Raw genomic sequence first — 47,221 nt, forward strand, 5'->3', positions numbered from 1 at the left:
CCCATGGCCAACTGCTGGCCAAGCCGACCTGCACCCGCAAGCTGCGTCGCCTGCTGCTGGAGCTGGTGCAGCCGCGCCGCCCGGTGTGCGAACAGCGCAACCACGGTGGCCAGCGCATGCCGAAGATCCTCTGCGTCGACGACAACCCGGCCAACCTGCTGCTGGTACAGACCCTGCTCGAAGGCATGGGCGCCGAGGTGCTGGCAGTGGACAACGGCTACGGCGCGGTACAGGCCGTGCAGGACGAACCGTTCGACCTGGTGCTGATGGATGTACAGATGCCCGGCATGGATGGCCGCGCCTGCACCGAGCAGATCCGTCAGTGGGAAAGCAGCCAAAGCGGCCCGCCCCTGCCGATCGTGGCCCTCACCGCTCACGCCATGGCCAACGAAAAGCGCGCCCTGCTGCACAGCGGCATGGACGACTACCTGACCAAGCCGATCAGCGAGCGCCAGCTGGGCCAGGTGGTGATGAAGTGGACCGGCCTGAGCCTGGGCTCACCACCACCGGAACGCGCCAGCGAACGCCTGGCCGACAGCAGCGAGCTGAAGGTGCTCGACCCGGAGGAAGGCCTGCGCCTGGCGGCCGGCAAGCCGGACCTGGCGGCGGACATGCTGGCCATGCTGCTGGCCTCGCTGGAGTCCGACCGTGAAGCCATCCGCGCCGCGCGCAACGCCGCCGACCGCACGGCGATGATCGAGCGCGTGCACCGGCTCAACGGCGCCTCGCGCTATTGCGGCGTACCGCAGTTACGGGCGGCCTGCCAGCGCAGCGAAACCTTGCTCAAGCAGGACAGCCCCCAGGCGTTGCAGGCGCTGGACGAACTGGACCAGGCCATCAGCCGACTGGCCGAACAGGCGCGCGAGAGCGCGTAGGTAACTGTCCCCTGTGGGAGCGGGTTTACCCGCGAAGAATCCAGCGCGATGGATGGCACCGGCTGCGCCGGTGTTCGCGGGCAAGCCCGCTCCCACAGGGACCGCGCCAGATTCTAAAAATTGAGCAAGACAGTTGCTCCCACAGGGTGCGCGGATCACCTGTGAAGTCAGTTCCCAGCGCGACAGCGCAGCCCAGCAGACTGGGCGATCTCCCACAGGAGACACAGGTCAACGCCCAGACTGACCATTTGGCTAGACTGGTGGCATTTAAGATAGGACTCAGACCATGCGCGCCCTGTTGTTCAGCAGCCAGCACTACGACCAGGAAAGCTTCACCCGCGCCGCCAGTGCGGGCAACGTGGAGCTGCACTACCAGCCCGCCCGCCTGACCCTCGACACCGCGCCGCTGGCCCAGGGCTTCGAGGTGGTCTGCGCCTTCATCAACGACGAGCTCGACGCACCAGTGCTGGAGCGCCTGGCCGCCGGCGGCACGCGCCTGATCGCCCTGCGCTCGGCCGGCTACAACCACGTCGACCTGACCACGACGCAGCGCCTGGGCCTGACCGTGGTCCGCGTCCCGGCCTACTCGCCCCACGCCGTCGCCGAGCACGCCGTGGCCCTGATCCTGGCCCTCAACCGCCGCCTGCACCGGGCCTACAACCGCACCCGCGAAGGCGATTTCACCCTGCACGGGCTGACCGGCTTCGACCTGCACGGCAAGACCGTCGGCGTGGTCGGCACCGGCCAGATCGGCGCCGCCTTCGCCCGCATCATGGCTGGCTTCGGCTGCCAGCTGCTGGCCTACGACCCCTACCCCAACCCCGAAATGGTCGCCCTCGGCGCCCGCTACCTGGAACTGCCCGAGCTGCTGCGCCAGGCGCGCATCATCAGCCTGCACTGCCCGCTGACCGAGCACACCCGCCACCTGATCAACGCCCAGAGCCTGGCCCAGCTGCAGCCCGGCGCCATGCTGATCAACACCGGTCGCGGCGCGCTGGTCGACACCCCAGCGCTGATCGACGCGCTCAAGAGCGGCCAGCTCGGCTACCTGGGGCTGGATGTGTATGAAGAGGAAGCGCAGCTGTTCTTCGAGGACCGCTCCGACCTGCCGTTGCAGGACGACGTGCTGGCACGCCTGCTGACCTTCCCCAACGTGATCGTCACCGCCCACCAGGCCTTCCTCACCCGCGAGGCCCTGGATGCCATCGCCGCGACCACCCTGGACAACATCAACCGCTGGGCGGCAGGCAATCCGCACAATCTTGTAAACGGTTGATGCTAGGATACGCGGCAATTTTGGAGGACCCATGGTCGAACACGATTTCCGCTACACCCTTTTCAACCCGCAACACACCCTGATCGAGTGCCGCGCGCTGGTGCCTGGCCGCTACCAGGTTACCGGCAACGGCGGCTCGATCCAGAAGGGCGACGTCCTGCTGGTCACCCTCAAGGGCAGCAGGGACCTGTCCATGCGCCTGACCGTCGAGACCGTGCGCCACCTGATCAACCCGCACGGCCAGTGGGTCGCCGTGGCCCAGGGCCCGGCGTTCAACGAGCTGGAAATCCTCAACTGGCAGGTCAAATGCGACAGCTGCGACGCGGTGCTGGACTTCGAGTTCGCCAACGACGCCAAGCTGGGCAAGAAGGGCCAGGCCCCGGCCGCCAGCGCGCGTATCCAGGAACTGGGCTGGGCGAGCAAGGGCGACAAGCACCTGTGCCCGCAGTGCCGGGAGCGTGGTTGAGTGAAACAGCTGCTGACCGGCGCGCTGATCGCCTGCGGCCTGCTGGGCTGCGCCGCACAACCCTCGAAGCTGCAGCAGGAGCAGAGCTACGTGCTGGAGTGGATCGGTGAGCGCCCGCTGATCGACTACAGCCACCTGACGCTGACCCTGGCCAGCGATGGTCGCGCCTACGGCAACGGCGGCTGCAACCACTGGTTCGCGCCCTACACGCTGGAGGGCGAGCGCATCAGCTTCGGCAAGGTCGGCAAGACCCGCAAGCTGTGCGCACCGGCGCTGATGGACCAGGAAAAACGCTTCCTGCAGGCGCTGGAAACGGTGCAGCGCTGGGATGTGTCGCCGATCGAGCAGATCCGTTTCTGGCCGGCCGAGGGCAAGCCGCTGCGCTTCTGGCCTGAGGAAGGCTGATCATCGCCGGGGGCTGCTTTGCAGCCCATTCGCGGCACAAGGCCGCTCCTACAGGGGTTCGCATTCCCTTGTAGGAGCGGCCTTGTGCCGCGAAAGGGCCACAAAGCGGCCCCAGGATCGATCAGGCGCCGCCTTTCAAAGCCCTGATCTTCGCCTGCAGCCCTTCAAGCGTCTGCTCGCCCATCAACTGCTCACGCACCTTGCCCTTGTCGTCGATGATGTAGGTCACCGGCAGCGCCTCGCTGCGCGGCAACTCGTAGCGCTCGGCCGGGTCCTGGGCCAGCACGGTAAAACCGATGCCCAGGGTATCGGCGGCGGCTTTCAGGTCCGGCCCCTGCAAGCCGTCGAAGTTCACCCCCACCACCCGGATGCCCTGCGCCTCCCACTGCTTGGCGGCGGCATTGAGCTCAGGGATTTCCGTGCGGCACGGGCCGCACCATTCGGCCCAGTAGTTGAGCACCAGCCAGTGCCCGTCGATCTGTTCGGCCTTCACCGTATTGCCGTGCTGGTCCACGCCGTAGTCCGCACCGCAGCCGCCGAGCAACAGGCTCGCGGTGATGGCCAGTGCAGCTGCCAAACGCCTTGCCATGGGTCAATCCTTCTCGAAGTTTTCAAGCATTGAAGTCGGTCGCTGCGGTTAGAATAGCCGCCACACCCAGCTGGATGCGACCCGTCATGACCGATCTGACCCTCTATCATAACCCGCGCTGCTCGAAATCCCGCGGCGCCCTGGAACTGCTCGAGGCACGCGGCCTGGCGCCGACCATCGTGCGCTACCTCGAGACCCCGCCGGACGCCGCCACCCTCGAACAGCTGCTTGCCAAGCTGGGTATCGGCGCGCGCCAGCTGCTGCGCACCGGCGAAGACGAATACAAGGCCCTGGAGCTGGCCAACCCGGCCCTGAGCGACGCCCAGCTGATCAAGGCCATGGCCGAGCATCCCAAGCTGATCGAGCGCCCGATCCTGGTGGCCGGTGACAAGGCCGTGGTCGGCCGCCCACCAGAGAAGGTCCTGGAGATCCTGCCGTGAGCGAACCCTACATCCTGGTGCTGTATTACAGCCGCCACGGCTCGACCAGCGAGATGGCCCGGCATATCGCCCGCGGCGTCGAGATGGCCGGCCTGGAGGCGCGCCTGCGCACCGTGCCGGCGATCTCCACCGAATGCGAGGCCGTGGCCCCGGACATCCCGGCCAGCGGCGCGCTGTACGCCACCCTCGACGACCTGCGCCACTGCGCGGGCCTGGCCATGGGCAGCCCGACCCGCTTCGGCAACATGGCCGCGCCGCTCAAGTACTTCCTCGACGGCACCAGCAGCCTGTGGCTGGGCGGCGAGTTAGTGGGCAAGCCGGCGGCGGTGTTCACCTCCACCGCCAGCCTGCACGGCGGCCAGGAGACCACCCTGCTGTCGATGCTACTGCCGCTGATGCACCACGGCATGCTGGTCACCGGCCTGCCCTACAGCGAATCGGCGCTGCTCGAGACCCGTGGCGGCGGCACGCCGTACGGCGCCAGCCACCATGCCGGCGCCGACGGCAAGCGTGAGCTGGACCCGCACGAGATCACCCTGTGCCGTGCGCTCGGACAGCGCCTGGCGAAGACGGCCAAGGCCCTGGGTGGCGAACGTGGCTAGAAAGCCGAAGGTATTGCCGCCACTGGACTGGCTGGCCCCCCGGGTGCGCTTTACCCGCGCCCTGAGCCTGGCCTGCTTCTTCGGCCTGATCGCCCTGCTGGTGGTGAACAACCTGTGGTTCGCCGACCTGCACGGGGCGCGGGTCGAGGTGATCATGGCCATCGAGCTGATCCCCCTGCTGCTATTGCTGCCGGGCATGCTGATGGGCAGCGCCCGGGCGCACGCCTGGACCTGCTTCGTGGTGAACATCTATTTCATCAAGGGCGTGCTGGCGGCGTTCGATCCGGCGCGGGCGCTGTTCGGCTGGGTCGAGGTGCTGGTGAGCCTGGGGTTGTTCGTCAGCGGGTTGCTGTTTGTGCGCTGGAAGTTCCAGCAGGAGCGGCGCCTGGCGGGTGAAGGGCGTTAAGTTCCGGGGCTGCTCTGCAGCCCTTTCGCGGCACAAGGCCGCTCCTACAGGGGGACGCGTACTCCTGTAGGAGCGGCCTTGTGCCGCGAAAGGGCCGCACGGCGGCCCCGGCGATCTCAATGATTGACGGTATGCGCCAGCATCACCGACAACTGGCACAGCGGCCGACCACTCTCTGCATGCCACTGGTTGAACGCCTGCTGCACCAGCGCCAGGTCACGCTGGCTGGTCGGCGGCTTGTCGATGATCTTCTGCGCGATCAGCGCCGCCGCCATGTCATCGGTGGGAATGAAGGTATCCTTGCCGACCATCCGCAGGAACCGCGGCGCCGACAACCCGCCCAGCTGGTTGCCATGCTTGGCCAGGTACTTCCACAACCCGACGATATCGGTCTCAGGCCAGTCGGCGATGAACGCGCCGAAACTGCCCTTCTCCTTCGCCACGTCCAGCACCATCTGCGCATTGCGCGGCACGCTCTTGAGCTTGCCCAGGTGGCGGATGATGCGCTCATCCTGCATCAGCCGCTCCAGGTGCTCGGCGCCCATCAGCACCACCTTCTGCGGATCGAAACCGAAGAACACCTGCTCGAACGCCGGCCACTTGGCGTCCACCAGGCTGTGCTTGAGCCCGGCGCGGAACACGCGCAGGGCCAGGGTCGACAGGTAGCGATCGTCAGGGATGTCGCGCAGCTGCGCGGGCGTGCGCGGCTGCGGCAGGAAGGCTTCCAGCGCCTGGGCCGAACCGAAGCGGTTCAGGCAGTACTCATGCAACCACTGATAGTCGCGCATGAGCTCAGATGTTCAGCACGTCGAGGAAACGCGGGGTGGCGCTCTCGTCGATCTTCAGGCTGGTGAAGTCGAACAGGTTGCGGTCGGCCAGCTGCGACGGGGCAACGTTCTGCAGGGCGCGGAAGATGCTCTCGGTACGGCCCGGGTGCTTGCGCTCCCACTCCACCAGCATGTCCTTGACCACCTGGCGCTGCAGGTTCTCCTGCGAGCCGCACAGGTTGCACGGGATGATCGGGAATTCCTTCATGTCCGAATAGGCCTGGATGTCCTTCTCGCTGCAGTAGGCCAGCGGGCGGATCACCACGTTGCGACCGTCGTCGGCGCGCAGCTTCGGCGGCATGCCCTTGAGCGCGCCGTTGAAGAACATGTTGAGAAAGAAGGTCTCGACGATGTCGTCGCGGTGGTGACCCAGGGCCATCTTGGTCGCGCCGATCTCGTCGGCGAAGGTGTACAGGGTGCCGCGACGCAGGCGCGAGCACAGCGAGCAGGTGGTCTTGCCCTCGGGTACCAGCTCCTTGACCACCGAGTAGGTGTCCTTCTCGACGATGTGGTACTCGACGCCCAGCTCCTTGAGGTAGGCCGGCAGCACGTGCTCAGGGAAGCCCGGCTGTTTTTGGTCCATGTTCACCGCGACGATGTCGAACTTGATCGGCGCCACCTTCTGCAGGTGCAACAGAACGTCGAGCATGGTGTAGCTGTCCTTGCCGCCGGACAGGCAGACCATGACCTTGTCGCCATCCTCGATCATGTTGTAGTCGGTGATGGCTTCGCCAGCGAGACGACGCAGGCGTTTTTGCAGTTTGTTCTGGTTGACCGAGAGGGTGCCCATAGCGCTTGGATCCGCGAGGTGTGACAAAAGCCGGCTATTTTACGCACAAACCGCACGGCGCAGTAGGTGAATCCGATAAAGACTTCAAGGGAATCAGCACCGGGCCTGACAGCGCAATTTGCTCTAAAAAGCCGGTTTTGTGCCGGGATCCGCTTCCTATACTGCGACATAAGGCCACATTGGCGCAGCACTTGGTGTCCTGGCCTCGGGCCATAGGCGCTCCATCCGGGGGGCGTTTGGCAACGACGATAGGAGTGACCCGTATGATTCATCACGTTGTTGGGCTGTTCACCCACCCTGACCAGGAGTGGCGGGAGATCCGTGGCGAGGAAGAAAGCATCAGCCACATGTACCTGACGCACACGCTGATCCTGGCGGCGATCCCCGCCGTCTCGGCGTTCATCGGCACCACCCAGGTCGGCTGGGTGATCGGCGAGCGGCCAGCGGTGATGCTGACCATGGAAAGCGCGCTGTGGATGAGCATCATGTCCTACCTGGCGATGCTCGCCGGGGTCGCGGTGATGGGCGCCTTCATCCACTGGATGGCACGCACCTACGACGCCAACCCGAGCATGGCGCAGTGCATCGCCTTCGCCACCTACACCGCCACCCCGCTGTTCATCGGCGGCCTCGCGGCGCTGTACCCGCACCTGTGGCTGGGCATGCTGATCGGCACGGCGGCCATCTGCTACACCGTGTACCTGTTGTATGTCGGCTTGCCGACGTTCATGAACATACCGTCGGATGAAGGCTTCCTGTTCTCCAGCTCCGTGCTGGCGGTGGGCCTGGTGGTACTGGTGGCGATCATGGCCGCGACCGTGATCATCTGGGGACTGGGCGTGGGGCCCGTCTACACCAACTGAACGCATACCTATCAGATCCAACCAACACTGGGGCATCACCCGAGGCCGCCGCAAGGCGGCTTCGTTTCGTGTGCCTGACCGGCGGCTCGGCAGCCGGTCATTGCCTGCGGCATAATGCCCGGTCAGGAGAACTGCCCCGCCATGCCCGAGCTGCTCAGACAACGCGTCGAAACCTGTTACCAGCAAGCCGAAACCTTCTTCAAACGCCCTTTTCCGCGCCCGCAGGTCAGCTTCAAGCTGCGCGGCCAGAAAGCCGGTGTCGCCCACCTGCACGAGAACCTGCTGCGCTTCAACCTGCAGCTGTACCACGAGAACCAGGACGACTTCCTGCGCCAGACCGTGGCCCACGAGGTCGCCCATCTGGTGGCCCACCAGCTGTTCGGCGAGCGTATCCAGGCCCATGGCGAGGAGTGGCAGCTGATCATGCGCGGGGTGTACGAGCTGCCGCCGAACCGTTGCCACAACTATGAAGTGCAGCGGCGGGTGACGACGCGCTACATCTACCGCTGTCCGTGCCCGGAGAGTGATTTCCCGTTCACCGCCCAGCGGCACAAGCTGGTGCGCCAGGGCCGGCGGTACCTGTGCCGGCGGTGTCGGGAGATTCTGGTGTACAGCGGCGAGACCCGCGTCGAGTAGATGCCGGACACCTCCCTGTAGGAGCGGCCTTGTGCCGCGAAAGGGCCGCGCAGCGGCCCCGGCGATCCTTGCATCAACGCTGAAATCCTGGGGCCGCTTTGCGGCCCTTTCGCGGCACAAGGCCGCTCCTACAGGGGGGGTAGGCTTATGCAAGTGGCACAAAAAAGGCGACCCGAGGGTCGCCTTCTTCATTTCACACCGCGATCAACGTGCCGGGCCTTCGGCCACGCCCAGGTCGTCGGTCGGACGGGTGTCGATCAGCGGCGAGCCGCCGGACGCCAGTTCCGCCTGCAGGGTGTCGGTGTCCAGCTCCTTGACCCACTTGGCCACGACCACGGTGGCCACGGCGTTGCCGATCAGGTTGGTCAGCGCGCGGGCTTCGGACATGAAGCGGTCGATACCCAGGATCAGCGCCAGGCCCGCCACCGGCAGGTGGCCGACAGCCGACAGGGTCGCGGCCAGCACGATGAAGCCGGAACCTGTGACGCCCGCAGCACCTTTGGACGCTACCAGCAGCACCAGCAGCAGGGTGATCTGGTGGGTGATGTCCATGGTGGTGTCGGTGGCCTGGGCGATGAACACCGCGGCCATGGTCAGGTAGATCGAGGTACCGTCCAGGTTGAACGAGTAGCCGGTCGGGATCACCAGGCCAACCACGGATTTCTTCGCGCCCAGGCGCTCCATCTTGGCCAGCATGCGCGGCAGGGCCGACTCGGAGGACGAGGTGCCCAGCACGATCAGCAGCTCTTCACGGATGTAGCGGATCAGCTTGATCACGCTGAAGCCGTGGGCGCGGCAGATACCGCCCAGCACTACCAGGATGAACAGCACGCAGGTGATGTAGAAGCAGGCCATCAGGTAGCCCAGTTGCACCAGCGAACCCACGCCGTACTGGCCGATGGTGAAGGCCATGGCACCGAAGGCGCCGATCGGGGCCAGCTTCATGATCATGTTGATGATGTTGAACATGACATGGGCGAAGCGATCGATCAGGTCGAGCACCGGCTTGCCGTAGCTGCCCAGGCGATGCAGGGCGAAGCCGAACAGCACCGAGAACATCAGCACTTGCAGGATATCGCCGTTGGCGAAGGCGCCGACCACGGTGTTGGGGATGACGTTGAGCAGGAAGCCCACGGTGGTCTGCTGCGCGCCGGCGGCGGCGTAGGCGGCCACGCTGCTGGCGTTCAGGGTGCTGACGTCGACGTGCATGCCGGCGCCCGGCTGGACCACGTTGACCACGACCAGGCCGATGATCAGGGCGATGGTGGAGACGATCTCGAAGTACAGCAGCGCGTAACCGCCGGTCTTGCCGACCGATTTCATGCTCTGCATGCCGGCGATGCCGCTGACCACGGTGCAGAAGATGATCGGGGCGATGACCATCTTGATCAGTTTGACGAAGCCGTCACCCAGGGGTTTGAGGGCTACGCCGGTTTCCGGGTAGTAGTGGCCGAGCAGGATACCGATGGTGATGGCGACGATCACCTGGACATACAGCGATTTGTACAGCGGCTGACGAGTCGTCATGGCTAGTTTTTCCTCAAGTGGGCCGGCGCATCCTTCCCAGGATGTCGGGGCACCTGAATCGCGAACCCTCCTGTACCCGGAGGGATTTGTCGTTGTGGGCGAGTGCCTGGGCAGGCCTCTGTCAGCTGAATAGCAAGGGCGATGCCAAAGTGCCCGCTTGAGGTGCACAGCCAATGATTACAGGGTGTGAATGCCCCGGGACGGGGCGTAAAAGCCGGTAGGAAATGGCGGATTTCCGCCCGATGGCGGAAATCGTACAGGGCAGGTTGGCGGGAATCCGCCTCAGAGGTATTCAGTGGGACTTTCCGGTGGGAGCGGGCTTGCCCCGCGATGAGGCCCGGGCCGGATGGCACCGGCTTCGCCGGTATCGCGGGGCAAGCCCGCTCCCACGCACCGCCCCCTGCACTGGAAAGGCAGAATCAATCGAGTCGGAACGCGATACGGAACGCAGCCCCGCCCAACGGCGAATCACCCAGGCTCAGCTCGGCGTCATAGCTGTCGATGATGTCCTTGACCACCGCCAGCCCGATCCCCTGCCCCGGGTGCTGGCGGTCCAGCCGCTCGCCGCGTTCGAGAATCCGCTCGCGTTGATCCGGCGGCACGCCCGGCCCGTCGTCCTCGACGCACAGCTGCAGCAGCCCCGGCGACTGCTGCAGGCTGACCCGCACCTGCCCCAGGCATAACCGGTAGGCGTTTTCCAGCAGGTTGCCCAGCAACTCCAGCAAGGCGCCCTGCTCCATCGGCACCCGTGCCAGGGCCGGAATATCGAGGCTGACCTCGACGCGCTTGTCGCGATAGACCTTGGCCAGGGTGCTGCACAGGCTGTCGAGCAACGGCTTGAGCTCGACCTGGTGCTTCACCAGGCCGCTCTTGCGCAGGCTGGCGCGCTGCAGCTGGTAGTCGATCTGCTGGCTCATGCGCTCGATCTGGCTCTGCAGCACCCGCGCCTGTTCGCGGTCGCCCTGCTCCATGCTCTCGCCAACGCCCTGCAGCACCGCCAGCGGGGTCTTGAGGCTGTGGGCCAGGTCGTCGAGCGAGTCGCGGTAGCGCTGACGCTGCTCGCGCTCGCTGCGCAGCAGGCGGTTGAGCGAGCCGGTCAGGCGCAGCAGCTCGCGTGGATGCTCGCGACTCAGCCCATCTCTGGCTCCGCTCTCCACATCGTCGAGCTCGGAGCTGAGCCGGCGCAATGAACGCAGGCCCCAGGTCAGGCCGGCCCAGAGCAGCACCATCAACGCCAGCAGCGCCGCGCCGAAGCCCAGGTAGAGTTTCTCGCGCAGGCCGTTGAGGGTGTCCTGGTATTCACGCACCGGCTGCAGGGCGACGATGCTGAACGCCGCGCTCTTGCCGCCGAGCAGCTTGACCTCGACGTCGTAGACGAAGAACTCGTCGCCGTCGTCCTGGTGGATGCGGGCGAACTCATTGCCGCGCCCGTCATAGCGGGGGTGGTAGTTGATATTGCGGTTGCGCGTAGCCCGCGACTGCCAGACCAGCGTGCCCTGGCGGTCGAAGATGTAGCCGAGCAGGCCGGTGTAGGGCAGGTTGTAGCGTTCGTCCGGCAGCAGCGCCGGCATCTGCAGCTGGCCGCGCTCGATGCGCGCGGCCGAGATCAGGGTGGTCACGTCCGAGGCCAGGCGCTGCTCGATCGACTCCTGCAACGCCAGGCTGAAGGCCTTCTGCAAGGCCGGCAGCAGCGCCAGCATGAACAGCAGCGCCAGCAACGCCGCCGCCAGCATCAGGCGCACCCGCAGCGAACGGATCATCGGCAGCGCTCGGTGAACAGGTAGCCCAGGCCGCGCACGGTGTCGATCGGCTTGAAGCCGTTGTCGCCCTCGAGCTTGCGGCGCAGGCGGCCGACCAGCACCTCGATGACGTTCGGGTCGCGCTCCTCGTCGTCCGGGTACAGTTGCTCCATCAGGCGGTCCTTGGCCACCACTTGCTGGTGATGACGCATGAGGTACTCGAGGATGCGGTATTCGTAGGCGGTCAGCGCCAGCGGTTGCTCGTCCAGGGTCGCCTGCTTGCGGTTGAGGTCAAGCACCAGGGGCCCGGCAGCGATGGTCGACTGGGTGAAGCCGCTGGAGCGGCGCAGCAAGGCGTTCAGGCGGGCCTCCAGCTCCTCGAACTGGAACGGCTTGACCACGTAGTCGTCGGCGCCGGCAGCCAGGCCCTCGACCTTGTCCTGCCAGTTGCCGCGGGCGGTCAGGATGAGGATCGGGAACGTCTGGCCGAGGCTGCGCAGCTGGCGGATCAGATCCAGCCCGCTCATGCCCGGCAGGCCCAGGTCGATCACCGCCAGGTCGTGGTTGTACTGCTCGGCCTGGTACAAGGCCTCTTCCGCGTTGGCCACCGCCTGCACCACATGGCCGCCCTCGCCGAGGCGGGTGAACAGGTGATGACGCAGCAGCGCCTCGTCCTCGACCACCAGCAATTTCATGTGGATCTCCTTTCAATGGGAATGCCCTGTGCCGGCCTCTTCGCGGGTAAACCCGCTCCCACAGGGTTGTGCACCACCTGTGGGAGCAGGTTTACTCGCGAAGAGGCCGGCACAGGATAACAGCGACCTCAGAACTTGTAGGTAGCCGCCAGGTAGGTCTGCGCGCTGCTGGTCAGGCGCAGGGTACCGTCCTTCGGCCCGCCGTGGGCGCCGATCTCGGTGGCGGCGTTGCTGCGCAGGTAACGGTAGCCCAGCTCCACCGAGGTGTTGTCGGTCACTTCCTGGATCACACCGGCCTGCAGGCCGACGGCGTAACCGTAGTCGGTGTCGCGGCGGGCGCCCGGCGAATCCTGGGTCAGCTTGGTCATGCCCAGGCTGCCGCCGCCGAACAGTTTGGTGGTATCGCCCACCGGCAGGAACAGGTCGTAGCTGCCCAGCAGGTTCTCCTGGCGCAGCTTGACGCCGCTGTGATCGCCCGAGACGTTGTCGTAGGTGATGTAGTAGCGGCCCTGGTCGTTGATCTTGCCCAGGCGCGCGCCCCAGGTGCTGTCCTTGCCGATGATGCCGTCGGCGTTCAGGCCGTCGGTGTTGCGCTGCAGCAGGCCGGACTTGCGGACTTTGTCGCTGGTCTGGCCGTAGGTCAGGCTGGCGAAGTTGTCATCGGCCTGGGCAACGCTGGTGAGGCCGGCGGCGCAAACGGCCATGGCGGCGATCAGGGTATTGAGGGTTTTCATGGTTCAGGTACTCCGGGTTGGATGCGTTGTTGCTGTCTGGGGGCTAGAGTAGGGAGGGCGCCCTGAACCCCTGCTGAACCCGGCCTGAACCTTGGCTGAACGAACCGAAGAAGGAGCTCGACCATGCGTACCCTGCTTGCCCTGGCCTTGTTGTGCAGCGCCAGCCTTGCCCAGGCGGCGGTGCAGACCCGCGAGATTCCCTACCAGGATGCCGACGGCAAGCGCCTGATCGGCTACTACGCCTATGACGACGCTATCGAGGGCAAGCGCCCGGGCGTGGTGGTGGTGCATGAATGGTGGGGGCTGAACGACTACGCCAAGCGCCGCGCCCGCGACCTCGCGGCGCTGGGCTACAACGCCCTGGCCATCGACATGTACGGCGACGGCAAGAACACCGAGCACCCGGCCGACGCCCAGGCGTTCATGGCGGCGGCGATGAAGGACCCGAAAGCCGCTGCCCGGCGCTTCGACGCCGGGCTTGAGCTGTTGAAGATCCAGCCCAACACCAACAAGCACCAATTGGCGGCCATCGGCTACTGCTTTGGCGGCAAGGTGGTGCTGGATGCGGCGCGCCGGGGCGAGAAGCTCGATGGCGTGGTGAGCTTCCATGGTGCGCTGGTGACCCAGACGCCGGCCAAGCCCGGGGTGATCCGGGCGAAGATCCTGGTGGAGCACGGCGAGGCCGACAGCATGGTCACCCCGGAGCAGGTGGCGGCGTTCAAGGCGGAGATGGATGCGGCCAAGGCCGACTACAAGTTTGTCGGGATTCCGGGGGCCAAGCATGGGTTTACCAACCCGGATGCGGATCGGTTGGGGCATGGGGGGCATGGCGGGCCGGATATCGGGTATGACAAGGCGGCTGACGAGAGCTCCTGGAAGGATATGCAGGCGTTCTTGAAAGACGCGTTCGACTGATGATCGCCGGGGCCGCTTTGCGGCCCTTTCGCGGCACAAGGCCGCTCCTACAGGAGACCGCATGCCCTTGTAGGAGCGGCCTTGTGCCGCGAAAGGGCTGCAAAGCAGCCCCAAATATCTGCTCCACCACCAGTCACCAGGCTGGCACAATACCCGCCATGAACAGACTCCCCACCTGCTGCGCCCCGCTCCAGCACCACTGGCCCCTGCCCCGCCCGGTCCCCGGCGCGGTGCTGGTCAGCTGCGCCTTCGACCCGGCCCGCCTGGCCGCCGACGACTTCCAGCGCGCCGGCATCGAGCAGACCGCCAGCCTGCAACGCTCGGTGGCCAAGCGCCAGGCCGAGTACCTGGCCGGTCGGGTCTGCGCCCGCGAGGCACTGCGGATTCTCGATGGTCGAAGCTACGTTCCCGCCCCTCATGAAGACCGCTCGCCAATCTGGCCCGCCGGCATCCACGGCTCGATCACCCACGGCCAAGGCTGGGCCGCCGCGGTTGTCGCAGCCGACGGCCAATGCCGTGGCCTGGGCCTGGACCAGGAAACCCTGCTCAGCGAAGAGCGCGCCGAACGCCTGGCCGGGGAGATCCTAACGCCCGCCGAGCTGGAGCGCCTGGACCACAGCCAGCAGGCCCTGGCCGTGACCTTGACCTTCTCGCTCAAGGAAAGCCTGTTCAAGACCCTCTACCCGCTCACCCGGCAGCGCTTCTATTTCGAGCACGCCGAACTGCTGGCCTGGTCCGACGACGGCCATGCCCGCCTGCGCCTGCTCACCGACCTGTCGGCCGAGTGGCACCACGGCGTCGAACTCGATGGCCAGTTCTGCTTGCAGAACGGCCATCTGCTCAGCTTGATCAGCGTCTAGTCGCGCGGCTGCTCACGCGGCCAGCTCAGGCTGAAACACGCCCCGCCCAGCTGCTCGCTGTGCCCGACCAGGGCGCGGCCGCCGTGCCAGTAGATGATCCGCCGCACGATCGACAGCCCCAGCCCATGCCCGCCCGAGGCCCGGGTGCGGCTGTCGTCGAGACGGGTGAACGGGGTGAAGATGCGGTGCCACACTCCTTCTGGAATTCCGGGGCCGTCATCCTCCACATCGATGCGGCAACGCTGCTGGCCGATCTGGTAGCTCAGCCGCACTTGCGATTCGGCATGGCGCATGGCATTGCGCACCAGGTTCTGCAGGGCCCGGTGCAGGTAGCGCGGCTCGGCCTCGACCCGGGCGTCACCGCCATCGAGCCCGTGGCACACCCCGCGTACCACCCGCACCTCGGCCCGCAGCGGCGCCAGTTCCTCGATCACCCGCGCCAGCAGCTCGTCCAGGTCCACCACCTGGAAATGCAGGGCCGGCGCGCCCTGCTCCAGGCGGGCGTAGGTCAGCATCTCGTCGACCAGCTTGTCCAGGTCCTGGATATCGCCGTCCATGCCGGCCAGGTGCTTGGCCCGGGCCTCGTCAGTGCTGGCGCTCTCGATCATCTCCAGGCCGAAGCGCAGGCGCGCCACCGGCGTGCGCAACTCGTGGGACACCGCCCGCACCAGCTCGCGCTGCATGGTCAATGAGCGCTGCAGGTGCTCGGCCATGCCGTTGAAGGCCTCGGCCAGGCGCCCAACCGAGTCGGCGTCGCCGGCCGGCACGCGGGTGTCGAGGCTGCCCTGGGCGATACGCGTGGCCGCCACCTCCAGGCCCGACACCCGTCTTTCCAACTGGCGCACCAGCAGGTAGACCACCAGCCCGATCAGGCACAGGCCGAGGAAGGCGATCAGGATCAGCAACTGCGGCGGATACGGGTTGAGCTGGTACAGCGGGCCGATCTCCAGCACCCAGGGCGAGCCGGACAGCCCCGAGAACACACGGATCGAATCGCCGTCCCTGCCCAAGGCCATCACCGTGTCGCCTTCCTCTACCCGGCGGCGCTGGTCGTCGTCCAGGGCGGCGCGCTCGATACGCTGCAGGGCGATGTCAAAGCCGAAGCCCTTGCTCTGGCGCAGCTGCGCCAGACGCGCCTGCTGCTCGGTCACCGGATAGCGCACCAGTTCATCGGCCAATAGATAAAGCGTGGCGCGGGCCAGCTGCTCGCTGATCTGCTTGACCTCGGCCACCAGCAGCAGGTCCTCGTGGCCGACCCGGCGCAACACCCGGGCGGCATGCGGTCCGGTCTTCTCCACCACCACCAGGTCGCGGTACAGCCGCGCCCGCTGCCCGCCGTCGAGGGTGAACGCCGACAGCGGCTGCAGGTCCAGCGGCACGCCGAGCAGGCGCTCCCAGATCACCAGCGAACGGGTGCGCTCCACCGCGTTCTGCTGCGCCAGGTTGTCGGCCATCAGGCTGAAGGTGCCCTGGGCCAGGCGCTCGCGGTGCTGGCCGGCGCGGATTTCGTTGAGCAGGTGCAGGCTGAGCACACCGAGCACGGCCACCAGCACCAGCACCGCGAGCATGCCGCCATAGATGCGCAGGAAGATCGAGTTCATGGCGCTTCGCCGACGAACAGGTAGCCCTTGCTGCGCAGGGTCTTGATCAGCCGCGGGGTGATCGGGTCGTCGCCGATCTTGGGGCGGATCTTGGAGATGCGCACATCGATGGAGCGGTCCTGGCCGTCGTAGCCGACACCGCGCAGCGAGGTGAAGATCTCCTCGCGGGACAGCACCCGCCCGGCGTTGCTGGCCAGCAGCCAGAGCAGGTCGAACTCGGCGCCGGTCAGCTCGATCAGCTGGCCGCTCAGGCGCGCCTCGCGCTGACGGCTGTCTATATGCAGTGGGCCGAAGGTCAATTCCTGGCGCCGTTCCGGGGCCTCGCTGCGGCGCAGCAGGGCGTTGATGCGCGCCAGCAGCACGCGCGGGCGCACCGGCTTGCACACATAGTCGTCGGCGCCCAGGTCCAGGCCCTGGATCTGGTCCAGCTCGTCGCTGCGGGCGGTGAGCATGAGGATGGGGCCGGCGTACTGGCCACGCACCCGGCGGCAGATGCTCAGGCCGTCCTCGCCGGGCAGCATCAGGTCGAGGATCACCAGGTCTGGCTGGCTGTCGATGATGCGCCGGGCGGCACGGCCACCATCGCCCTCCACCGCCACCTCGAAGCCGTTGGCCTGGAGGTACTCGGCAGTGAGCTCGGCGAGGCGCTGGTCGTCCTCGACGATGAGGATGCGGTTGATTGGCTGGTCCATGGCCTTACCCTTCTTCTGGTTTTTTTTGGGCCTTGCTGTTGTCTGTACCGGCTTCATCGCGGGGCAAGCCCGCTCCCACGCATGACTCTGTATCCCACGCATGGTTCTGTATTCAACGTGGGAGCGGGCTTGCCCCGCGATGAGGCCAGCACAACCCTTTGATTCCAGCGAAAAACCGCCTTCACCAAAGCGCAACATCAGCCCCGGATACTACGTCCCGCCCCCACCCCTGCCAACCACCCAGAACGCCCCACGACTGAACCGTTTTTTGTGATAGGGTGCGCGCCCGAAAAAAACTGCGCGACGGCGTAGCACAGACAAAAAATAGTGCAAACCTCTTGGGACAAGGGCTACAGCGAATACCCACGGATCACTCACAAAGTACCCACAAGTTATCCACAGGCGCTCACCTTGCAAAGCCCCCGAGACCGCATTATCTTGTATCCCTATCGCAGCGAACCACTAGATGTTGGGTTTCGCGCAAAATCACAAACACAAGTCGCCAGGCAAATTCAAGCGAATTTACCGACTGAACTTAACGTGATTTCAACAGCCAAACCGCTCCTGCGGAGGGCGACCGAGGCAAGCCGCAGACGGCCTTGTTCGGGTATGAGTGTTGCAGGCAATGCCTCCCACTCATCAGCAACAGATTTTGGGTACGCCCAGAACCTTTGACTTCGGCCAGGGAGCGGCAGGTTATTGCCCCTTATTCCTGAGTCTGTCCCGAAGTCGGTAAGCCCGAGCGGGCGTATGCGCGTGCATGACGCCTCCCCGCCCGGGCCATCGAGCAAGCGGACGGAACGGTGGGCGCCCCAACAAGGCGCCTGAACAAACTAGAAACTGTGGAGACACCCACCCATGCAAACCGACACAACTCGCGAGAACCCGCAGGCCAAGGCGCCGCAGGCCGAATCCAACCAGGATCTGGCTGCCACCGCCCCCGGCCAACTGCGCGTGATCAAGCGCAACGGCACTGTCGTCCCCTACACCGACGACAAGATCACCGTTGCCATCACCAAGGCGTTCCTCGCAGTTGAAGGCGGCACCGCCGCCGCCTCGTCGCGCATCCACGACACCGTCGCGCGCCTGACCGAGCAGGTCACCGCCACGTTCAAGCGTCGCATGCCATCGGGTGGCACCATCCACATCGAAGAAATCCAGGACCAGGTCGAACTGGCCCTGATGCGCGCCGGCGAGCAGAAAGTCGCCCGCGACTACGTGATCTACCGCGACCAGCGTGCCAAAGAGCGCGCTACCCGCTCCAACGCCGACAGCGTGGTCGAGCCGCACCCAAGCATCCGCATCACCCTCGCCGACGGCAGCCTCGCGCCTCTGGACATGGCCCGCCTGAACACCATCATCAGCGAAGCCTGCGAAGGCCTGGCCGAAGTCGATGGCGACCTGATCCAGCGCGAAACCCTGAAGAACCTGTACGACGGCGTGGCCCTGAAGGACGTCAACACCGCCCTGGTGATGACCGCCCGTACCCTGGTCGAGCGCGAGCCGAACTACTCGTTCGTCACCGCCCGCCTGCTGATGGACACCCTGCGCGCCGAAGGCCTGGGCTTCCTGAACGTCGCCGACAGCGCCACCCACCACGAGATGGCCGACCTGTACGCCAAGGCCCTGCCGGCCTACGTCGAGAAAGGCGTCGAGTTCGAGCTGCTCGACCCTGCACTGAAAGGCTACGACCTGGAGCGCATGGGCAAGGCGATCAACCACGAGCGTGACCAGCAGTTCACCTACCTGGGCCTGCAGACCCTGTACGACCGCTACTTCATCCACAAGGATGGCGTGCGCTTCGAGCTGCCGCAGGTGTTCTTCATGCGTGTGGCCATGGGCCTGGCGCTGGAAGAGAAAGATAAAGAAGCCCGTGCGATCGAGTTCTACAACCTGTTGTCGTCCTTCGACTACATGGCTTCGACCCCGACCCTGTTCAACGCCGGTACCCTGCGTCCGCAGCTGTCCAGCTGCTACCTGACCACCGTCCCGGACGACCTGTCGGGCATCTACCACGCGATCCACGACAACGCCATGCTGTCGAAATTCGCCGGTGGCCTGGGCAACGACTGGACCCCGGTACGTGCACTGGGCTCGTACATCAAGGGCACCAACGGCAAGTCGCAAGGCGTCGTGCCGTTCCTGAAAGTGGTCAACGACACCGCCGTTGCCGTGAACCAGGGTGGCAAGCGCAAGGGCGCCGTGTGTGCCTACCTGGAAACCTGGCACCTCGACATCGAAGAATTCATCGAGCTGCGCAAGAACACCGGTGATGACCGTCGTCGTACCCACGACATGAACACCGCCAACTGGATCCCTGACCTGTTCATGAAGCGCGTCTTCGATGACGGCAAGTGGACCCTGTTCTCGCCATCGGAAGTGCCTGATCTGCACGACCTGACCGGCAAGGCCTTCGAAGAGCGCTACGAGTACTACGAAGCCCTGACCGAGTACAACAAGATCAAGGTGTTCAAGACCATCCAGGCCAAAGACCTGTGGCGCAAGATGCTGTCGATGCTGTTCGAGACCGGCCACCCATGGCTGACCTTCAAGGACCCGTGCAACCTGCGCAGCCCGCAGCAGCACGTGGGCGTGGTCCACAGCTCGAACCTGTGCACCGAGATCACCCTGAACACCAACAAGGACGAGATCGCGGTCTGCAACCTGGGCTCGATCAACCTGCCGAACCACATCGTCGACGGCAAGCTGGACACCGCCAAGCTGCAACGCACCGTGAACACCGCCGTGCGCATGCTCGACAACGTGATCGACATCAACTACTACTCGGTGCCGCAAGCGCGTAACTCGAACTTCAAGCACCGCCCGGTCGGCCTGGGCATCATGGGCTTCCAGGACGCGCTGTACCTGCAGCACATCCCGTACGGCTCCGATGCTGCCGTCGAGTTCGCCGACAAGTCGATGGAAGCGGTCAGCTACTACGCGATCCAGGCTTCCTGCGACCTGGCCGACGAGCGCGGCGCCTACGAGACCTTCCAGGGTTCGCTGTGGTCCAAGGGCATCCTGCCGCTGGACAGCCAGCAGATCCTGATCGAGGCCCGTGGCCAGAAGTACATCGACGTCGACCTGACCGAGAGCCTGGACTGGGCACCGGTGCGCGAGCGCGTGCAAAAAGGTATTCGTAACTCGAACATCATGGCCATCGCGCCGACCGCGACCATCGCCAACATCACCGGCGTGTCGCAGTCCATCGAGCCGACCTACCAGAACCTGTACGTGAAATCGAACCTGTCGGGCGAATTCACCGTGATCAACCCGTACGTCCCTGGTCCGCGATCTGAAAGCCCGTGGCCTGTGGGACTCGGTGATGATCAACGACCTGAAGTACTACGACGGTTCGGTTCAGCAGATCGAGCGTATCCCGCAAGAGCTGAAGGACCTGTACGCCACCGCGTTCGAAGTCGAGACCAAGTGGATCGTCGATGCCGCCTCGCGTCGCCAGAAGTGGATCGACCAGGCCCAGTCGCTGAACCTGTACATCGCCGGCGCTTCGGGCAAGAAGCTGGACGTGACCTACCGCATGGCCTGGTACCGTGGTCTGAAGACCACCTACTACCTCCGTGCCCTGGCCGCGACCAGCACCGAGAAGTCGACCATCAACACCGGCAAGCTCAACGCCGTGTCGAGCGGCGGCGACAGCGCCCCGGTCCAGGCCGCGGGCCCTGCCCCGGTACCGAAGGCCTGCGCCATCGACGAGCCGGATTGCGAAGCCTGCCAATAAGGCCTTCGCAGCGCTGAGCTGAAGATGCCGCCTCAACCGCCCTCACGGGTGGCTGAGGCGGCATTTTTTTGCGCCCCGACATTCCCTGCGGGAGCGGTGCGTGGGAACGGCACGTGGGAGCGGGCTTGCCCCGCGACAGGGCCCTACAGGCAATACACCCCCTAGGCCCTGACCAAGATCAAAACACCATATGTAGCGCCAAACAAAAAAAATCACACTACATATAGGATCTAATCCCATTTAGGGCTAGACTCTTACCCCGTGACGAACCACCGGTATCCAGTGAACGGAAGCACGTAATGCAGGTCGAAAATTTACCGCCTTGCGCCTCCTGCGCCGCCCCGATCCAAAGTGATTTCCGGTATACTTCGCGGCCCCAAAAAGGGATGAGCCAATGATCGACTGCGTGAAGCAAGCCCCCCCGGGCCACACCGCAGGTTTTATCGTTGCCGTACAGCTTCCAGGTGCCCTGCCCCCTCGCCCGAGTGCAGGCCAGGCGCCGACCCGAACACCTTCAAACGTGACGAGAGCCCGCTCTCACTGCTTGCCGCAGCGCCTGTTGGCGTCGCGCCGTACAGGCATCACTTCAAAATCCAACCGGTTGCCCCGCGCAACCCTCTAGCAGGAGCCAGGACCATGCTGAGCTGGGACGAATTCGACAAAGAAGACGGTGAAGTCGCCGCCAAAGGCAACACCCCCGCGCAGGCCGCAGCCGCCACCACCCTCGACAAGCTCGACAGCGCCGGCGGTGCCGCCGCCCTGGAAGCCCGTGCCGCCACCGCCGCCGACTCCGACGCCGTCAAGCGCGCCAAGGCTGCGCTGGACGCCCTGGATATCGCCGAAGGCCTGGCCGAGCTGGAAGGCTCCTCGGCTCGCGTCGCCGTTGACGAAAAGCGCATGATCAACTGCCGCGCCGACCTCAACCAGCTCGTACCCTTCAAGTACGACTGGGCCTGGCAGAAGTACCTCGACGGCTGCGCCAACCACTGGATGCCGCAAGAGGTCAACATGACCGCCGACATCGCCCTGTGGAAGAGCATGGACGGCCTGACCGAAGACGAGCGCCGCATCGTCATGCGCAACCTCGGCTTCTTCTCCACCGCCGACTCGCTGGTTGCCAACAACCTGGCCCTGGCCGTGTACCGCCTGATCACCAACCCGGAGTGCCGCCAGTACATCCTGCGCCAGGCCTTCGAAGAGGCGATCCACACCCACGCCTACCAGTACTGCATCGAGTCGCTGGGCATGGATGAAGGCGAGATCTTCAACATGTACCACGAGATCCCGTCGGTCGCCAAAAAGGCAGCCTGGGGCCTGAAGTACACCCGCGCCATCTCGGACCCGGAGTTCAACACCGGCACCGTCGAAACCGACAAAGAGCTGCTGCGCAACCTGATCGCCTACTACTGCGTCCTGGAAGGCATCTTCTTCTACTGCGGCTTCACCCAGATCCTGTCGATGGGCCGCCGCAACAAGATGACCGGCGTCGCCGAGCAGTTCCAGTACATCCTGCGCGACGAATCCATGCACCTGAACTTCGGTATCGACGTGATCAACCAGATCAAGATCGAGAACCCGCACCTGTGGGATGCCGCGATGAAGGAAGAGGCTACCCAGATGATTCTGCAGGGTACCCAGCTGGAGATCGAATACGCCCGTGACACCATGCCACGCGGCGTGCTGGGCATGAACGCGGCGATGATGGAGGACTACCTCAAGTTCATTGCCAACCGTCGACTGACCCAGATTGGTCTGAAGGAAGAGTATCCGGGGACTACTAACCCGTTCCCTTGGATGAGCGAGATCATGGACTTGAAGAAGGAGAAGAACTTCTTTGAGACTCGGGTTATCGAGTATCAGACTGGTGGTGCTCTGAGCTGGGATTGATCGCTCTGCTATCAAAAAAGGCTGCCTTCGAGGCAGCCTTTAATTTAAGAATTACATGCTACGCAACCCGCCCCCCTCTGAACCTCGACGGCGCATAATCAGTGCCAAGTACCGCATCAGAGTAACCTGCCAGCCATATTCCCTTTTCCCTCACAGATGGAACTTTACTACGCTCCAGCGAGGACACTACGTTTTTAACAGACCGTGTCAAATGAGCAGGCCGCTTAGATTTAGTTATACCTAAGTAGTCGACAAAATAGAGACCATCATCTTCGCGAACTAGCTCAATAGGCACCTTACCCTCTGGGCAAACCAAATCTATAACATCTGAAGAAACGACCACCCTAGGATATCTAGCAGCAGTGCTTTCAACAGTATAAGCATCAATCAAACCCGCACTAAAAGTAAAACTTCCATTGCTAAAGTGCTGATTGACAGCCACACCTCCTCGACAAAGTAACTCCTCATCAAGCAAGTAGCGCTGATAATCCGCTATCAGGCTCACAAACCCTCTAAAGTCCGCAGCATCGTATGGCTTCGTGATGACAACCGAATCCGAAAACTGGACAATACTCAGCCCAGAGTCACCATTAAATATCTCTGTGCATTTCCTATGACACCGTAACAACTTATCAAGATATAGCCCTGAACCATCTCGCACTTCACGACCAACCAACTCCTTGAAACCCAAAATGTCGAGAAAGGCAACATAGTGAATTTTCATCGACTCAGTCATGGCTTAGAGGCATCGAATTTATTAATCATAACAGACATCTTTTCAAAAAGACCTCTGTAGGTAGTCATGCGTTTCTGAGCCCCAGTCCAGTTATTACCTTTCCAGGACTCACCACTTTTTGTAATCAAAGCAGTATCTGCTTGACTAATATTAAAAACAGCCTTTCCAACCTCTTGCATGAGAGGAGCCAACTGATTGAAGTCTGGAATCTCAACAGAAATTGAATGTTTAGCGGTCTTATACCTTTGAGTAGGAAGGTAAAGAGATTCAGCCCCATCAGCATATATTGGCCTTAGCTTTCCATCAATCTCCAATGGAAGTCGGCGCATCCAAAGCTTAAATCCTGGTTTAGCTTCACCGGCGTATTTTTTAAATGCTTGCACAACAGCCCCCAGAAATGCTGGCTTACCTGGGCGTATCGGCATATCAAGTTCCTCATACTGAGAGATCACTTGATCATGCTCCCGGATCCAACGCTGAAGAATATGCGAAAGAGTACCGATTGCTTGAACATTAAACCGATCAGGTGCAACAGGGATAAAGTAAGCATCACACGCCAAGAAAAACGCTCTCGTCAACGCCCCTGAACTAGGACCAACATCAATGAATATAAAATCAAACTTCTCTTTCTTGGCAAGTCTTACTAAAAAATCCCCGATCGATACATATGTACGCATAAGATTCGTTCGCATGCTCATTCTTTGAACATGCGCTTCAGCCAAATCATCCTCGATAGAGCTAAGGTCAACAGACCCCCTAATCAGATGGAGATTAGAAGATATCTCTACAGTTTTTACCTTTTTAATATCAATGAATGCCGCATCACCCTTAATGCGCTGATTTAAAGCTTCCAAAATGCTTGTGCCAGGAAGTTCCGAAACCTCATCAGCCTCTGATCTTTCAGCTTTAGCATCAAGCTGCTCAATCAAACGAGCCAGTGATATCTCAGTCAAGTTACACTGTGGATCAGCATCCACCATCAGAACTTTTTTTCCAGAGTCAGCTAGAAAAGTTGCCACATTAAAAGTAGTAGTGGTTTTTGAGACACCACCTTTATGGTTATATAGCGTTATTATTTTCATACCGTTCCCTAGCAATTTATACACAGATACGACCAAGAAAGCATTTAGCCATCATAAGACTCTCGAAGCATTCGAACAAGCCTCTGCCACCAGCCAGCCACCAGATCAAAAAATAGGAAAGCTCCCACAACATCCAGAGTTGACCAGTGCCATCGTTCTCACCTAACGTGCCGATGGCGCCTAAGAAACGCCTCACGTAGCGGTCGTTCCGCTCCCGACAGATGCGGTTTTTTTGTGCCTGTGGTCTAATCCTGCGCGCGCAAAAAACGTGTTATGTCGGGAGTGGACCAATACAAGACCCGAAAGGGGAATACGTCCGGCCTCTACGTGGGTTTCTTAACTCCCGACACCCAGCCCTAAGAAAGCTGGTAATCACGTAGAGGTAAAGGAAATGCCTATCGAGACTCGCGTATACGCACCGTCCACATATGGGTCCTACCCGCTCAGGATCCAGGAGGCCAGCCATGACTGACCTCCACGATTCCACCCTCTTCACCCGCCACAACCGCCCTCTCCACACCCTCTGGCTCGAATCCGAAGCCTGGTTCTGCGCCCACGAACTCGGCCGGATGACCGGGCGCTTCTTCGACGAACACTGCATCCGCAAACTTGACCCGGACCAGCATCGCACCGTGCAGTTGCTGCGCTACGGCCAGTACAGCGAGACCACCATGGTCAGCGAGTCCGGTGCCTATACCCTGCTGGCTCATCACCACATTCCGGAAAACCGCCACCTGCGCCACTGGTTGACCCATGAGGTGGTGGCGGTGCTGCGCGATGGGCAGGACTCGGCGCTGGAAGACCTGCCGCGCCTGGGCAGGATGTGCTGGCCGGGTGGGCATACGGCGAGTCTGTTGTATTGGCAGAGTGAACCGTGGGTACGAATGCGGGATATGCCGGTGGTGATGGCAGCGGAGAAGCCCGTGGTGGTGCCCGAGCGGCGCAAGTTGAGCTGGAAGGAATGTGCGCAGCGGGCGTTGCGGTTGCATGGGGTGGGGGATTGAAGATCCCCGTGTGTATTGCGGCCCAATGTCACGGAACAGTTCCGATTTAACCTCAAGCCTTGCGCGATCTTTGTAGGAGCGGCCTTGAACTGGTCAAGTAATTTTGGACACCGGTTAAGGTTCATGCCGCTGCCTTGAGCTTTTCCTCCATGGCTACTGGCGTTTCATAGCCGTTGTAGCTGTGGAGGCGCTTGAGGTTGTAGCGCATCAGATAAGCCTGGATATCCACTCGTGCCTGCGCTTCGGTCTCGTAACCCTCTGCCGGCACCCATTCTGATTTCAATGCTCCGAAGAATCGCTCCATGGCAGCGTTATCCCAGCATTGGCCTCGATGGCTCATGCTCTGGTTCAAGTTGTACTCATCGAGCGCGGCTCTGAATTTATGGCTGGTGTACTGACAGCCCTGGTCTGAATGAAACATTACGCCCGCCGGCCTACCCCGCGATTCAGCGGCCATGCGCAGGGCGTTACAAGCTAAGTTGGCATCTGCAATCATCGAGAATGCCCAACCCACTACGCGACGGGCATAGAGGTCAATCACGGCGGCTAGGTACAGCCAGCGCCTGCCAACCTGGATATAGGTCACATCGCCACACCAAACCTCATTGATCGCCGAAACCTTGAAATTGCGCTTCAGCTGATTCTCGGCGATCAACGCTTCTGCCCCTGATGACCGATAGCGGTGCGGCCTGCGCTGTTTGCACTTCAGGCCAGCTTCACGCATTAGCGCACGCACCTTGTATCGTCCTATTTCATGGCCTTCGTGCCGCAATTCCTGCGCCAGGGTTCGCGAGCCAGAAGCACTTCGCGATGCGTTGAAGTGCTTGATTACCAGCAGGCGTAGCGCATCTCTTGCCGGGTTTTCACGTCCTTGCCGTTTGCGCCACGCATAGAAACTGCTGCGCTTAACCCCAAGCACGCGGCAGCAGTCGACAACAGGGTATTGCTCACTCAGCTCGTTGATCAGCGAGAACGATCTTTGGAGTCCCGAAGCAGGAGAGCACTGGCCTTTTTTAGGATTTCGATATCCCGATCCTTTTGCCGAACCAGCGCTTCGAGTTCTTCAATTCGTTGCTGCTCGGGTGTGATCGCTTTGGCTCCAGCAGGAACCTTACCGGCTCTCTCTTCACGCACCTGATCAACCCAGCGGCGAAGCGCGGTAGGGCCCAGCCCAAGGGCTGCACAGACCTCAGGAACTGACTGCCCACCATCCAGCACCATTTCGGCAGCTTGGACTTTGTATTCTCTTGAATAAGATTTACGCACTGATTTTGCCTCCAATTGGGCGCCATCATAGCGCCCGATGAAGGTGTCCAAAATCATTAGGCCAGTTCACCTTGTGCCGCGAAAGGGCTGCGTAGCGGCCCCAGAATCTCAGAACTGAGCACATAGTGCCGGGGCCGCTTTGCGGCCCTTTCGCGGCACAAGGCCGCTCCTACAGGGGGCTATAGCGGCCTGGGAAATAGCGCTCTCTGCGATCCGCATCATCTACTTACGTTTTCTGCTTGGACACAGCTAAAATTAAGATCTAGCGTACATTCCTATGTCAGAAACTATTAAATTTTTTCTGACTACGATGGAGGTCTCCGTGTCCGTAGCGGAATCAATTGCCAGCCACATCAAATACCTGCCCAAAGGCACGCCGTTCACGATCGATCGCTTTATCGAGGCGGGGTCGCGGGCGTCGGTGGACAAGGCGCTGTCCCGCCTCGTCCAGGCGGGTACGTTGGAGCGGGTCGCGCGTGGGGTGTACATGCGACCGAAAGTAAGCCCCTATGTGGGCAAGGTACGGCCCAGCCCCACGACGGTGATGATGGTCATCGCCAAGGCCAGGGGTGAAACCATCCAGGTCCATGGCTCGGAGGCGGTTCGTCTGTTCAGGCTCAGCACACAGATGCAGGTACGCCCCACCTACTACACCAGCGGCACCACCCGCGATATCCGGGTCGGGGACGCGGTTGTCCATCTGCGGCATGTCTCACCCGACAAACTGCAATGGGCCGGCACCCAAGTGGGCTTGGCATTGTGTGCGCTGTTTTACATCGGCAAGAGCAAGCTGAACGTGGCCACAGCCGAAGCCATTCTGGCTCGGCTCAGCACGGCGGAAATCTCCAGATTACTGTCCAGTCGGATGCCTGCATGGATGCGAGAGGTGCTCCGTAACACGCAAGGGATGCTCCATGAACGATTGCTACCTGAATCTTCCCGCAACAGCCCAACGTGAAATCCTCGAGGCCGCCGCCGCGGCCTCCAATCGCTCCGCCGCCATTCTGGAAAAGGATATCTGGCTGACCTTTCTGCTTGGCCAACTGTTCAGCATGCCGGATCGCCTGCCCATGGCGTTCAAGGGCGGTACTTCGTTATCCAAGGCCTATTCGGTGATAAATCGGTTTTCCGAGGATGTCGATATCACCGTCGATTACCGTAGCCTTGCCCCTGACTGGCCCATAACCGAACTGCTCAAACAAGGAACGCGCTTCCGAAGCCGCTTTGGCGACAGTCTGCGGGAAGACGTGAAGCGCCATACCCACAACGTGATCAGACCCTATCTCCAGCGTCAGCTGAGTGCCTTGCCCTGTGCTGATGAATGTTCGATCAACCTGAGCTGCGACGGTGAACAGTTGGAGGTGCAATACCCCTCTCGTGTCAGCGTTGGCGGTGAATACCTTCGGGATCACGTGCTGATCGAGTTCGGCGGGCGGAATATCATTGACCCCAATTCGATATTCACCATTCGCCCGGATATCGCCTCGATGATACCGGCAGTGGATTTTCCACAAGCCGAGGTCGTGGTGCTGGCCGCAGAACGAACCTTCTGGGAGAAAGCCACGCTGATCCATGCCGCATGCAACCGGCTGCTACCGGAGGGAATCAACCGCTACTCCCGGCATTGGTACGACCTGGCCATGTTGGCGCGTCACGCCTGTGGCAAAACCGCCAAGACTGACATGGCCTTGCTGAGTGATGTGATCGATTTGAAGAACACTTTCTACCGAAGCCAGACCACCCAGTACCAGCGCTGCCTGGAAGGTGAGCTCAAGCTGATTCCCTCGGGTGACAACCTGGAGCGGTTACGCACTGACTTCGAAGCGATGCGCGCTGCTGGCATGTTCTATGGGGTCTGCATTGAGTTGGAGCAAGTGCTGGATGACTTGAGCGTGTTGCAGGAGGACATCAATCGAACAGCGCTGCGTTGGACCGCCCTGCAATCTCAGCGCTAGCCATCACATCGCGGGACAAGCAGGTTGCGCAAAAAGCTGTGGGAGCGGGCTTGCCCGCGAACACCGGCGCAGCCGGTGCCATGCATCGCAAGTCTTGAAAGTAAGCAGGTACCAACCTCACAAGCTCCGGAATTTTATGAGTGATAAGAGCTGCTGTAGTAACTCTTACCACTCATAAGAACTGCCAAGGCAGGCTTTACAATGAATGTTTTTCCGTTGGCATGCGCCGACAGGCTAATGAAAATAGGGCTTCTGGCCAGAACCAGGCGTCTTGAGCGAAAAATTCGCCAGAAAGATCTAGCCGCCCAATCCGGGTTGTCCATCACCACGCTCGCTAAAATCGAGGCAGGTACACCTACTGTTGAGATGCGCAGCTACATGATCGCGCTGTGGCATCTGGGTTTGCTTGATGAGGTGTTCCAGGATGTGCCGATGTCCTCCCCCGCTTCCTTCGCCACTGAGCACCGAGTGCGTCTTAAGAAAGTGTCCGAGGACAATTTCTGATGAATGAGGCGTGCGAGCGGCGCCACGCCGCAGGGGGTTACACCGCGAAGCCGGTGCCATCCTTCGCGGGGCAAGCCCGCTCCCACGCCCTCACCTGCTCATAATGGACTTAGTAAGCGACATCCAGCGGCATCCGATACTCGATCACCCCCGGCTTCTCGGCAATCCAGTCATACAACCGCTGCGCAGTCCGATTGGTCTCCTGGGTATGCCAGTACAGGCGGTCGCACTGCTGCTGCCGGGCCTGGTCCTGGACGTACTCGATCAGTTGCTTGCCGAGCATCCGTCCCCGGGCGCTTGGACACACGAACAGGTCTTCTAGGTAGCAGAAGTCGTTGCGCCCCCAGGTCGAGCGGTGGAACACATAGTGGACGAAGCCGAAGAGCTGTTCGCCGTCGGTGGCCACGGCGCAGTGCATGGGCTCGGCTGGGTCGAAGAAGCGGGCCCAGGTGCGCTCGGTGATGGCTGGGCCCAGGTCTACCTGGTAGAAGGCCTGGTATTGCGACCAGTAGTCGAGCCAGGGCTGGAGGTCGGTTTGCTTCACTTCGCGGATGAAGACAGGTAGTTGGGTGGTGGTCATTGGTGGAACCCCTTTTTGGGCAACGCAGTGTGGATGAGTGAGGGGGCCGGCCTGCCCGTAGCGCTTGCCTTCCTTGGTGGTTGCTTGCGGGCTTGGGTTTTATAGCGGATAAATGGTTGGTTTTTACCTGCCAATTAGTCGTGAATATCCAGACCATTTTAGGGTTCTGGAAGGGCGTAAGGCTTGGGATTGCCGGGGCTGCTTTGCAGCCCTTTCGCGGCGCAAGGCCGCTCCTACAGGAGGGCGCGGTCCCTTGTAGGAGCGGCCTTGTGCCGCGAAAGGGGCGCGAAGCGGCCCCGGCATTGGCAGCCATTAATCAGGTCCATCAGCCAGGGAATCAGGCCAATGTTCAAACACGCGCAACTGGAATCGGTGAAAGCCTGGATCAACGACCCCGCCCATAGCGCGCTGGCCTTGCATGTGCGCATTCAACGGGCGATCCGCCAGCTGATCCTCGACGGCGCACTGCCGGTGGGCAAGGCGCTGCCCGCCTCGCGTCCGCTGGCCCAGTCCCTGGGCGTCTCGCGAGATACCGTGGAGTCGGCCTACAGCCAGTTGCACGCCGAGGGCTTTATCGAGCGGCGCGTGGGCAGTGGCAGCTTCGTGTCGCAACGGGCCCGCTGCCTGCCATCGCGCAAGCGCCAGCATCCGGCACACACCGAAGCCCCCGTGCAGTTGAGCCGCCGAGGTGAAGCGGTGTTGCACAGCGGTGGCGTCCACAACTTCCAGTCGCCCCGCCCCTTCGCTCCGGGCGTGGCCGAAACCCGGCATTTCCCCCTGGCCATCTGGGAGAAGCTGGAACGACAGGTGTACAAGGAATACGGCACGCGGGCGCTGGAACACAGCGAGCCGCAGGGCATGGCCCCGTTGCGCAGGGCAATCGCCGACTACCTCAACCTCGAGCGCGGGGCCCAGGCATCCGCCGAGCGCATCCTGATCCTCACCAGCTCGCAGCAGGCCCTTGGTCTGTGCGCCCAGGTGCTCATGGACGCAGGCGACCAGGTGCTGGTCGAGGACCCGCTGTACCAGGGCACCCGCAAGGCTGTCACCGCCGCCGGCCTGGCATGCGTGCCGGTCCCGGTGGACGAGCATGGCCTGCAGGTGGACGCCATGGCCCGGCTGGCGCCGGATGCCCGGGCGGTGTTCCTCACCCCTTCGCACCAATACCCGACCGGCGCGACCCTGGCGCTGGACCGGCGCCTGTTGGCGATCGAATGGGCCCGCCAGCAACGCGCCTGGATCATCGAGGACGACTACGACAGCGAGTTCCACTACGCCGGCCGCCCCACCGCCTGCGTGCAGGGCCTGGACCCACACAACCGCACGCTGTACATCGGCACGTTCACCAAGTCGCTGTTCGCCGGCCTGCGCATCGGCTACCTGCTGCTACCGCCCCAGCTCGTCGCACCGATGACCGCCGCCCGTACATTGCAGGACGGGCATAACGCCTCCATCGCCCAGCTGACCCTGGCCCGGTTCATGGAGGGCGGGCACTTCAACGCCCATGTGCGGGCCATGCGCGCGCTCTATGCCGAGCGGCGGGATGTGCTGGCGGATCTGCTGCGCAGGCACCTGGGGGCGTTTCTCGTGCCGCAGGTGCCCGCCGGCGGGCTGCAGATGCCCTGCCATTTCGTGCAGGGCCTGTCTGAAGACGCCGTGGTCAGGGCAGCACGCGGGGTGGGCATCGATCTGTTGGGGCTGGGCAGCTTGTACGCGGTGCCGAGGAACGATGCCGGCTTGTTGATGGGGTTTGCGGCACTGACGCCCGCTGAGATGAAAGAGGCAGTGGTGAAACTGGAGAAAGTGCTGGCAGGTTTGGCCAGATAACCACGCTACGTGCAAGCAGTACGGTCAAAACCTGCGGAATGTGACCAGAATGCCCGATCCAAGTAATGCCTCGGATTGCAGGCATTAACGGCCAATATCGCAGTCAGCGCCCAGAAATCCAGGCATTGGCGTGAGAGGAGGTGCGAACAGGTGGCTCCAACGCCACAAGCCCCGGGGCTGTATTGAAAAACCCCCACCCCCTGTATCTATTGCGGTCTCTCCCTTCCCTCCACCATCCCTTCCACACTCCCCCGGATGGCTAAAGGAACCCGCATCATGGCTGCCCTGCTGCTGCAAATGTCCCCCATTGGCCTGGTGATCGCCCTGATCCTGCTGCTGCGCCGCCCGCCCGTGCAGGCCGCGCTGGCCGGCGTGGCCGGTGTCCTGCTGCTGTGGGGGCTAGGCGCCGCGCAGCCGCTGTCGACGGCGGTGTCCGGCGCGATCCTGCAAGACACGCTGATCCTGTTTCTCAGCACCGCCGGCGTGATCGTCCCGGGCCTGGCGTTTGCCATTCTGGTCGAGCGCGCCGGCGCCCCGCAGGCTATCGGGGCCTGGGTACGGGAACTGGGCTGGACGCCACCGATGCAGGTGATCTTCATCGTCCTGGGCCTGGCGCCGCTGCTGGAGGCGATGACCGGGTTCGGGGTGTCGCTGATCGCCACGGTGCCATTGCTGATGGGGCTGTTTTCGCGCCAGACAGGCATGAAAATGGCGTTGGCGGGGATGGTGGTGATGCCGTGGGGCACCCTCGGGCTGGCCACGGTGATCGGCGCTCTGTTGGCTCATTTACCGGCGCAGGAACTGGGCAGCCATTCGGCGCTGGTCAGCGCACCGGTGTTTCTCTGCCTGGCCGCCGTGGCACTGGCCTTGGCGGGGATCCGCAGTCTCAAGGCATGGCTAGGGCTGGCGGTGATCTCGCTGCTGTTCAGCACAGTGCTGTATACGGTCAACCGCTGGATCGGGCCCGAGGCTTCGGGCGTGCTGGCCGGGCTGGCGGTGGCCTGCACAGGCCTGGGACTGTCCTGGGCACGGCGAGGAACGTTGGTGCACTGGCCGCGGGCGGCATGGCCGTACCTGGCGTTGCTCGGGGTGATCGTCGCCTCGCGTGGGCTGTTCCTGGTCTCGGGCTGGGACGGCGGGTGGGTGGTGCACGGCGCCAATGTGGCGTGGAAGCCACTGGCTTCGCCGGGGCTGGCCTTGCTGCTGGTGGTGCTGATGATGGTTGGGCGCCAAGGCGCGGGCTTCCCATGGCAGGCGTTGGTCACCCGGGCGCGGTTCCCGGTGGCGACGATCTTCCTGTTCCTGCTGCTGTCGCAGGTGATGGTCAAGGCCGGCTTCCTGGTCGAGGCGCAACGGGCCTTGCAGTCGCTGTCCGGCGTATCGCTGGCCGCGACGGTGTCGTTGCTGGCAGGGCTGGCCGGCTATGTCACCAGCTCCAACGTCGGCGGCACCACCCTGGTGATGCCCGCCATCGCGGCACTGTCCGACAGCCATGGTGCCTGGCTGGCCGCCATGGCCAACAGTGCCGCCGGGCACGGCGCGCTGGGATCGTTGTCGATCCTGTCACTGATTATCGGGCTGGCCGGTGCCAACCGCACCGAGGAGCACGGGCTGATCCGCTTCGGCTTTACCCTGGTCGTGTTGAACATCGTCATCGTGGCTGCAACCGGCGTAGTTTTGCTCTACCTTTCCGGGGCCTGAACCTGACTCGACAAAGAGCCCTCATGGACCGCATTTCCAAGCCCGACAAACGCTGGCACACCGTCAACGCCTGGCTGCTGCGCCAGATCGACAGCGGCGAATGGCCCAGCGGCATGCAATTGCCTTCGGTGCGTGAACTGGCGCGGCTGTTCGACAGCAGCATCGCCACCGTGCAACGGGCACTGGCGGAGCTGGAGGCCAATGCCTATGTGCAGGCCACGCCACGGGTGGGCTATTTCGTCGCCAAGGGCGCGGCCCAGGTGCAGGGGTTCGACCTGGCCAGCGTCACCGTCAACGTAGACCACGCGGTGGTCGCCATGCTTGCCCAGGCGGCCAGCAACACCACGCTTTCGCTGAGCTCGGCGGTGCTGCATGACGAACTGGCGCCCCAGGTTCTGCTGAGCAGATGCCTGGCCTCCCTGGCGAGCAAGGCCGATCTGGCGCTGGCCGGGCTGATCGCCCCACCCGGCCTGGCCTCGCTGCGCCGACGCATCGCCGGGCTGATGCTGCAACGCGGCGTGGCCTGCGGGCCGGACGATATCCTGGTGACCTCGGGCGACACCGTGGCCCTGGAGCTGGCCCTCGAAGCCGTCGCCCGGCCGGGGGCCACGGTGGCCATCGAAACGCCCACCTACTACGGCATCCTGCAGACCATCGAACGCCTGGGGATGCGCGCCCTGCCCATCCGCACCCACGCCGACAACGGCATGGACCTCGAGCACCTGGAATGGGCCCTCAAGCGCGGCAAGGTCGATGTGGTGTTCCTCAACCCGACGCTGCAGAACCCACGGGGCTTCATCATGCCCGACGCGGCGCGGGCACGGCTGTCACAGCTGGCGCAGGCGACGGATGTGCCGATCATCGAGGACGATATCTTCTTCGACCTGGTGGACGAGGCGCAGCGACCCAAGGCGATCAAGCACTACGACGAGACCGGGCAGACGATCTATTGCTCGTCGTTCTCCAAGACCGTGGCGCCGGGGTACCGGGTGGGCTGGTGCGTGGCCGGACGGTACCGGGATGCGATCCTGGCCCAGATGTTTTCGCGTAACCTGGCGGTGTCGAGCCTGGCGCAGCGGGTGCTGGATGAGTTTATCGGGCGGGGGTACATGGACGAGCACTGCGCGAAGCTGCGCGGGCGGCTGGTAGCGCAGACCGAGGTGATGGCGACGCTGGTGCAGTCGGTGTTTCCGGCGGGGACACGGTATGTGGCGCCGCAGGGCGGGTTTATCCATTGGGTCGAATTGCCGGAAGGGACGGACATGCTGGCGCTGCAACGGCTTGCGGCGGAGCGTGGCTGCAATGTCGGCGCCAGCGGGATGTTCTTTGCCGATGGGGAGTGTGGCACTGGGTTGCGGGTGTGCCTGGGGCGGGTGATTACGCCGGAGGTGATGGGCGGGTTGAGGGTGCTGGCGGAGTGTGCCGCGCTTTCGAGGTCTTGATTGCTGGGGGCGCTTTTGCGCCCCTTTCGCGACACAAGGCAGCTCTCATGGAACAAAACATAATTCTTTGATTTGACTGGGGCAGCGTGGGAGCGGGCTTGCCCCGCGATGCGGCGTTTGGCACCGGCTTCGCCGGTGATCGCGGGGCAAGCCCGCTCCCACGCTGGAACCTTGTTCCCTGCGCGACAGCGCAGCCCGGAAGGCTGTGTGATCTCCTACAGGGGGGCGCGGTCGTCTGTAGGAGCGGCCTTGTGTCGCGAAAGGGCTGCGCAGCAGCCCCAGGTTCCGGAATCAAGCCAGATGTGCCTGGCTGCGCAAATGCTCGGCCAACATATCGATAAAGGTCCGCACCTTGGTCGAGCCATATTTGCTCTCCCGATGCAGGATATGGATCGGCCACGGCGCTTCCTCGTATTCAGCCAGGATCACCCGCAAGCGCCCGGCCGCCACTTCGTCCGCCACCTGGTACGACAGCAGCCGTGCGATCCCGAGCCCGGCGCTGGCCGCGGCGATGGCGGCGTCGTTGCTGGTCACGGTCAGGCGCGGCTTCATGCGGATCAGCGTCGGGTCGTCGATGGCGCCAAAGCGCCAGTCGGTGCGCGGTGACAGGGTCCCGGCGGCGATGACTTCGTGCTTCTGCAATTCCGAGGGATGGCGCGGTGTGCCGTGGCGTTCGAGGTATTCGGGCGAGGCGCACAGCAATCGGCGCATCCTGCCCACGCGCAACGCCTTGAGGCCCGAGTCGGGCAACTGGCCGATACGCACCGCCACATCCATGCCCTCCTCCACCAGGTTCACCACGCGGTCGAGAAAGTACGCCGACACATCCACCTCGGGGTACTGCTGCAGGTAACGGACGATGCACGGCATGACGAACTTCTTGCCGAACAGGATCGGTGCGGTCACCGCCAGGTCGCCCTTGGGCGCGGCGTTGATGCCGGCGGCGGCTTCGTTGGCCTCGACGATGCTGGCGAGGATATGCCGGGTATCTTCCAGGTAGCGCCCGCCGGCCTCGGTCAGGCGCACACTACGGGTGGTGCGCAGCAACAGCTTGACCCCGAGTTGTTCCTCCAGGGCGCTGACGGCGCGGGTCACCGCCGCCGGCGAGATGGCCAGGCGACGGGCGGCGGCGGCGAAGCTTTCCAGCTCGCCCACGGCCACGAACACTTTCATCAGGTGGATCTGGTCCATGCCGCGCCCCACGCGTTGTCGTGGGGCGATTATCGCCGTGGTCACGCTAGAGCTCCAGTACCAGGGGCTGCACGCCGTCCTCGGCCTGGGCGGGGATGGCGCAGCAGATCAGCACGCTGCCGGGCTCGGGCAATTCGGCGGGCGGGTTCGGGTAGTGGACCTGGCCGCTGACCAGTTTGGTCTTGCAGGTACCGCAGGAGCCTCCTCGGCAACTGAAGTCCGGCGACAGGCCACGGCTTTCCGCCAGTTCCAGCAGCGTGCCGCTGTCCGGCGCCCAACGCGCTTCCTTGGCGGAGCTGGCGAAGTACACCGGCACCGGCTCGCTGGCGGGAGGGGGCTGTTGCAGCGTCGGCTGGTTGTCGTCGGTGTGGCGGCGCAGAGTCGAGGGGCCGAAGGCTTCGGCATGGATGCGGGCGTCGGGCACATGCACGCCGCGCAGGCCTTCGTACAGATCCTGGGTGAAGCTGGTCGGGCCGCAGAGGTAGAAGTCATAGTCGTCCAATGCCAACGTGGCCTTGATCTGCCCGATGCCCAGGCGGCTGGCGAATTGGTAGTCATGCCCCTGCACGGCCGAGGGCTCGGGCTGGCTCAGGGCACGATGGATGCTCAGCAAGCCATTGGCGTTTTGCTGGAGCGCGGCAAGCTCCTGCTGGAACGGCAGGTCGGCCAGTGTGCGCCCGCCATGGAACAGATGGATTCGCCGCCCCTGCCCCTTGGCCAATTGCTCGCGGAGCATGGCGATCAACGGGGTGATGCCGACGCCCGCGCCGATCAGCACAAGGGGCCGGTCGCTCTGCTGATCCAGGGTGAAGCTGCCCATGGGCTGGCGCACCTCCAGCCGATCGCCGACCTTCACCTGTTGGTGCAGATAGCGTGACGCCGGCCCCTGCGCCTTGACGCTGATGCGCAGGAAGCCATCGGACGGCGCGCTGGACAGGCTATAGGTACGGATCAGCGGCGCCTCCCCATCGATGCGCAAACGCACGGGAATATGCTGGCCAGGGGCGAAGGCCACTGCGGCGCCATCCTCCGGTTGCAGATGGAACGAGCGGATATCGCGACTCTCCTGCTCGATGTGCAGTACCCTCCAGGTCAGCCATTGGCGCTGCCGTTCGCGCTGTTGCAGGCGCTGCTCGGCCTCGCGCCAGGTGCCGGTCATCAGGCTGGTGGGTGCGTATTCCTGGAAGGCCCAGCGCAGCGATACGGCAGCCCGGCGCAGCACCACCTGCTCGATGTCCAGGGTCCAGATCCGCTCGGCGCCTTCGAAGGCGCTGATCAGGGGGCTGTCGAGAATCACCTCGGTACGCCCGGAAACCTGCAGCACATCGCCCGTGGTGAAGTCGACGAACAACAGGCCGGCGACCGGGTTGACCAGCAGATTACCGAGGGTATTGAAATGCAGGTTGCCGGCATAGTCGGGAATGGTCAGGCGATTGCCCTCGACCCTGACGAAACCGGGCCGGCCACCGCGATGGGAGACGTCCACCGAGCGCTGGCCAGCGTCCTGATCGACGTAGCTGGCGACAAAGAAGGTGTCGGCGCTTTCGATGATGGCGCGGGTCGCGGCATCCAGTGCCGTTGAATTCCGGCGCCCCTGCGGCGGCTCGTCGACACGGGTGTACTCGCGCAGCTGGATGTACTGCGGGCAGTTGCCGAACGATTGCTCGACCACCACCTCCAGTTGGCCGGCGCTGGCCCTGCGGATCAGGCCATTGAGGCGATTGCGCCGCCGCGTGTGCAGCTCGATCCCCAGCAGGCCAATGGCCCCCCCCGCCACCAACCCCGGCGTGGCAGGATCGTCGCTGGCGAGATCGGCGCCGATCAAAAGTTGCCGTGGATCGGGCGAGCTGACGAAGCCTTCCGGGCCTTCGAGCAGCGATGCCCAGGGTTTGCCTGCGGCGTCCACGGCACCGGCCACCATGAACGGCAGCTGCTGGTAGAACGTGCGATGCTGGTCGGGCATGAAGTCACGAATGACCTTCTGCCCGAACGCCTCCATGCGCTCTGCAACACCGACGTGCTCCTGCAGCTGTTTTTCACCTGCATGCCAGGGCGATTGCATGGCGGCATCCCTCGGGAGTCAGAGCGTGGTCTGCAAACCGATGACCGTACGTGGCATCGGCACGAAGCCCGGCAGCGCCTCGATACGGGCCAGCCAGGCGCGCACGTTGGGGTACGGCTCCAGCGACACATTGCCTTCCGGCGCGTGGGCGATGTACGAGTAATTGGCGATATCGGCGATGGTCGCCTGGCTACCGACCAGGAACGGGCCCTTGGCCAGTTCGGCGTCGATCACCTTGAGCAGGGTGTGGGCGCGGCCGATGACTTCGTCGGTGTTGAACGAGGCACCGAACACCGTCACCAGGCGCGCCGCCGCCGGGCCGAAGGCCAGGGGACCCGCCGCCACCGACAACCAGCGCTGCACACGGGCGGCACCGACCGGATCCGCAGGCAACCAGCGCTCACCGCCGTAGGCCTTGGCCAGATAGACCAGGATGGCGTTGGAATCGGCGATGACGATGCCATTGTCATCGATCACCGGCACTTGGCCGAAGGGGTTGATGGCGAGGAACTCGGGTTGCTTGTGCTCGCCCTTGGCCAGGTCGACGAAGACCAGTTCGGTGGGCAGTTCGAGCAGCGACAGCATCAGCTCGATGCGGTGGGCGTGGCCGGACTTGGGGAAGTTGTACAGCTTGATCGGGCTTGGCATGTGCGGGGCTCCGGATCAGCGCCGGGAGTGGCGCTGCTGGAGGACATGCTGCACTGGATCGCCCGACAGCAGAATCAGTGCCGGGAGCAATCCAGTATTTCGACAGGTGGAATAATCACGATTGCGGGGGCAAGTCGGGTCGCCGCATCGCCGCTCCCACCCGCCCGCGCTTACAATCTCAATGACGGTGCTGTTTCTGGTACTGATACAACCCCCGCGCCGCCTCGACCACCAACGGCACACAAGCCTGATGCTCATCGAAGCTCATCGAGTCGAGCAGCTCGAAATTGTCTTCCAGCCCATGCAGGGAAATGGCCTTGAGCAGACGATCCTGCTCCGGCGGCAGCTCGCTCCACTCGGCCACCTGGGTACCGCGCATGTAGCCGAAGCACCACTCCTCAAGAATGATCGTCGTGCCCTCTTCGCCTTCGCTCTCCTCGAACAGCGGTTCGAAGTGCTCAATGTCATCGGCCAGCTCTTGCGCCACCTGGCTGGCGTAACGCAGCATCAACGCGGTGTAGGCCTCTTCATGGGCGGGCTTCTTGAACTTCGGCACCTTGCCACCAGCGACAGAGGGTAGCCATTGCTCGGGATTGACCTTGCTAGGGGAGCTGGCCAGAGCGGTGAAGAAACCGTTGAGCTCGGCGAGGTTGAGCACCGAATAGTCGTTGCCGTAGGTGATCAGCAGGTCTTCGAGGCGGTGGAGTTCTTTTTCGCTGAGCGCGGGGAGCATGGGCGGGTGTCCTGGGGCGGAAATTTGCGTGCACCCTAGCACAGGCAACGCCTGCCCGCTCCCATCAAGGGAACGGGCATCGGGCTATTGCTGCAGCCAGTGCGCCAGGTCGGCCTGCCGCCCGGTGCCGATCAGCAGCCACAGCAAGAGTCGGCACTTGCGCGGGCAGAGCCAGCCGGCCATGTGCAGGCCCCGGTCCTGCAGGTCGATCTCGCTGCCGATGAATCCGTAGGTCCCCAGGGCTGTCGGGCCATTGCCGGTGCGGGAAGCGATGATCACCGGCATGTTGCCGGCGATGCTCCCCAACGCCTCGGCCCAGGCTTCGGAAACATGGCCTGCGCCAAAGCCGGCGACCACCAGCCCTGAATAGCCCAGGCCACCGAGGGCTTGCAGCAGCCTCGTATCGGCATCGAGACAGGCCTCCAGCAGGACGACCTGGTGATCCACCTGCACCGGCAGGGGCAACACCCACCTTGGCGTGGCAGCCTGGCGATAAATTGGGCGGCCCTCCACGACCTCCCCTATCGCCCCTGCGCCGGGCGACTCGAAGGCCGCCATTGCCAGGCTGGCAGTCTTGCGTACCCGTGCGGCTTGGTGGATCTGGTCGTTGATCACCACCAGCACGCCCCGCCCCCGGCTACCATCGGCTATCGCCACCTGCACTGCCGCCAGCAGGTTCGCCGGACCATCCGCGCCCGGTTGGCTGGCCGAACGCATGGCGCCGGTCATGATCAGCGGGGTGTCATGGGGCCACAGCAGGTCGAGGAAATACGCGGTCTCCTCCAGCGTATCGGTGCCTTGGGTGAGGACCACGGCCTGGGCCCCCGCTTGCACTTGCGCGCTTGCCCAGGCCAGCGCGTTCAGCATGTCGCTGAACGCCAGCGAGGCGCTCGGCACCAGGCACAACGTGGCGGTGCTGATCTGCGCCAGTGCCTGCAGTTGCGGCAGGGACACCAACAATGCCGCGCAATCGAGTCGGGGTGTCACCCCCTGCCCCGGCCCCTCGGATTGCATACTGACCGTGCCGCCCAGGCTGGCGATCGAAACACGTGGTGCTGTCATGGGTTACCTCCCGCAAGCAGGCCGACCAGGGGCACGATGCCCAGGGTGCTGATGGCCATGGACAGGACATTGCCGATATAGCCGTGCATGTAGCCCGGCAAGCGCTGGCTGATGGCCACGGCAAGCGGTGGCGCGATCAGCGCGCCGAGCACGGCGCTGGCGACGATCACCTGCCAACTGCCGCCCAGTGTCAGCACGGCGGCTGGTACGATCGAAACGATAGGAATATAGGTCGGATACCAGCCCCGTTCTTGCCATTGCCGCCGCCAGAACAGCACACCGACCAGCGATGCCAATGCCTGCCCGGCGACCATCTGCAGCACCAGTTGCGAGCCGTAGGCCAGCGCCGCCGGGGCCAATACATAAGCCAGCAATACACCCAACAGCAAGCCGAGGCTGGCCAGTTCATTGCCGAAGAACGGCGCTTCGCTGAAATCGGCCAGTACCCGACGCAGGGTCCAGACCACGCCATAGTCCGGCTTGCTGGCTGTCGCTACGACCTCAGGACGCTGCCCATCGCGAACCAGCGCCGGGAAGCGCTTGCACAGCAGGAACGCCAGTACACTGGCCAGGGCCATGCCACTGACATTGCCGATCACCACCGGCAACTGCAGCGGGTAGCACAGGTAGTTGACCAGAAGCAGGCTGGCGGGCGTCACCAGCACGGCACCGAGCAGCGCGCCATTGATCGTGACGCGCCAACCGCCGCCAAACAGCAGGACCATGGCCGCCGGCAACGAGACGAAGGCGACGAAGGTCGGCTGCCAGGCACCACCGTCCAGCGTCCAGCCCCACAAGGCGTGGCTGAGCAGCAGACCAAGTAACGAGCTGATGATCAGCCAGGGCCACAGCCCGGTGCCGTAGCAGATGGCAAAGCCTTGCCAGCGATACCCGCGCTGCTGGGCCCAATGCGCGAGGCTCGCCCCCAGCAGCAGCCCCAGTGCCGGCAATTCGTGCTTGTAGAAGGCGACCTCGCTGATATCACCGACAATCCAACGCAACCTGCTCAGTGGCTGGTCGAGGGTTGCGACGAGCTGCGCATAATCGGGCCATCCACCCAACATCAGGCTGGCAACGCAAAGCAGCGCAAGGCCCAGGAGAATCAGCGACGACGACCGTTGCCGCGTTAAGGAAAGGCGCTGTTCCATGACGCCTCCTCAACGTGGCATCGGCGCATGCAGCCGATAACCCAGGGTGGCGTCGTATAGGTCGGTGCGCCGGTCACGCGGCAGGTCGTTGAGGCTGTTCCAGATCGGCGCCGAGCGGGCGGCGCTGAGGTCGACGTCGGCATAGAGGACGCACTCCTCCTCGGCATTGGCCACCTCGCCGATAGGCCAGCCGTTGGTGCCGGCAATCAGCGAACCAACCGAGGAAGCGCCCGCCCCGTTCGCGACCGATGCGATTGGCGGCGGCGATGTAGACATTGTTGACGTGGGCCGCGGTCATTGTCAGGTACGAGGCCATGCAGCGCCCGGCCTCGTCGAACAGCGGCGGCGGTGTCCAGACCCAGTTGTTCAGGCTGCAGATGATGTCGGCGCCCTGCGCCGCCATGAGCCGTGGCACCTCCGGGAACCAGATGTCCCAGCAGATCAGCAGGCCGATGCGGCCGATGGGCGTTTCGAACACCGGGAAGCCCAGGTCCCCTGGCGTGAACCAGAGCTTTTCCTGGTTCCACAGGTGCGCCTTGCGGTAATGCCCGAGCCGCCCCTGCGGGCCGAACAGCACGGCGCTGTCGTAGAGCTTGAGGCCGTCACGCTCGGCGAAGCCTGCGGCCAGATACACCTGCTGCTCACGGGCGAACTCCGCCCAGGCCTGCAGACATCGCCCATCCTCAAGCGACTCGGCGTGGGCATAGGCCTCGGCGCGGGAGTTGAAGGTGTAGCCGGTGTTGGCCAGCTCCGGCAGCACGATCAGGTTCGCCCCTTCACGCGCGGCGCGGCGGGCCAGGGCCAAGCCACGGCTCAGGTTGCCATCGCAATGGTCCAGGCCGACCTGCGGATCGTACTGGATGACGGCAATGCGTACGGGGCTGACGGGAGTGGTGTGTTCCTGCATGGCGGCTTCCTGTTCTGGTTGTTGTGGAAGGCCGCCAGTAGAACGGGCATGGCATAAGGGACGACAGTCAGCGGAATCCTCTGGAACTGAGGGAGATTGCGAAAATACCAGGAGGAGCACTCCTACAAAGTTGTTTCAAAGCGCCTGTCGAGGTACCTGATAATGCGGATAGTGCTCCAGGCTGAAGCCCCCCTTGAAACGTGCGCCGGTGTTGTTGCAGAGGTTGATCACGGTGTCGATGGCAGTACGCAGACACGGCTCGGTCCAACCGGCATCGACAGAGAAAGACTCCCCGGCGAGGTAGAGCCCTGAATGGGCACTCAGGTCGCGGTTGTACTTCATCAGGCTTACCGCGTCGTAATAGGCGCCCGCCCGGTACAATTTCGCACAGCCAAGTGCATTCCTGTCTGTCATTCATCTTTGTATGCGGGTGTTTCCAAGATCGATGCCAAAGGGCGGCTCAACGACATGGGCGCAGGAGATTTTGCGTTGATCTGATGGTGATGGTTTCGGGTTCTCAGGGTAGGTGAAGAGCCTGAGCATGCCGAGAGCAGGGAGGTGGGGATGGGTAGATGTGTATGGTGGTGCTGTGTGTGTCGTTGTCTGAACTGACGCTATCGCGGGGCAAGCCCGCTCCCACGCCCCCGTTCCCACAGGCCTGTATTAGCGCAGTGGGAACGGATAGCGTGGGAGCGGGCTTGTCCCGCGATGGGTCGTCAGCGTTTAGACCGCCAGCGCGCGCTCACGCAGCTCGCTGTTGAGGATGCGGTCGTTCTCGCTGTAGTCCACCGGGCAGTCGATCACGTGCACGCCTGGGGTCTTGATGCAGTGCTCGAGCAGCGGCAGGAAGCCTTCGGCGCTTTCCACGCGGTGGCCATTGGCACCGTAGGCTTCGGCGTATTTGACGAAGTCCGGGTTGCCGTAGTCCAGGCCGAAATCGGTGAAGCCCATGTTGGCCTGCTTCCAGCGGATCATGCCGTAGCCGTCGTCACGCAGGATCACCACGGTGATGTGCATGCCCAGACGTACCGCGGTTTCCAGCTCCTGGCTGTTCATCATGAAGCCACCGTCGCCGCATACCGAGATGACCGGGCGATCCGGGTACACCAGGTGCGAGGCCATTGCCGATGGCAGGCCGGCGCCCATGGTCGCCAGGGCGTTGTCCAGCAGCACGGTGTTGGGCTTGTGGGCCTTGTAGTTGCGGGCGAACCAGATCTTGTAGATGCCGTTGTCCAGGGCAACGATGCCTTCGGACGGCAGGGCGCGACGGATGTCGGCGACCATGCGCTGCGGGTAGACCGGGAAGCGGTCGTCATCGGCGCCTTCGGCGATCTGCGCTTCGTTCGCTTCACGGATGGCCATCAGGCGGGTGAAGTCCCAGTGGCTGGTGTCGGTCAGCGCTTCGCTGATCTGCCACACGGCGTTGGCGATGTCGCCGATCACTTCCACCTGTGGGAAGTACACGGCATCCACCTCGGCCGAACGGAAGCTGACGTGGATCACTTCGGTACCGCCACGGACCATGAAGAACGGCGGCTTCTCGATCACGTCGTGGCCGATGTTGACGATCAGGTCGGCGGCTTCGACGGCGCGGTGCACGAAGTCACCGGACGACAGCGCGGCGTTGCCCAGGAAGCGCGGGTGGCGCTCATCGACCACACCTTTACCCATCTGGGTGGTGATGAACGGGATGCCGGTCTTGTCGATCAGTTGCTTGAGGACCTTGGCGGTCATCTTGCGGTTGGCGCCGGCGCCGATCACCAGGATCGGGTTGCGGGCGTTCTGCAGTTTCTGCACGGCGGCTTCGATGGCCACGTGTTCGGCCAGCGGGCGACGGTGCAGGCTGCGCGGGATCGGCAGCGCATCGGTCTGCTCGGCGGCGATGTCTTCCGGCAGCTCCAGGTGCACGGCGCCCGGCTTCTCTTCTTCGGCCAGGCGGAAGGCTTCACGCATGCGCGCAGGGATGTTGTCGGCCGAGGCGAACTGGTGGGTGTACTTGGTGATGGGGTCCATCATGCCGCACACGTCGATGATCTGGAAACGGCCTTGCTTGGACTTCTTGATCGGCTTCTGGCCGGTGATCATCATCATCGGCATGCCGCCCAGGTAGGCGTAGGCGCTGGCGGTCACCAGGTTGGTCGCGCCAGGGCCGAGGGTCGACAGGCTGACGCCGGTCTTGCCGGTCAGGCGGCCGTAGGTGGCGGCCATGAAGCCCGCGGATTGCTCGTGGCGGGTCAGTACCAGCTTGATCTTCGACTTGCGCAGGGACTCGAGCAGGTCGAGGTTTTCCTCACCGGGAATGCCGAACACATACTCGACACCTTCGTTTTCCAGGCATTGCACAACGACATCGGCGGCCTTGGCCATCTTGCTTCTAACCTCAAGTAATAGGACGGTGAAAGTCCAGAAATGCGCAGCACGGTACGCTGGCATCGCTCGGTCCGGGTGCCAGGATTGCCCCGAACCTAAGCCTTGACGCAGGGTAGGTACGGGGAAGTCACGTAATTGTGACGGCAATATTGTCGCACCTGTGGCGAGCCGATGTGAGGTAGCCGATGAGCAAAGGATATTTGCATGATCGTCAGCAAACGGATCCGCTGTAATAACAGAATAGCGTGGGAGCGGGCTTGCCCCGCGATAGCGCCCTAGGCAGGCTGGGATGTTATCCGGGCTGGCCTAATCGCGGGGCAAGCCCGCTCCCACGTTGTGTGTTTCAACAGTAGAGACGGCGTTGGCTTTGGGAACGCGGAAAAGACAAAACCCCTACCTGCTCGTGCAGATAGGGGTTTTGCGAAATGAATCTTGACGATGACCTACTCTCACATGGGGAAACCCCACACTACCATCGGCGATGCATCGTTTCACTGCTGAGTTCGGGATGGGATCAGGTGGTTCCAATGCTCTATGGTCGTCAAGAAATTCTGTTGCCAGAACATCCAGATGGATACTCCAGCCAATTCGGATATGTGATCTTTGTGGTTTGTCGCGAACTTTCGGTTCTTTCGTCTTCACCACCGCAATCTGCGCTTTGCAAATTGCTTGGGTGTTATATGGTCAAGCCTCACGGGCAATTAGTATTGGTTAGCTCAACGCCTCACAGCGCTTACACACCCAACCTATCAACGTCGTAGTCTTCGACGGCCCTTCAGGGAGCTCAAGGCTCCAGTGAGATCTCATCTTGAGGCAAGTTTCCCGCTTAGATGCTTTCAGCGGTTATCTCTTCCGAACATAGCTACCCGGCAATGCCACTGGCGTGACAACCGGAACACCAGAGGTTCGTCCACTCCGGTCCTCTCGTACTAGGAGCAGCCCCTCTCAAATCTCAAACGTCCACGGCAGATAGGGACCGAACTGTCTCACGACGTTCTAAACCCAGCTCGCGTACCACTTTAAATGGCGAACAGCCATACCCTTGGGACCGGCTTCAGCCCCAGGATGTGATGAGCCGACATCGAGGTGCCAAACACCGCCGTCGATATGAACTCTTGGGCGGTATCAGCCTGTTATCCCCGGAGTACCTTTTATCCGTTGAGCGATGGCCCTTCCATACAGAACCACCGGATCACTAAGACCTACTTTCGTACCTGCTCGACGTGTGTGTCTCGCAGTCAAGCGCGCTTTTGCCTTTATACTCTACGACCGATTTCCGACCGGTCTGAGCGCACCTTCGTACTCCTCCGTTACTCTTTGGGAGGAGACCGCCCCAGTCAAACTACCCACCATACACTGTCCTCGATCCGGATAACGGACCTGAGTTAGAACCTCAAGGTTGCCAGGGTGGTATTTCAAGGATGGCTCCATGAGAACTGGCGTCCCCACTTCAAAGCCTCCCACCTATCCTACACAAGCAAGCTCAAAGTCCAGTGCAAAGCTATAGTAAAGGTTCACGGGGTCTTTCCGTCTAGCCGCGGATACACTGCATCTTCACAGCGATTTCAATTTCACTGAGTCTCGGGTGGAGACAGCGCCGCCATCGTTACGCCATTCGTGCAGGTCGGAACTTACCCGACAAGGAATTTCGCTACCTTAGGACCGTTATAGTTACGGCCGCCGTTTACCGGGGCTTCGATCAAGAGCTTCGCTTGCGCTAACCCCATCAATTAACCTTCCGGCACCGGGCAGGCGTCACACCCTATACGTCCACTTTCGTGTTTGCAGAGTGCTGTGTTTTTAATAAACAGTCGCAGCGGCCTGGTATCTTCGACCGGCGTGGGCTTACGCAGCAAGTGCTTCACCCTCACCGGCGCACCTTCTCCCGAAGTTACGGTGCCATTTTGCCTAGTTCCTTCACCCGAGTTCTCTCAAGCGCCTTGGTATTCTCTACCTAACCACCTGTGTCGGTTTGGGGTACGGTTCCCAGTTATCTGAAGCTTAGGAGCTTTTCTTGGAAGCATGGCATCAACCACTTCGCGCTCTAATGAGCACTCGTCATCAGCTCTCGGCCTTGAGATCCCGGATTTGCCTAAGATCTCAGCCTACCACCTTAAACTTGGACAACCAACGCCAAGCTGGCCTAGCCTTCTCCGTCCCTCCATCGCAATAACTGGAAGTACAGGAATATTAACCTGTTTTCCATCGACTACGCTTTTCAGCCTCGCCTTAGGGACCGACTAACCCTGCGTCGATTAACGTTGCGCAGGAAACCTTGGTCTTTCGGCGTGCGAGTTTTTCACTCGCATTGTCGTTACTCATGTCAGCATTCGCACTTCTGATACCTCCAGCAAGCTTCTCAACTCACCTTCACAGGCTTACAGAACGCTCCTCTACCGCATCACCAAAGGTGATACCCGTAGCTTCGGTGCATGGTTT

The 47,221-nt window shown here is 62.9% G+C and carries 40 protein-coding genes, 2 rRNA genes and 3 pseudogenes (2 of these 45 cut by a window edge); 20 read left to right on the plus strand and 25 right to left on the minus strand.

What is annotated here, in order from left to right; translation table 11 throughout:
* The 4 genes from ACZ899_RS12675 to ACZ899_RS12690 form a co-directional block, all read left to right on the plus strand.
* Positions 1 to 875 carry the 3' end of a response regulator gene (locus ACZ899_RS12675; protein WP_203647698.1) on the plus strand. 1,882 nt of this gene lie to the left of the window's left edge, so only the last 875 of its 2,757 coding nucleotides appear in the window; its start codon lies off the left edge, out of view; it ends in the stop codon at positions 873 to 875.
* A gap of 286 nt (positions 876 to 1,161) precedes the next feature.
* Positions 1,162 to 2,151 carry a 2-hydroxyacid dehydrogenase gene (locus tag ACZ899_RS12680; RefSeq protein WP_234560846.1) on the plus strand — a complete coding sequence of 330 codons (990 nt, stop codon included), beginning with the start codon at positions 1,162 to 1,164 and terminating at the stop codon, positions 2,149 to 2,151.
* Positions 2,152 to 2,182: 31 nt separating this feature from the next.
* Positions 2,183 to 2,617: a hypothetical protein gene (locus tag ACZ899_RS12685; RefSeq protein ID WP_234560847.1), complete on the plus strand. Its 435-nt coding sequence runs from the start codon at positions 2,183 to 2,185 to the stop codon at positions 2,615 to 2,617.
* Positions 2,618 to 3,022, plus strand: a complete 405-nt coding sequence (locus ACZ899_RS12690; RefSeq protein ID WP_203647700.1) for an META domain-containing protein — start codon at positions 2,618 to 2,620, stop codon at positions 3,020 to 3,022.
* Between the two features lie 121 nt (positions 3,023 to 3,143).
* On the opposite strand, the gene ACZ899_RS12695 is transcribed toward ACZ899_RS12690, so the two are convergent.
* Positions 3,144 to 3,611, minus strand: a complete 468-nt coding sequence (locus ACZ899_RS12695) for a TlpA disulfide reductase family protein (RefSeq protein ID WP_028690924.1) — start codon at positions 3,609 to 3,611, stop codon at positions 3,144 to 3,146.
* Between the two features lie 86 nt (positions 3,612 to 3,697).
* Between ACZ899_RS12695 and arsC the strand changes: the two genes are divergently transcribed.
* From arsC to ACZ899_RS12710, 3 genes are read left to right on the plus strand one after another with little or no spacing between them, the layout of a single operon-like run.
* Positions 3,698 to 4,051, plus strand: coding sequence for an arsenate reductase (glutaredoxin) (arsC, locus tag ACZ899_RS12700; RefSeq protein WP_234560848.1), 354 nt, complete (start codon positions 3,698 to 3,700; stop codon positions 4,049 to 4,051).
* Entirely contained in the window at positions 4,048 to 4,653 is a 606-nt protein-coding gene (gene wrbA, locus ACZ899_RS12705) for an NAD(P)H:quinone oxidoreductase (protein ID WP_050704525.1), read from the plus strand. The genes arsC and wrbA overlap by 4 nt, the downstream gene beginning before the upstream one ends.
* Positions 4,646 to 5,059 carry a DUF2069 domain-containing protein gene (locus ACZ899_RS12710; RefSeq protein ID WP_203647702.1) on the plus strand — a complete coding sequence of 138 codons (414 nt, stop codon included), beginning with the start codon at positions 4,646 to 4,648 and terminating at the stop codon, positions 5,057 to 5,059. The genes wrbA and ACZ899_RS12710 overlap by 8 nt, the downstream gene beginning before the upstream one ends.
* 116 nt (positions 5,060 to 5,175) lie before the next feature.
* On the opposite strand, the gene ACZ899_RS12715 is transcribed toward ACZ899_RS12710, so the two are convergent.
* Together ACZ899_RS12715 and ttcA are read right to left on the minus strand one after the other, a co-directional pair.
* Entirely contained in the window at positions 5,176 to 5,847 is a 672-nt protein-coding gene (locus ACZ899_RS12715; protein WP_110736365.1) for a DNA-3-methyladenine glycosylase I, read from the minus strand.
* Between the two features lie 4 nt (positions 5,848 to 5,851).
* Positions 5,852 to 6,676: a tRNA 2-thiocytidine(32) synthetase TtcA gene (ttcA, locus tag ACZ899_RS12720; protein ID WP_011532643.1), complete on the minus strand. Its 825-nt coding sequence runs from the start codon at positions 6,674 to 6,676 to the stop codon at positions 5,852 to 5,854.
* Positions 6,677 to 6,939: 263 nt separating this feature from the next.
* Between ttcA and ACZ899_RS12725 the strand changes: the two genes are divergently transcribed.
* Both ACZ899_RS12725 and ACZ899_RS12730 read left to right on the plus strand, forming a co-directional pair.
* Entirely contained in the window at positions 6,940 to 7,539 is a 600-nt protein-coding gene (locus ACZ899_RS12725) for a Yip1 family protein (protein WP_028690929.1), read from the plus strand.
* A 141-nt stretch (positions 7,540 to 7,680) separates the two neighbouring features.
* The gene (locus ACZ899_RS12730) at positions 7,681 to 8,175 is read left to right on the plus strand and encodes a SprT family zinc-dependent metalloprotease (RefSeq protein WP_203647703.1); all 495 of its coding nucleotides are present in this window, start codon (positions 7,681 to 7,683) and stop codon (positions 8,173 to 8,175) included.
* Positions 8,176 to 8,379: 204 nt separating this feature from the next.
* Here the strand turns inward: ACZ899_RS12730 and ACZ899_RS12735 are convergent, their stop codons facing one another.
* The 4 genes from ACZ899_RS12735 to ACZ899_RS12750 all read right to left on the minus strand — a co-directional run bounded on the left by ACZ899_RS12735 (position 8,380) and on the right by ACZ899_RS12750 (position 12,870).
* On the minus strand, positions 8,380 to 9,702 hold the full coding sequence (locus tag ACZ899_RS12735) for a dicarboxylate/amino acid:cation symporter (RefSeq protein ID WP_110736363.1): 1,323 nt from the start codon (positions 9,700 to 9,702) through the stop codon (positions 8,380 to 8,382).
* A gap of 419 nt (positions 9,703 to 10,121) precedes the next feature.
* Complete coding sequence (locus ACZ899_RS12740; RefSeq protein ID WP_232856697.1) at positions 10,122 to 11,462, minus strand: ATP-binding protein; 1,341 nt, start codon at positions 11,460 to 11,462, stop codon at positions 10,122 to 10,124.
* On the minus strand, positions 11,459 to 12,136 hold the full coding sequence (locus tag ACZ899_RS12745) for a response regulator (RefSeq protein WP_028690933.1): 678 nt from the start codon (positions 12,134 to 12,136) through the stop codon (positions 11,459 to 11,461). Before ACZ899_RS12745 ends, ACZ899_RS12740 begins: the two co-directional genes overlap by 4 nt.
* A 128-nt stretch (positions 12,137 to 12,264) precedes the next feature.
* Complete coding sequence (locus tag ACZ899_RS12750; RefSeq protein ID WP_050704272.1) at positions 12,265 to 12,870, minus strand: outer membrane protein; 606 nt, start codon at positions 12,868 to 12,870, stop codon at positions 12,265 to 12,267.
* 123 nt (positions 12,871 to 12,993) lie between these two features.
* On the opposite strand from ACZ899_RS12750, the gene ACZ899_RS12755 reads away from it, so the two are divergent.
* On the plus strand, positions 12,994 to 13,785 hold the full coding sequence (locus tag ACZ899_RS12755; RefSeq protein WP_234560849.1) for a dienelactone hydrolase family protein: 792 nt from the start codon (positions 12,994 to 12,996) through the stop codon (positions 13,783 to 13,785).
* 158 nt (positions 13,786 to 13,943) lie between these two features.
* Complete coding sequence (locus ACZ899_RS12760) at positions 13,944 to 14,645, plus strand: 4'-phosphopantetheinyl transferase family protein (protein WP_234560850.1); 702 nt, start codon at positions 13,944 to 13,946, stop codon at positions 14,643 to 14,645.
* On the opposite strand, the gene ACZ899_RS12765 is transcribed toward ACZ899_RS12760, so the two are convergent.
* Together ACZ899_RS12765 and ACZ899_RS12770 are read right to left on the minus strand one after the other, a co-directional pair.
* Positions 14,642 to 16,246 carry an ATP-binding protein gene (locus ACZ899_RS12765; RefSeq protein ID WP_232856689.1) on the minus strand — a complete coding sequence of 535 codons (1,605 nt, stop codon included), beginning with the start codon at positions 16,244 to 16,246 and terminating at the stop codon, positions 14,642 to 14,644. The two genes, ACZ899_RS12760 and ACZ899_RS12765, sit on opposite strands and share 4 nt — an antisense overlap.
* Positions 16,243 to 16,938, minus strand: a complete 696-nt coding sequence (locus ACZ899_RS12770; RefSeq protein ID WP_028690938.1) for a response regulator — start codon at positions 16,936 to 16,938, stop codon at positions 16,243 to 16,245. Before ACZ899_RS12770 ends, ACZ899_RS12765 begins: the two co-directional genes overlap by 4 nt.
* An 858-nt stretch (positions 16,939 to 17,796) precedes the next feature.
* Between ACZ899_RS12770 and ACZ899_RS12775 the strand changes: the two are divergent.
* Positions 17,797 to 20,677, plus strand: a pseudogene (locus tag ACZ899_RS12775) (ribonucleoside-diphosphate reductase subunit alpha).
* A gap of 636 nt (positions 20,678 to 21,313) precedes the next feature.
* Positions 21,314 to 22,564, plus strand: coding sequence for a ribonucleotide-diphosphate reductase subunit beta (locus ACZ899_RS12780; protein WP_050704266.1), 1,251 nt, complete (start codon positions 21,314 to 21,316; stop codon positions 22,562 to 22,564).
* Between the two features lie 58 nt (positions 22,565 to 22,622).
* Here ACZ899_RS12780 and ACZ899_RS12785 read toward each other — a convergent pair whose 3' ends face one another.
* Positions 22,623 to 23,288: a hypothetical protein gene (locus ACZ899_RS12785; protein ID WP_234560852.1), complete on the minus strand. Its 666-nt coding sequence runs from the start codon at positions 23,286 to 23,288 to the stop codon at positions 22,623 to 22,625.
* Between the two features lie 8 nt (positions 23,289 to 23,296).
* The gene (locus tag ACZ899_RS12790; RefSeq protein WP_234560853.1) at positions 23,297 to 24,382 is read right to left on the minus strand and encodes a ParA family protein; all 1,086 of its coding nucleotides are present in this window, start codon (positions 24,380 to 24,382) and stop codon (positions 23,297 to 23,299) included.
* Between the two features lie 464 nt (positions 24,383 to 24,846).
* Between ACZ899_RS12790 and ACZ899_RS12795 the strand changes: the two genes are divergently transcribed.
* Positions 24,847 to 25,386: a BRO-N domain-containing protein gene (locus tag ACZ899_RS12795; protein WP_234560854.1), complete on the plus strand. Its 540-nt coding sequence runs from the start codon at positions 24,847 to 24,849 to the stop codon at positions 25,384 to 25,386.
* Between the two features lie 121 nt (positions 25,387 to 25,507).
* Here ACZ899_RS12795 and ACZ899_RS12800 read toward each other — a convergent pair whose 3' ends face one another.
* Together ACZ899_RS12800 and ACZ899_RS12805 are read right to left on the minus strand one after the other, a co-directional pair.
* Positions 25,508 to 26,353, minus strand: a complete 846-nt coding sequence (locus ACZ899_RS12800) for an IS3 family transposase (protein ID WP_324256565.1) — start codon at positions 26,351 to 26,353, stop codon at positions 25,508 to 25,510.
* Positions 26,350 to 26,709 carry a transposase gene (locus ACZ899_RS12805; protein WP_075043813.1) on the minus strand — a complete coding sequence of 120 codons (360 nt, stop codon included), beginning with the start codon at positions 26,707 to 26,709 and terminating at the stop codon, positions 26,350 to 26,352. Before ACZ899_RS12805 ends, ACZ899_RS12800 begins: the two co-directional genes overlap by 4 nt.
* A 265-nt stretch (positions 26,710 to 26,974) precedes the next feature.
* On the opposite strand from ACZ899_RS12805, the gene ACZ899_RS12810 reads away from it, so the two are divergent.
* The 3 genes from ACZ899_RS12810 (at position 26,975) to ACZ899_RS12820 (ending at position 29,111) form a co-directional block, all read left to right on the plus strand.
* Positions 26,975 to 27,610, plus strand: a complete 636-nt coding sequence (locus ACZ899_RS12810) for a DUF6088 family protein (RefSeq protein ID WP_234563091.1) — start codon at positions 26,975 to 26,977, stop codon at positions 27,608 to 27,610.
* Positions 27,567 to 28,607, plus strand: coding sequence for a nucleotidyl transferase AbiEii/AbiGii toxin family protein (locus ACZ899_RS12815; RefSeq protein WP_234563092.1), 1,041 nt, complete (start codon positions 27,567 to 27,569; stop codon positions 28,605 to 28,607). Before ACZ899_RS12810 ends, ACZ899_RS12815 begins: the two co-directional genes overlap by 44 nt.
* 201 nt (positions 28,608 to 28,808) lie before the next feature.
* The gene (locus ACZ899_RS12820; protein WP_213659915.1) at positions 28,809 to 29,111 is read left to right on the plus strand and encodes a helix-turn-helix domain-containing protein; all 303 of its coding nucleotides are present in this window, start codon (positions 28,809 to 28,811) and stop codon (positions 29,109 to 29,111) included.
* A gap of 109 nt (positions 29,112 to 29,220) precedes the next feature.
* On the opposite strand, the gene ACZ899_RS12825 is transcribed toward ACZ899_RS12820, so the two are convergent.
* Positions 29,221 to 29,691, minus strand: coding sequence for a GNAT family N-acetyltransferase (locus ACZ899_RS12825; RefSeq protein WP_234563093.1), 471 nt, complete (start codon positions 29,689 to 29,691; stop codon positions 29,221 to 29,223).
* A 345-nt stretch (positions 29,692 to 30,036) separates the two neighbouring features.
* Between ACZ899_RS12825 and pdxR the strand changes: the two genes are divergently transcribed.
* From pdxR to ACZ899_RS12840, 3 genes are all read left to right on the plus strand, one after another.
* On the plus strand, positions 30,037 to 31,518 hold the full coding sequence (pdxR, locus tag ACZ899_RS12830) for a MocR-like pyridoxine biosynthesis transcription factor PdxR (protein ID WP_234563094.1): 1,482 nt from the start codon (positions 30,037 to 30,039) through the stop codon (positions 31,516 to 31,518).
* Positions 31,519 to 31,794: 276 nt separating this feature from the next.
* Positions 31,795 to 33,219: an L-lactate permease gene (locus ACZ899_RS12835; protein ID WP_234563095.1), complete on the plus strand. Its 1,425-nt coding sequence runs from the start codon at positions 31,795 to 31,797 to the stop codon at positions 33,217 to 33,219.
* A gap of 23 nt (positions 33,220 to 33,242) precedes the next feature.
* The gene (locus ACZ899_RS12840; protein WP_234563096.1) at positions 33,243 to 34,661 is read left to right on the plus strand and encodes an aminotransferase-like domain-containing protein; all 1,419 of its coding nucleotides are present in this window, start codon (positions 33,243 to 33,245) and stop codon (positions 34,659 to 34,661) included.
* Positions 34,662 to 34,952: 291 nt separating this feature from the next.
* Here ACZ899_RS12840 and ACZ899_RS12845 read toward each other — a convergent pair whose 3' ends face one another.
* The 11 genes and pseudogenes from ACZ899_RS12845 to ACZ899_RS12895 form a co-directional block, all read right to left on the minus strand.
* Positions 34,953 to 35,852: a LysR family transcriptional regulator gene (locus ACZ899_RS12845; protein WP_234563077.1), complete on the minus strand. Its 900-nt coding sequence runs from the start codon at positions 35,850 to 35,852 to the stop codon at positions 34,953 to 34,955.
* A gap of 46 nt (positions 35,853 to 35,898) precedes the next feature.
* Positions 35,899 to 37,914: a pyridoxamine 5'-phosphate oxidase family protein gene (locus tag ACZ899_RS12850; protein ID WP_234563075.1), complete on the minus strand. Its 2,016-nt coding sequence runs from the start codon at positions 37,912 to 37,914 to the stop codon at positions 35,899 to 35,901.
* Between the two features lie 18 nt (positions 37,915 to 37,932).
* Positions 37,933 to 38,562 (minus strand): glutathione S-transferase family protein, encoded by a 630-nt coding sequence (locus ACZ899_RS12855; RefSeq protein WP_234563074.1) that lies wholly within the window; start codon positions 38,560 to 38,562, stop codon positions 37,933 to 37,935.
* A gap of 178 nt (positions 38,563 to 38,740) precedes the next feature.
* The gene (locus tag ACZ899_RS12860) at positions 38,741 to 39,295 is read right to left on the minus strand and encodes a UPF0149 family protein (protein WP_234563073.1); all 555 of its coding nucleotides are present in this window, start codon (positions 39,293 to 39,295) and stop codon (positions 38,741 to 38,743) included.
* Between the two features lie 84 nt (positions 39,296 to 39,379).
* Positions 39,380 to 40,357 (minus strand): asparaginase, encoded by a 978-nt coding sequence (locus tag ACZ899_RS12865; protein ID WP_234563072.1) that lies wholly within the window; start codon positions 40,355 to 40,357, stop codon positions 39,380 to 39,382.
* Positions 40,354 to 41,421 carry a hypothetical protein gene (locus ACZ899_RS12870; RefSeq protein ID WP_234563076.1) on the minus strand — a complete coding sequence of 356 codons (1,068 nt, stop codon included), beginning with the start codon at positions 41,419 to 41,421 and terminating at the stop codon, positions 40,354 to 40,356. Before ACZ899_RS12870 ends, ACZ899_RS12865 begins: the two co-directional genes overlap by 4 nt.
* Positions 41,422 to 41,514: 93 nt before the next feature.
* Positions 41,515 to 42,412 (minus strand): annotated as a pseudogene (locus tag ACZ899_RS12875) (nitrilase family protein).
* Between the two features lie 135 nt (positions 42,413 to 42,547).
* A pseudogene (locus ACZ899_RS12880) lies at positions 42,548 to 42,859 on the minus strand (FAD-dependent oxidoreductase); the annotation flags it as partial.
* Positions 42,860 to 43,135: 276 nt separating this feature from the next.
* The gene (locus ACZ899_RS12885; protein WP_028692242.1) at positions 43,136 to 44,779 is read right to left on the minus strand and encodes an acetolactate synthase large subunit; all 1,644 of its coding nucleotides are present in this window, start codon (positions 44,777 to 44,779) and stop codon (positions 43,136 to 43,138) included.
* Positions 44,780 to 45,212: 433 nt separating this feature from the next.
* Positions 45,213 to 45,328 (minus strand): 5S ribosomal RNA (gene rrf, locus ACZ899_RS12890).
* A 134-nt stretch (positions 45,329 to 45,462) separates the two neighbouring features.
* A 23S ribosomal RNA gene (locus ACZ899_RS12895) occupies positions 45,463 to 47,221 on the minus strand (it continues 1,135 nt past the right edge of the window).

This window comes from Pseudomonas sp. TE31087 (assembly GCF_057284075.1).

What these genes read in the sequence shown, in the direction of transcription:
- ACZ899_RS12680 (WP_234560846.1), top strand. Translation starts at nt 1,162, where the DNA reads ATGCGCGCCCTGTTGTTCAGCAGCCAGCACTACGACCAGGAAAGCTTC.
- ACZ899_RS12685 (WP_234560847.1), top strand. Translation starts at nt 2,183, where the DNA reads ATGGTCGAACACGATTTCCGCTACACCCTTTTCAACCCGCAACACACC.
- ACZ899_RS12695 (WP_028690924.1), bottom strand. Translation starts at nt 3,611, where the DNA reads ATGGCAAGGCGTTTGGCAGCTGCACTGGCCATCACCGCGAGCCTGTTG.
- arsC (WP_234560848.1), top strand. Translation starts at nt 3,698, where the DNA reads ATGACCGATCTGACCCTCTATCATAACCCGCGCTGCTCGAAATCCCGC.
- ACZ899_RS12715 (WP_110736365.1), bottom strand. Translation starts at nt 5,847, where the DNA reads ATGCGCGACTATCAGTGGTTGCATGAGTACTGCCTGAACCGCTTCGGT.
- ttcA (WP_011532643.1), bottom strand. Translation starts at nt 6,676, where the DNA reads ATGGGCACCCTCTCGGTCAACCAGAACAAACTGCAAAAACGCCTGCGT.
- ACZ899_RS12725 (WP_028690929.1), top strand. Translation starts at nt 6,940, where the DNA reads ATGATTCATCACGTTGTTGGGCTGTTCACCCACCCTGACCAGGAGTGG.
- ACZ899_RS12730 (WP_203647703.1), top strand. Translation starts at nt 7,681, where the DNA reads ATGCCCGAGCTGCTCAGACAACGCGTCGAAACCTGTTACCAGCAAGCC.
- ACZ899_RS12735 (WP_110736363.1), bottom strand. Translation starts at nt 9,702, where the DNA reads ATGACGACTCGTCAGCCGCTGTACAAATCGCTGTATGTCCAGGTGATC.
- ACZ899_RS12740 (WP_232856697.1), bottom strand. Translation starts at nt 11,462, where the DNA reads ATGATCCGTTCGCTGCGGGTGCGCCTGATGCTGGCGGCGGCGTTGCTG.
- ACZ899_RS12745 (WP_028690933.1), bottom strand. Translation starts at nt 12,136, where the DNA reads ATGAAATTGCTGGTGGTCGAGGACGAGGCGCTGCTGCGTCATCACCTG.
- ACZ899_RS12750 (WP_050704272.1), bottom strand. Translation starts at nt 12,870, where the DNA reads ATGAAAACCCTCAATACCCTGATCGCCGCCATGGCCGTTTGCGCCGCC.
- ACZ899_RS12755 (WP_234560849.1), top strand. Translation starts at nt 12,994, where the DNA reads ATGCGTACCCTGCTTGCCCTGGCCTTGTTGTGCAGCGCCAGCCTTGCC.
- ACZ899_RS12760 (WP_234560850.1), top strand. Translation starts at nt 13,944, where the DNA reads ATGAACAGACTCCCCACCTGCTGCGCCCCGCTCCAGCACCACTGGCCC.
- ACZ899_RS12765 (WP_232856689.1), bottom strand. Translation starts at nt 16,246, where the DNA reads ATGAACTCGATCTTCCTGCGCATCTATGGCGGCATGCTCGCGGTGCTG.
- ACZ899_RS12770 (WP_028690938.1), bottom strand. Translation starts at nt 16,938, where the DNA reads ATGGACCAGCCAATCAACCGCATCCTCATCGTCGAGGACGACCAGCGC.
- ACZ899_RS12780 (WP_050704266.1), top strand. Translation starts at nt 21,314, where the DNA reads ATGCTGAGCTGGGACGAATTCGACAAAGAAGACGGTGAAGTCGCCGCC.
- ACZ899_RS12785 (WP_234560852.1), bottom strand. Translation starts at nt 23,288, where the DNA reads ATGAAAATTCACTATGTTGCCTTTCTCGACATTTTGGGTTTCAAGGAG.
- ACZ899_RS12790 (WP_234560853.1), bottom strand. Translation starts at nt 24,382, where the DNA reads ATGAAAATAATAACGCTATATAACCATAAAGGTGGTGTCTCAAAAACC.
- ACZ899_RS12795 (WP_234560854.1), top strand. Translation starts at nt 24,847, where the DNA reads ATGACTGACCTCCACGATTCCACCCTCTTCACCCGCCACAACCGCCCT.
- ACZ899_RS12805 (WP_075043813.1), bottom strand. Translation starts at nt 26,709, where the DNA reads ATGATTTTGGACACCTTCATCGGGCGCTATGATGGCGCCCAATTGGAG.
- ACZ899_RS12815 (WP_234563092.1), top strand. Translation starts at nt 27,567, where the DNA reads ATGAACGATTGCTACCTGAATCTTCCCGCAACAGCCCAACGTGAAATC.
- ACZ899_RS12820 (WP_213659915.1), top strand. Translation starts at nt 28,809, where the DNA reads ATGAATGTTTTTCCGTTGGCATGCGCCGACAGGCTAATGAAAATAGGG.
- ACZ899_RS12825 (WP_234563093.1), bottom strand. Translation starts at nt 29,691, where the DNA reads ATGACCACCACCCAACTACCTGTCTTCATCCGCGAAGTGAAGCAAACC.
- pdxR (WP_234563094.1), top strand. Translation starts at nt 30,037, where the DNA reads ATGTTCAAACACGCGCAACTGGAATCGGTGAAAGCCTGGATCAACGAC.
- ACZ899_RS12835 (WP_234563095.1), top strand. Translation starts at nt 31,795, where the DNA reads ATGGCTGCCCTGCTGCTGCAAATGTCCCCCATTGGCCTGGTGATCGCC.
- ACZ899_RS12840 (WP_234563096.1), top strand. Translation starts at nt 33,243, where the DNA reads ATGGACCGCATTTCCAAGCCCGACAAACGCTGGCACACCGTCAACGCC.
- ACZ899_RS12845 (WP_234563077.1), bottom strand. Translation starts at nt 35,852, where the DNA reads ATGGACCAGATCCACCTGATGAAAGTGTTCGTGGCCGTGGGCGAGCTG.
- ACZ899_RS12850 (WP_234563075.1), bottom strand. Translation starts at nt 37,914, where the DNA reads ATGCAATCGCCCTGGCATGCAGGTGAAAAACAGCTGCAGGAGCACGTC.
- ACZ899_RS12855 (WP_234563074.1), bottom strand. Translation starts at nt 38,562, where the DNA reads ATGCCAAGCCCGATCAAGCTGTACAACTTCCCCAAGTCCGGCCACGCC.
- ACZ899_RS12860 (WP_234563073.1), bottom strand. Translation starts at nt 39,295, where the DNA reads ATGCTCCCCGCGCTCAGCGAAAAAGAACTCCACCGCCTCGAAGACCTG.
- ACZ899_RS12865 (WP_234563072.1), bottom strand. Translation starts at nt 40,357, where the DNA reads ATGACAGCACCACGTGTTTCGATCGCCAGCCTGGGCGGCACGGTCAGT.
- ACZ899_RS12870 (WP_234563076.1), bottom strand. Translation starts at nt 41,421, where the DNA reads ATGTTGGGTGGATGGCCCGATTATGCGCAGCTCGTCGCAACCCTCGAC.
- ACZ899_RS12885 (WP_028692242.1), bottom strand. Translation starts at nt 44,779, where the DNA reads ATGGCCAAGGCCGCCGATGTCGTTGTGCAATGCCTGGAAAACGAAGGT.